At 70.7% G+C, this 57,197-nt stretch carries 51 protein-coding genes and 1 pseudogene (2 of these 52 only partly in view); 15 read left to right on the top strand and 37 right to left on the bottom strand.

Annotated elements, in window-relative coordinates; all coding sequences use genetic code 11:
* The 3 genes from ACIBEF_RS07880 to ACIBEF_RS07870 all read left to right on the top strand — a co-directional run.
* Positions 1–1,277, top strand: partial view of an immune inhibitor A domain-containing protein gene (locus ACIBEF_RS07880; RefSeq protein ID WP_396792171.1) — the final stretch only. 1,519 nt of this gene lie to the left of the window's left edge; 1,277 of the gene's 2,796 nt are visible here — the last part of the coding sequence; its start codon lies off the left edge, out of view; its stop codon occupies positions 1,275–1,277.
* Between the two features lie 333 nt (positions 1,278–1,610).
* A complete protein-coding gene (locus ACIBEF_RS07875; protein ID WP_396792244.1) occupies positions 1,611–4,049 on the top strand; it encodes an immune inhibitor A domain-containing protein in 2,439 nt (812 codons plus the stop codon).
* 210 nt (positions 4,050–4,259) lie between these two features.
* Positions 4,260–5,192, top strand: coding sequence for an alpha/beta fold hydrolase (locus ACIBEF_RS07870; RefSeq protein WP_396792169.1), 933 nt, complete (start codon positions 4,260–4,262; stop codon positions 5,190–5,192).
* Positions 5,193–5,196: 4 nt separating this feature from the next.
* Here the strand turns inward: ACIBEF_RS07870 and ACIBEF_RS07865 are convergent, their stop codons facing one another.
* Both ACIBEF_RS07865 and ACIBEF_RS07860 read right to left on the bottom strand, forming a co-directional pair.
* Positions 5,197–5,562, bottom strand: coding sequence for a hypothetical protein (locus ACIBEF_RS07865; protein ID WP_396792167.1), 366 nt, complete (start codon positions 5,560–5,562; stop codon positions 5,197–5,199).
* The gene (locus tag ACIBEF_RS07860; protein ID WP_396792165.1) at positions 5,559–8,426 is read right to left on the bottom strand and encodes an SseB family protein; all 2,868 of its coding nucleotides are present in this window, start codon (positions 8,424–8,426) and stop codon (positions 5,559–5,561) included. Before ACIBEF_RS07860 ends, ACIBEF_RS07865 begins: the two co-directional genes overlap by 4 nt.
* A 152-nt stretch (positions 8,427–8,578) precedes the next feature.
* On the opposite strand from ACIBEF_RS07860, the gene mycP reads away from it, so the two are divergent.
* Positions 8,579–9,805, top strand: a complete 1,227-nt coding sequence (gene mycP / locus ACIBEF_RS07855; RefSeq protein ID WP_396792163.1) for a type VII secretion-associated serine protease mycosin — start codon at positions 8,579–8,581, stop codon at positions 9,803–9,805.
* Positions 9,806–9,911: 106 nt separating this feature from the next.
* On the opposite strand, the gene ACIBEF_RS07850 is transcribed toward mycP, so the two are convergent.
* Together ACIBEF_RS07850 and ACIBEF_RS07845 are read right to left on the bottom strand one after the other, a co-directional pair.
* Positions 9,912–10,205, bottom strand: a complete 294-nt coding sequence (locus tag ACIBEF_RS07850; protein WP_396792161.1) for a WXG100 family type VII secretion target — start codon at positions 10,203–10,205, stop codon at positions 9,912–9,914.
* A gap of 21 nt (positions 10,206–10,226) precedes the next feature.
* Positions 10,227–10,547 carry a WXG100 family type VII secretion target gene (locus ACIBEF_RS07845; RefSeq protein ID WP_091395516.1) on the bottom strand — a complete coding sequence of 107 codons (321 nt, stop codon included), beginning with the start codon at positions 10,545–10,547 and terminating at the stop codon, positions 10,227–10,229.
* A gap of 294 nt (positions 10,548–10,841) precedes the next feature.
* Between ACIBEF_RS07845 and eccE the strand changes: the two genes are divergently transcribed.
* From eccE to rarD, 4 genes are all read left to right on the top strand, one after another.
* The gene (gene eccE / locus ACIBEF_RS07840) at positions 10,842–12,797 is read left to right on the top strand and encodes a type VII secretion protein EccE (RefSeq protein ID WP_396792159.1); all 1,956 of its coding nucleotides are present in this window, start codon (positions 10,842–10,844) and stop codon (positions 12,795–12,797) included.
* Positions 12,798–12,886: 89 nt separating this feature from the next.
* A complete protein-coding gene (locus ACIBEF_RS07835; protein ID WP_091395522.1) occupies positions 12,887–13,273 on the top strand; it encodes a phage holin family protein in 387 nt (128 codons plus the stop codon).
* Between the two features lie 128 nt (positions 13,274–13,401).
* Positions 13,402–13,899, top strand: coding sequence for a GNAT family N-acetyltransferase (locus tag ACIBEF_RS07830; RefSeq protein WP_396792157.1), 498 nt, complete (start codon positions 13,402–13,404; stop codon positions 13,897–13,899).
* Positions 13,896–14,819 carry an EamA family transporter RarD gene (gene rarD, locus ACIBEF_RS07825; RefSeq protein ID WP_396792155.1) on the top strand — a complete coding sequence of 308 codons (924 nt, stop codon included), beginning with the start codon at positions 13,896–13,898 and terminating at the stop codon, positions 14,817–14,819. Before ACIBEF_RS07830 ends, rarD begins: the two co-directional genes overlap by 4 nt.
* A gap of 94 nt (positions 14,820–14,913) precedes the next feature.
* Here the strand turns inward: rarD and ACIBEF_RS07820 are convergent, their stop codons facing one another.
* Positions 14,914–15,621: an anti-sigma factor family protein gene (locus ACIBEF_RS07820; protein ID WP_396792153.1), complete on the bottom strand. Its 708-nt coding sequence runs from the start codon at positions 15,619–15,621 to the stop codon at positions 14,914–14,916.
* A complete protein-coding gene (locus ACIBEF_RS07815; protein ID WP_051708644.1) occupies positions 15,618–16,133 on the bottom strand; it encodes a sigma-70 family RNA polymerase sigma factor in 516 nt (171 codons plus the stop codon). Before ACIBEF_RS07815 ends, ACIBEF_RS07820 begins: the two co-directional genes overlap by 4 nt.
* Positions 16,134–16,348: 215 nt before the next feature.
* On the opposite strand from ACIBEF_RS07815, the gene ACIBEF_RS07810 reads away from it, so the two are divergent.
* Positions 16,349–18,475, top strand: coding sequence for a PhoX family protein (locus ACIBEF_RS07810; RefSeq protein ID WP_396792151.1), 2,127 nt, complete (start codon positions 16,349–16,351; stop codon positions 18,473–18,475).
* Positions 18,476–18,566: 91 nt separating this feature from the next.
* On the opposite strand, the gene ACIBEF_RS07805 is transcribed toward ACIBEF_RS07810, so the two are convergent.
* On the bottom strand, positions 18,567–19,349 hold the full coding sequence (locus ACIBEF_RS07805; RefSeq protein ID WP_396792149.1) for an IclR family transcriptional regulator: 783 nt from the start codon (positions 19,347–19,349) through the stop codon (positions 18,567–18,569).
* Between the two features lie 154 nt (positions 19,350–19,503).
* Here ACIBEF_RS07805 and ACIBEF_RS07800 point away from each other — a divergent pair, with 154 nt between their 5' ends.
* Complete coding sequence (locus ACIBEF_RS07800) at positions 19,504–20,733, top strand: MFS transporter (protein WP_396792147.1); 1,230 nt, start codon at positions 19,504–19,506, stop codon at positions 20,731–20,733.
* Here the strand turns inward: ACIBEF_RS07800 and ACIBEF_RS07795 are convergent.
* The 25 genes and pseudogenes from ACIBEF_RS07795 to paaA all read right to left on the bottom strand — a co-directional run bounded on the left by ACIBEF_RS07795 (position 20,709) and on the right by paaA (position 48,024).
* Complete coding sequence (locus ACIBEF_RS07795; protein ID WP_396792145.1) at positions 20,709–21,794, bottom strand: polyprenyl synthetase family protein; 1,086 nt, start codon at positions 21,792–21,794, stop codon at positions 20,709–20,711. The two genes, ACIBEF_RS07800 and ACIBEF_RS07795, sit on opposite strands and share 25 nt — an antisense overlap.
* Positions 21,795–21,884: 90 nt before the next feature.
* A complete protein-coding gene (gene nuoN / locus ACIBEF_RS07790) occupies positions 21,885–23,438 on the bottom strand; it encodes an NADH-quinone oxidoreductase subunit NuoN (protein ID WP_396792143.1) in 1,554 nt (517 codons plus the stop codon).
* The gene (locus ACIBEF_RS07785; RefSeq protein ID WP_091395550.1) at positions 23,435–24,970 is read right to left on the bottom strand and encodes an NADH-quinone oxidoreductase subunit M; all 1,536 of its coding nucleotides are present in this window, start codon (positions 24,968–24,970) and stop codon (positions 23,435–23,437) included. Before ACIBEF_RS07785 ends, nuoN begins: the two co-directional genes overlap by 4 nt.
* A 64-nt stretch (positions 24,971–25,034) precedes the next feature.
* The gene (gene nuoL / locus ACIBEF_RS07780) at positions 25,035–26,960 is read right to left on the bottom strand and encodes an NADH-quinone oxidoreductase subunit L (RefSeq protein ID WP_396792140.1); all 1,926 of its coding nucleotides are present in this window, start codon (positions 26,958–26,960) and stop codon (positions 25,035–25,037) included.
* Positions 26,961–26,972: 12 nt separating this feature from the next.
* Positions 26,973–27,290: an NADH-quinone oxidoreductase subunit NuoK gene (gene nuoK, locus ACIBEF_RS07775; RefSeq protein WP_088951135.1), complete on the bottom strand. Its 318-nt coding sequence runs from the start codon at positions 27,288–27,290 to the stop codon at positions 26,973–26,975.
* Positions 27,290–28,060, bottom strand: coding sequence for an NADH-quinone oxidoreductase subunit J (locus ACIBEF_RS07770; RefSeq protein ID WP_396792137.1), 771 nt, complete (start codon positions 28,058–28,060; stop codon positions 27,290–27,292). Before ACIBEF_RS07770 ends, nuoK begins: the two co-directional genes overlap by 1 nt.
* Positions 28,057–28,698: an NADH-quinone oxidoreductase subunit NuoI gene (nuoI, locus tag ACIBEF_RS07765; RefSeq protein WP_396792135.1), complete on the bottom strand. Its 642-nt coding sequence runs from the start codon at positions 28,696–28,698 to the stop codon at positions 28,057–28,059. The genes ACIBEF_RS07770 and nuoI overlap by 4 nt, the downstream gene beginning before the upstream one ends.
* 1 nt (position 28,699) lies before the next feature.
* Positions 28,700–30,052 (bottom strand): NADH-quinone oxidoreductase subunit NuoH, encoded by a 1,353-nt coding sequence (nuoH, locus tag ACIBEF_RS07760; protein ID WP_396792133.1) that lies wholly within the window; start codon positions 30,050–30,052, stop codon positions 28,700–28,702.
* Entirely contained in the window at positions 30,049–32,550 is a 2,502-nt protein-coding gene (locus ACIBEF_RS07755) for an NADH-quinone oxidoreductase subunit G (protein WP_396792131.1), read from the bottom strand. The genes nuoH and ACIBEF_RS07755 overlap by 4 nt, the downstream gene beginning before the upstream one ends.
* Positions 32,550–33,866 (bottom strand): NADH-quinone oxidoreductase subunit NuoF, encoded by a 1,317-nt coding sequence (gene nuoF / locus ACIBEF_RS07750; RefSeq protein WP_112585688.1) that lies wholly within the window; start codon positions 33,864–33,866, stop codon positions 32,550–32,552. The genes ACIBEF_RS07755 and nuoF overlap by 1 nt, the downstream gene beginning before the upstream one ends.
* Positions 33,863–35,041 (bottom strand): NADH-quinone oxidoreductase subunit NuoE, encoded by a 1,179-nt coding sequence (gene nuoE, locus ACIBEF_RS07745; RefSeq protein ID WP_396792128.1) that lies wholly within the window; start codon positions 35,039–35,041, stop codon positions 33,863–33,865. Before nuoE ends, nuoF begins: the two co-directional genes overlap by 4 nt.
* Positions 35,038–36,363: an NADH-quinone oxidoreductase subunit D gene (locus ACIBEF_RS07740; protein WP_357196569.1), complete on the bottom strand. Its 1,326-nt coding sequence runs from the start codon at positions 36,361–36,363 to the stop codon at positions 35,038–35,040. Before ACIBEF_RS07740 ends, nuoE begins: the two co-directional genes overlap by 4 nt.
* Entirely contained in the window at positions 36,360–37,097 is a 738-nt protein-coding gene (locus ACIBEF_RS07735; protein WP_396792126.1) for an NADH-quinone oxidoreductase subunit C, read from the bottom strand. The genes ACIBEF_RS07740 and ACIBEF_RS07735 overlap by 4 nt, the downstream gene beginning before the upstream one ends.
* Positions 37,094–37,771 carry an NADH-quinone oxidoreductase subunit B family protein gene (locus tag ACIBEF_RS07730; protein ID WP_124821345.1) on the bottom strand — a complete coding sequence of 226 codons (678 nt, stop codon included), beginning with the start codon at positions 37,769–37,771 and terminating at the stop codon, positions 37,094–37,096. The genes ACIBEF_RS07735 and ACIBEF_RS07730 overlap by 4 nt, the downstream gene beginning before the upstream one ends.
* A 14-nt stretch (positions 37,772–37,785) precedes the next feature.
* Complete coding sequence (locus ACIBEF_RS07725) at positions 37,786–38,151, bottom strand: NADH-quinone oxidoreductase subunit A (protein ID WP_007454588.1); 366 nt, start codon at positions 38,149–38,151, stop codon at positions 37,786–37,788.
* Positions 38,152–38,286: 135 nt separating this feature from the next.
* On the bottom strand, positions 38,287–39,564 hold the full coding sequence (locus ACIBEF_RS07720) for a geranylgeranyl reductase family protein (protein ID WP_357196575.1): 1,278 nt from the start codon (positions 39,562–39,564) through the stop codon (positions 38,287–38,289).
* A 139-nt stretch (positions 39,565–39,703) separates the two neighbouring features.
* A complete protein-coding gene (locus tag ACIBEF_RS07715; RefSeq protein ID WP_091395588.1) occupies positions 39,704–39,928 on the bottom strand; it encodes a hypothetical protein in 225 nt (74 codons plus the stop codon).
* Positions 39,929–40,015: 87 nt separating this feature from the next.
* Positions 40,016–40,726 carry a demethylmenaquinone methyltransferase gene (locus tag ACIBEF_RS07710; RefSeq protein ID WP_196920656.1) on the bottom strand — a complete coding sequence of 237 codons (711 nt, stop codon included), beginning with the start codon at positions 40,724–40,726 and terminating at the stop codon, positions 40,016–40,018.
* Positions 40,727–41,518: 792 nt separating this feature from the next.
* Positions 41,519–42,562: pseudogene (locus ACIBEF_RS07705) on the bottom strand (cell wall anchor protein); the annotation flags it as partial.
* Between the two features lie 374 nt (positions 42,563–42,936).
* Positions 42,937–44,127, bottom strand: coding sequence for a cyclic dehypoxanthinyl futalosine synthase (gene mqnC, locus ACIBEF_RS07700; protein WP_357231653.1), 1,191 nt, complete (start codon positions 44,125–44,127; stop codon positions 42,937–42,939).
* Between the two features lie 157 nt (positions 44,128–44,284).
* Positions 44,285–45,394: a 1,2-phenylacetyl-CoA epoxidase subunit PaaE gene (paaE, locus tag ACIBEF_RS07695; protein ID WP_396792122.1), complete on the bottom strand. Its 1,110-nt coding sequence runs from the start codon at positions 45,392–45,394 to the stop codon at positions 44,285–44,287.
* Positions 45,391–45,885, bottom strand: coding sequence for a 1,2-phenylacetyl-CoA epoxidase subunit PaaD (gene paaD / locus ACIBEF_RS07690; RefSeq protein ID WP_355005184.1), 495 nt, complete (start codon positions 45,883–45,885; stop codon positions 45,391–45,393). The genes paaE and paaD overlap by 4 nt, the downstream gene beginning before the upstream one ends.
* Positions 45,886–45,908: 23 nt before the next feature.
* Positions 45,909–46,634 (bottom strand): 1,2-phenylacetyl-CoA epoxidase subunit PaaC, encoded by a 726-nt coding sequence (paaC, locus tag ACIBEF_RS07685; protein ID WP_396792120.1) that lies wholly within the window; start codon positions 46,632–46,634, stop codon positions 45,909–45,911.
* On the bottom strand, positions 46,631–46,951 hold the full coding sequence (paaB, locus tag ACIBEF_RS07680) for a 1,2-phenylacetyl-CoA epoxidase subunit PaaB (RefSeq protein WP_396792118.1): 321 nt from the start codon (positions 46,949–46,951) through the stop codon (positions 46,631–46,633). The genes paaC and paaB overlap by 4 nt, the downstream gene beginning before the upstream one ends.
* Positions 46,948–48,024 (bottom strand): 1,2-phenylacetyl-CoA epoxidase subunit PaaA, encoded by a 1,077-nt coding sequence (gene paaA / locus ACIBEF_RS07675; RefSeq protein WP_396792116.1) that lies wholly within the window; start codon positions 48,022–48,024, stop codon positions 46,948–46,950. The genes paaB and paaA overlap by 4 nt, the downstream gene beginning before the upstream one ends.
* Before the next feature lie 371 nt (positions 48,025–48,395).
* Here paaA and ACIBEF_RS07670 point away from each other — a divergent pair, with 371 nt between their 5' ends.
* Positions 48,396–49,385 carry a hypothetical protein gene (locus ACIBEF_RS07670; protein ID WP_396792114.1) on the top strand — a complete coding sequence of 330 codons (990 nt, stop codon included), beginning with the start codon at positions 48,396–48,398 and terminating at the stop codon, positions 49,383–49,385.
* The gene (locus tag ACIBEF_RS07665) at positions 49,385–50,347 is read left to right on the top strand and encodes a hypothetical protein (protein WP_396792112.1); all 963 of its coding nucleotides are present in this window, start codon (positions 49,385–49,387) and stop codon (positions 50,345–50,347) included. Before ACIBEF_RS07670 ends, ACIBEF_RS07665 begins: the two co-directional genes overlap by 1 nt.
* Positions 50,348–50,362: 15 nt before the next feature.
* Here ACIBEF_RS07665 and ACIBEF_RS07660 read toward each other — a convergent pair whose 3' ends face one another.
* Positions 50,363–51,214 (bottom strand): menaquinone biosynthetic enzyme MqnA/MqnD family protein, encoded by an 852-nt coding sequence (locus ACIBEF_RS07660; protein ID WP_396792110.1) that lies wholly within the window; start codon positions 51,212–51,214, stop codon positions 50,363–50,365.
* A 594-nt stretch (positions 51,215–51,808) separates the two neighbouring features.
* Between ACIBEF_RS07660 and ACIBEF_RS07655 the strand changes: the two genes are divergently transcribed.
* Positions 51,809–53,998 carry a HelD family protein gene (locus ACIBEF_RS07655; RefSeq protein WP_396792108.1) on the top strand — a complete coding sequence of 730 codons (2,190 nt, stop codon included), beginning with the start codon at positions 51,809–51,811 and terminating at the stop codon, positions 53,996–53,998.
* On the opposite strand, the gene ACIBEF_RS07650 is transcribed toward ACIBEF_RS07655, so the two are convergent.
* The 4 genes from ACIBEF_RS07650 to ACIBEF_RS07635 are packed head-to-tail and all read right to left on the bottom strand — an operon-like array spanning position 53,987 to position 56,270.
* Entirely contained in the window at positions 53,987–54,598 is a 612-nt protein-coding gene (locus tag ACIBEF_RS07650; RefSeq protein WP_396792106.1) for a hypothetical protein, read from the bottom strand. The two genes, ACIBEF_RS07655 and ACIBEF_RS07650, sit on opposite strands and share 12 nt — an antisense overlap.
* The gene (locus ACIBEF_RS07645; RefSeq protein ID WP_396792104.1) at positions 54,598–54,942 is read right to left on the bottom strand and encodes a YbaB/EbfC family nucleoid-associated protein; all 345 of its coding nucleotides are present in this window, start codon (positions 54,940–54,942) and stop codon (positions 54,598–54,600) included. The genes ACIBEF_RS07650 and ACIBEF_RS07645 overlap by 1 nt, the downstream gene beginning before the upstream one ends.
* Before the next feature lie 9 nt (positions 54,943–54,951).
* Entirely contained in the window at positions 54,952–55,878 is a 927-nt protein-coding gene (locus tag ACIBEF_RS07640) for a WXG100 family type VII secretion target (protein WP_396792102.1), read from the bottom strand.
* Positions 55,875–56,270 carry a type VII secretion target gene (locus ACIBEF_RS07635; protein WP_396792100.1) on the bottom strand — a complete coding sequence of 132 codons (396 nt, stop codon included), beginning with the start codon at positions 56,268–56,270 and terminating at the stop codon, positions 55,875–55,877. Before ACIBEF_RS07635 ends, ACIBEF_RS07640 begins: the two co-directional genes overlap by 4 nt.
* A gap of 135 nt (positions 56,271–56,405) precedes the next feature.
* Here ACIBEF_RS07635 and ACIBEF_RS07630 point away from each other — a divergent pair, with 135 nt between their 5' ends.
* Together ACIBEF_RS07630 and ACIBEF_RS07625 are read left to right on the top strand one after the other, a co-directional pair.
* Positions 56,406–57,050 carry a transporter gene (locus tag ACIBEF_RS07630; protein ID WP_396792098.1) on the top strand — a complete coding sequence of 215 codons (645 nt, stop codon included), beginning with the start codon at positions 56,406–56,408 and terminating at the stop codon, positions 57,048–57,050.
* A protein-coding gene (locus ACIBEF_RS07625; RefSeq protein ID WP_396792096.1) for a transcriptional regulator crosses the window boundary here: on the top strand, positions 57,047–57,197 show its 5' portion. 161 nt of this gene lie beyond the right edge of the window; 151 of the gene's 312 nt are visible here — the first part of the coding sequence; its start codon is at positions 57,047–57,049; its stop codon lies beyond the right edge, outside the window. The genes ACIBEF_RS07630 and ACIBEF_RS07625 overlap by 4 nt, the downstream gene beginning before the upstream one ends.

Below are 57,197 nucleotides of genomic sequence, written 5' to 3'. Positions count from 1 at the left end.
GCAACAACGACCAGGAGTGGGCCGACGTCAAGCTGAGCCGCTCGGTCGACGTGCCGGCAGCCGCCGACTCGAAGTTCTGGATGTGGAACAACTACATCATCGAGGAGGACTGGGACTACGGCTTCGTCGAGCTCTCCACCGACGGCGGTACGACCTGGACCGAGCAGAAGGTGTACGACGAGGGCGGCTCGGTGGTCACCACGCCGGACGGCTACCCGGACCCGAACGGCCGGATGAACGACTTCGGCGGCAAGAAGTACGGCCTCACCGGCAGCACCGACGGCTGGCGGCACGACTACGTCGACCTGTCGGCGTACGCCGGGACGACGGTTCAGGTGCGGCTGCGTCTGGCCACCGACGAGGCGTTCGAGGAGCGCAACTGGTTCGTCGACGACTTCTCGGTCACCGGCGGCGGCGCCACCACCTGGAGTGATGACGTCGAGGGCGGAGCCAACGGCTGGACGGCCACCGGCGGCACCTTCGTCGACACCACCGGTGAGGGCTGGAAGGTCTCCAGCGGCACCGAGGTCCACGCCCAGTACTACCTGGCGGAGTGGCGTAACTTCGACGGCTTCGACAAGGGCCTCCAGTACGCCTACGACACCATCTACTCGCACGAGGCGTGGAAGGTCGACCGGATCTCCTACAACGCTCCGGGCATGCTGGTCTGGTACCGGGACACCGCGCTCGGCGACGTCAACCACGTCACCGGGCAGATGACCGCGCTGCCCAGCTACGGCGCGAAGGGCGGCCTGCTCATCGTCGACTCGCACTTCGACCCGCTGCGCCGTACCGGCGAGGCGGCGGTGAAGGACCCGTCGGTGACCGACAACCTGCCCAGCCGCCCGCAGTCGTCGAACGCCGCGTTCACGCTGAACCGGACGTACCCGTTCACCGAGTGCCTGGAGGCGGCCAACGAGCCGTACAGCGCGTACTGCACGAAGTTCAAGGGGCTGCCGCCGGTGAAGGCGTTCACCGACGCCAAGGGCTGGTACCCGGGCATCGAGATGCGCGACGGTGCTGCCTACGCCCGCGACAACGACGCGTCGGTGGTCCTGCCGTCGCGTAACAACGCGCCGTACACCACCCGGGTCACCAACCCGGACGGCAGCCCCGCGCCGGAGTTCTACGGCGTGACCCTGGGCGGTGGCGCGATCGTGCTGGGCACCGGAAACCCGGGCGACGCGGGCGTGAACTACGGCGTCTCGCTGACGATCAAGAAGGCTGCCGGGGACAACTCGTCGGCTCAGATCTACGTGACCCCGGCAAAGAAGTAACTGTTTCACTGCTCGACAACTGACTGTGGGGCCGGTGGCGGAGACGCTGCCGGCCCCACAGTCATGTGTCCGGTCAGATTGATCGAGGAATGTCGTTGTATACGGTCACGGCCGCACCCGCGCTGCTCAGCGTGGCTGATGAACCGGCGGGGTGTGACGGTGAAAAGCATTCCCAACAAAATCTTGCAACAAATCGACGCGTTCGTCTTCCCACCTGTCCCGCCAGTAACTATGTTCACCAATGGTCCCACTAGTGGGATCGATCTCCCACCGGCCCGTACCCCCGTTGGGCCGGTTCCCTCACACCGGAGGTACCACGTGCGCAAAGTCGCAGTGGGTCTGCTCGGGCTCTCACTGACGGCGACAGGCCTGGCTTTCGGCCCGTCCGCCTCGGCGGCGCCTCAGCCCAAACTGCCGGCAGCAGCACCGGCCGCTGCCGAACCGCAGGCACTGCAGGATGAGCTCCCCGACAAGCTCGAGGAGAAGCGCCGCGCGCTGCGTCAGCAGGGTCTCAGCGACGTGCTGAGCGGTCGCAGCAAGCCGATCGAGCGCAACGGAAGCACGGTTGTCAAGGTCGGTGAGGTCGGCAAGGCGGGCGGAACGGGCGCCAACGCCCGCGCGCGTGCCGGCGCCAGCACGCAGACCAGGGATCAGTACGTCGAGCTCAAGCGTGAGCGGACTGACAGGATCTTCGTGATCCTGGCCGAGTTCGGTGACGAGCGGCACCCGTCCTACCCGGACAAGGACATGAACCCGGATGTCGCCGGCCCGGCGACGTTCGACGGGCCGCTGCACAACAAGATCCCCGAGCCCAACCGGGCCGTGGACAACTCCACCATCTGGCAGCCGGACTTCAGCCCGGAGCACTTCCGCCAGCTCTACTTCGGCACCAACCCGGGCGACGAGTCGCTCAAGCAGTACTACGAGGCGCAGTCCTCGGGTCGCTACACCGTCGAGGGTGAGGTGACCGACTGGGTCAAGGTCCGGTACAACGAGGCCAGCTACGGTCGCTCCGACGACCCGAAGGCCGACGACGACCCGACCGGCGACCCCGCCGTCTGCGCCGACAACGTCTGCCCGAACACCTGGAACCTGATCCGCGACGCCGCCAACCAGTGGGTCGCCGACCAGAAGGCCAAGGGCCGGACGGACGCGCAGATCGCCACCGAGATGAAGTCCTTCGACCAGTGGGACCGCTTCGACTACGACGGTGACGGCGACTTCAACGAGTCGGACGGCTACATCGACCACTTCCAGATCGTCCACTCCGGCGGCGACCAGGCCGACGGTGACCCGCAGCAGGGTGAGGACGCGATCTGGAGCCACCGTTGGTCGGCGTTCAACAGCTCGCCCGTGGGCCCGCCGAACTTCCCGATCGGCGGCACCCAGATCGGCAACACCGGCGTCTGGATCCGCGACTACACGATCCAGCCGGAAAACGGTGGTCGTAGCGTCTTCTACCACGAGTACGGCCACGACCTGGGCCTGCCGGACGACTACGGCCCGGCGGACAACAGCAACGAGCACTGGACCCTGATGGCCCAGAGCAGGCTCGGCGCCAAGAACGACGTCGGCATCGGCGACCGGGGCGGCGACCTCGGCGCATGGAACAAGTTCCAGCTCGGTTGGCTCGACTACGAGGTGGTCGTGGCGGGGCAGAAGCGCACGATGGAGCTTGGCCCGCAGGAATACAACTCGAAGAAGGCACAGGCTGTCGTTGTCGTGCTGCCGAAGCGGGAGTACACCTTCAACTACGGCGCACCGTTCGAGGGCTCGAAGCAGTACTTCTCCGGTAACAAGGACAACCTCGACGGCACCATGACGAGGACGTTCGACCTCACCGGTAAGTCCGCGGCGGCTCTGTCGCTCAAGGGCAAGTACAGCATCGAGGAGACCTACGACTACCTCTACTTCGAGGCGTCGACGGACGGCGGTCAGACCTGGGCCGACCTGGACGGCACGGTCAACGGTCAGCCGATCGGCGTCGACGGAGCCGGCCGCCCGGCTCTCGACGGCAGCAGCAACGGCGCGTGGGCCGACATCAACATCCCGCTGAACTCGCTGGCCGGCAAGGTGGCGCAGGTCCGCCTGCACTACGTGACCGACGGTGGGGTCTCCGAGGGCGGCTTCTTCGGTGACGCGATCACCGTGACCGCCGACGGCCAGACCGTGCTCAGCGACGGTGCCGAGACCGACGCCGGTTGGGCGCTCAACGAGTGGGAGGTCGTCGGTGCCACCTACACCGACGAGTTCGACAACTTCTACATCGCCGGCAACCGGTCGTACGTCTCGTACGACAAGTACCTGAAGACCGGCCCGTACTTCTTCGGCTACGCGAACACCCGCCCGGACTGGGTGGACCACTACGCGTACCAGGAGGGCCTGCTCATCTCGTACTGGAACACCCGCTGGGACGACAACAACACCGCCCCGGCGTCGCCGGCCAACCCGGGTGGTCACCCGGGTGAGGGTCGCAACCTGTACATCGACGCGCACCCGCGCCCGATCTACAACCTGACCGGGGCTCCGTGGCGGGCCCGCGTCCAGATGTACGACGCACCGTTCAGCCTGAACAAGGCCGACTCGTTCACCCTGCACCTCAACAGCCAGCCGCAGTACATCCGTGGCCAGGCTGCCGAGCCGCTGTTCGACGACACCAAGAAGTACTTCTACGAGGAGCTGCCGAACCACGGCGTCAAGCTCCCCGCTACCGGTGTCAAGATCAAGGTTCTGGAGCAGGACGGCACCTCGATGAAGATCCGGATCAGCTGACCACTGATCCCGCACCAACCAGCGACGCCCGGGCAGGTCATCTGCCCGGGCGTCGCCCTTTGTGTGACACCCTCCCGGATGACCCGGACCCTGTTTCCGGGGACGATCGAGCCAACTCCCCCGGGCCCGATCCGGGGCAACCCGGGGCTTTCCCCTGTTCAACGCGACCACCAGGGTCGCCTGCGGCAACCGGGTCCTAGGCTGTCTGCCATGACCGACCAGCGCGGCGGGGCCGTCGACGAGTCCTGTGTCCTCACCGAGGGGCCGTGGACGCACCGTTTCGTCGGCGCCAACGGCAGCCGGTTCCACGTGGTCGAGGGCGGCACCGGGCCGATGGTGCTCTTCCTGCACGGCTTCCCGGAGCACTGGTGGGCCTGGCACCAGATGCTGCCGGCGATCGCCGACGCCGGCTTCCGGGCGGTCGCCGTCGACCTGCGCGGCTACGGGGCGAGCGACAAACCACCCCGGGGGTACGACGGCTACACCCTCGCCGCCGACATCGCCGGACTGATCCGCGCGCTCGGTGAACGGTCCGCGACGATCGTCGGCAGCGGCCTCGGTGGCATGGTGGCCTGGACGGTGGCCTCGTTCCACCCGTCGCTGGTCCGCCGGCTCGTCGTGCTGGGGGCACCGCACCCGCTGCGACTGCGCGCCGCCATCTTCGCCGACCCGCGCGGGCAGTTCACCGCGTCCACACCGGCGTTGAAGTTCCAACTACCCCGCTACGAACACGTCCTGACCCGCGACGGCGCCACGGCCGTCGGCGAGATCATGCGCCGCTGGGGCGGCCCACAGTGGGTGGCCGGGCCGGACTTCGAGGCGTACGCCGAGCGGTGCCGGGAGGCGATGTGCATCCCACAGGCCGCGTTCTGCGCGCTGGAGGGATACCGCTGGGCGTTCCGCTCGCTGCTGCGACTGCACGGCTACCGGTTCGTCCGCCTGATGCAGAAGCCGCTGTCCACCCCGACCCTGCAACTGCACGGCGCCCTGGACACCGCCTCCCTGCCCCGCACCGCGCTGGGTTCCGGCCGGTACGTCGTCGCCCCGTACGAGTGGCGGTTGCTCGACGGGGTGGGGCACTTCCCGCACCTGGAGGCGCCGGAGCTGGTGCTCGGTGAAGTCCTGCGATGGGCGAAGACCTGACCGGTCAGACCCGCTGCTCCCGCAGGTCGGTGACCTCGGCGGCCGGCGCCCAACCCTGGTAGACGCCGAAGTCGAAGACCTCCAGCCGCATCGCCTCGGCCACCGGCCAGCGACCACCCGTGTACTCCACCCGCAGCCAGGCGTCGTGCTCGCCGAGCACGATGAACGGCTGCCCCTGCCAGGTGCAGGTGGTCCGCACGTACGCCAGATCCTCGATCTCGCTCGACGGCAGCACCCGGACGTAGCGGCCCGCGCGGACCTCCTCGAAGCCCTCACCCGGCTCGGGCTGGTAGAGGCGGATGTCGTCGCCGTCCGGGCTGGCCTGGTATTCCCGGCCCTGCCAACGGGCCACGTAGCCGTCGCGCATCACGCCTCCCCGACCCGTCGCCAGGTGACCGTGTCGGTGTCCAGCTCGGCGACCACCCGCTCGCTGCCGTCCGCGCCGATGCGCCAGAGTTGGGCGCCGTGCGGCAGCCGCGCGCTGTCCACCTTGAACTCCGCCACCACGTCGCTGCTCTCACCCGGGGCAAAGCCGTTGCCCCGGAACGGCGGACGTTCGATGACCCAGCCCTCCATGGCCCGCATCGCCGGCTCGTTCTGACCGCCGTACGGGATGCGGTAGAGACTCGGCCGGTGCGCCGGCCAGCGCAGCACGTAGATCTCCTCGGCGTCCTGGGCGAACGGCGAGCCGGGGTAGCTCAGGCCCAGCGCCTCGTGCAGCTGAGCCGGTGTGCTCAGGTGGGACAGCTCACCCGCCCGGTGCACGAACCCGGACACCCGGTCGTACCCACGATCCAGGTAGTACGCGAGCTGGCTGGGGGCGATCGCCTTCTGCATGACCGTCGGTCGGGTCGGGTCGACCGCTGCGGGGGCGTACCGGGGACGGGCGGCGGGTTCGGCCACGGCCGGCGCTTCCACCTGGTCCACTTCCAGGTCGTCCCCGAGCCCCACCTCGGCGGCCCAGTTGGCCAACGCGACGATCTGCTCGCCGGGCAACTTGGCACCCACCGGCGTGCCCGGGTTGACGGCGAACGACCAGTCCTCGTCGGGCCAGCGCCGGATCAGTTGGGCGAACTTCACCCGGACCGTGTCGACGTCCCCCTCGACATGGTCGGCGAGGCGCTCCGACGACGTGTAGACCACCACATACGTCTCGCCGTCGAGCTGCCCGGTACGCCAGACGAAGCCGGGATCCCCGGGGCGGCTTCCCCTCGCCGAGTCCGGTGCCGCCGGCAGCAGCACCCGAGCCAGCAGCAGGGTGGACAGGAACGTGTCGGTGCTGCCCGAGCCGGCGGCGCTGAGCAGGTCTTCCTCGACCGTGTTCGCCGGCTCGAACTCGACCGGTGGCGGCTCGTCGGCAGGCGGGTAGGTGCCGTCGTCCGCGGTCATGCTCTCGCCGCCGGCCGGGCTTCCCGACGAGCCCTCGCTGTCGGAGCGATCGTCGCTGAGCGGGGCGTCGGCCCCCAGGTTGCCCAGGCCGTCGCCGACAGCGCCGGACTCCGCTGGAACCACGGGCTGCGGGACGGGCGGGCTCGGAGCGGCCTGATCGGGGCTGAAGGACGAGGGTGCGAAGGGACCGGGGTTGGCGAACCGCGGCGGGGCGGCCTCAGCGGGGCTGGGGGACGCCGTGAACAGGCCCGGACCGGAGGACGCCGGGCCGAACGGCGGTGGCGCGGCGGCCTCGGTGGGGCTGGGCGACGACGGACCGAACAGGCCCGGACCGGGAGGCGTCGAGCCGAACGGCGGCGAGGCGGCCTCGGCGGGGCTGGGCCGCCGGGGCGCGTCGACCGGCGCGCTGCTCTCGACCGGTTCGGTGAGGTCGCGGGACTCGATGATGGTGCCCTCGATGACGATGGGCGTGAAGCCTCGGCGCGGCGCAGGCGGCCCGGAGACCGGTTCGGCGACGGACACCGGCAGATCCTCCGCCGGCTCGAACCGGCCCGACCGGCCCTGGGGAATCGCCTGCGTCTCCTCCGCCGATGCCCGCCCGGGCGCACCGGTCGGGCGAGGCTCACCGGTCACCCGGAACGCGCGGGTGGGCTCCTCAGCCAGCGGGTTGTGCCGGCGCGGCGGCAGCGGCTGGGTGATCTCCTCGCCGGAGGGTGGCGCGTCCATCGCGCGGGACGCGCCGAGGCCGCCCTCCGGGCGTCTGACCGGCTGCGTGGCGGCCGGGTCCGCCGCCATCGGAAAGGCCCGCGTCGCGGTCTCGTCGACCGGCGCATCGGCTGGGCGGCGGCGAGGGAAGGGCTGGCTGCCTCGACCGAACCGGGTCGGCGGGGCCGCCCGGTCAGCGGGGCGTCCCCCGCTCGCGGCCTGGTCGCGGGCCGGAGTGGGGTCGAAGAAGGATCGCCGAGGCGCGGCCTGGGGGCCACCGTTGCCGTTGGCCGGGGCGGGGCCGTCGACGTCGCCCGGCCGGGTCGCTGCCGGCCAGCCCGCACCCGGCCCAGCCTGGTCGGTGCTGGGGCCGGCGGTCGCCAACGGGGTGAACCGGGACGGCCTGCCGGTGCGGGGCAATGCTCCGACTCCGGGGGAGGGGCGAGGCGGTTCGGTCGGGTGCCGCTGACCGGCTGCGGGCAGGTCCTCCTCGCCGGGTCGGCGTGGCGGCTCAGCGGAGGCGGGTGGCCGGGGCGCCGGACCCGGCACCGGCGGGGCACCCACCCGAGGGGCCGGGCTCCGCGCGGGCCTTCGGGGTGCGAGCGGAGCGCTCTCGGGCGCGGACGGGGCCACCCCCGTCATGGGAGGTGATCCAGCGGCTGTGGCAGTGTCCCGCGGTGGCGCGCCGGGCCGGGTGCGGGCCAGGGTCTCGGCCCGCTCCAGGCGAGCGCGGGCACCCATGGCACGGCCGGGCAGCCGCACGTCACCTCGGGACAACTGCGACACGAACCAGGCCGGCAGGTAACCCTCGACCGGCAGACCCGGATTGACGGCGAGCCACCACTCGTGGTTGGGCCAGCTGGTCGCGAGGTCGGCGAAGGGAATGCGTCGGTTGCTGCCGGCGTGATCGCCGAGGCAGGCTCGCAGTGCGGCGGCGGAGGTGAAGGCCAGGACGTGGGTCCGGCCGCCGGTGGTCCAGGTGCCCCATCCGGCAGGTGGCTGGCCGGGCTGCGTCGGCGCGGAGACCGGCAGCAGCACATCGGTGCGGGACAGGAGCCGGAAGTAGAGCTCCTGGTCGTTCGCGCGCAGAGCGTCGCGCATCGCCACCTCGGCCTCCGTGGCCGGTTCCCATGCGGTCACGGCCACCTCCCCTTCCGAGAACAGGCCACAGGTATCGCGTACAACCTACAAGGTGGTACCAAGATCACAATGGCTGGCCGGGGGCGGCCTGCCAGGGCCCGAGAGAGGCGATAACATCCCGTTTCGGAGCCGACACGATACGGAGGGTGTCGATGTCCCGATCGATCACGCGCCCGGTCCTCGCAGGTCTGGCCGCCAGCCTGTTGACCGTACCGGCCCTTCCGACCGTCGCCGCCACCGCCGGGCTCGGAGCGTCGGCACCGGCCTGCGCGACCCCACTCGCCCCCGTCCGGCCGGTCGCCGCCAGGCCCTGGCCACAGCAACGGTACGACCCGGCGCGGCTCGCGCCGCTGGCCACCGGCGACGGGGTGACGGTCGCGGTGGTCGACTCCGGGGTGGACCGGGTGCACCCGCAACTGGCAGGGAGGGTGCTCGGCGGCACCGACCTGCTCGACCCCGGCGGGGACGGCGGTCGGGACTGCGCCGGGCACGGCACCGGTGTGGCGAGCATCATCGCCGCAGCACCCCGCCCCGACGTCGCCTTCCGCGGCCTGGCGCCGGGTGCCCGAATCCTGCCGGTGCGGGTGAGTGAACAGCAGGTCGTGCAGGGGCGGGAGTCGGGGCGTACGGTCAGCGCCGACGAGTTCGCCCGAGCCATCCGGTGGGCCGTCGACCATGACGCCGACGTGGTGAACCTGTCCGTCGTGCTGTACGCGGACGACCCGGAGGTCCGGTCGGCGGTGCGGTACGCGGTCGAGCGGGACGTGGTGCTGGTGGCCGCCGCCGGCAACCTGCACGACAGTGGGGACCCCCGACCGTTCCCCGCGGGCTACGACGGGGTGCTCGGCGTGGGCGCGATCGGGGCGGACGGCGGGCGGGCGGCGTTCTCGCAGACCGGCTCGTACGTCGACCTCGTCGCTCCGGGAAGCGAAGTGCTGACCGCCGCACCCGGTGTCGGCCACCATCGGGTCGAGGGGACCAGTTACGCGGCGCCCTTCGTGGCCGCCACCGCCGCGTTGCTGCGGGAGTACCGGCCAGAGCTGACCGCCACCCAGGTGGCGGAGCGGATCATCGCCACCGCCGATCCAGCTCCGGGCGCGGGCCGGGGCGGCGGGTACGGCGCCGGCGTGTTGAACCCCTACCGGGCGGTCACCGAGACCAGCGGCGGCCGTGCGGCCGGCGTGCCGCCGGTCGCCGCGCTCGCCGACGACCGGGCCGACCCGGCGCAGCTCGCCCACCAGGCACGTCGAATCGCCGCACGGGACCGAGCCCTGCTGGTCGGGGCGGTGGCCGGCATCACGGCGGTCACCGTGGCGCTGCTCGCCCTGGTGGTGCCCCGGGGCACCCGTCGACGCTGGCGACCGGCCGGCCCGGCCTGAGGCCGCCCGCACAGTGTCTGAGCCCGCCCGCGCACGGCCCTCGCCGCCGACCGGCTGCGGGCGGGGCGCTGGCCCGGACACGGTCAGCGCTCCCGGCCCGCATCGCTCACTGGAACAGCCCGGTGTTCTTCTTCTCGGTGTCCAGGTAGTCGGTGGCGGAGTCGTTCACCGCCAACCTGATGTCACGCAGCATCCCCTGGAGGTCCTGCGAGGCCGAACGCCACCGCGCCTGCCGCTGCTCGTAGGCCTGCTGCGCGTCGCCCGTCCAGTTCGCCACCAGCGGGGCGGCGTCGCGTTCGAGTTGCCCGAGCTGCGCGTCGAGGGTGTTCAACGCCTTCTGAATGTCAGCGCCGGCCTGCTGCAGCGCGGCGAAGTTGACGACCAGCACACCATGGTCCATCGGATTCCCTCCCCAGCGGGATCAGAGCGGCAGTTGGATGCCGCCGCGGTTGGTGCCGGCGACCCGGCTGGCCACCTCGTCGTCGGACGCGTGGTACTGCCGACCGGCGGTGCGGATCGCACCGGCGGTCTCGCGCAGCGCGCGGTGCAGCGCCGCCTGGTCCTGTGACCACTGCTGCTTGACCTGCTCGAACGACCGGCCACCAGCGCCACGCCAGGCCTGCTGCAACACCTCCAGCTCGGCCAGCAGGCCGGTCAGCATGGACTGCAACGACTGGTCCACCTGCTCGAACTTCGCGGCAGTCTGCTGCATCACCGCTGCTTCTGCCTTGGTTTGGGACATCCGGACGTCACCTCGTCTCTCGGATCGCACCTGGCCGTCGACGCGCCCATCCCGGGGGCCGACGCGTCGTCGCTTGGCCCGGTCTGTCGAGCACTGAGACACGGGTCAGCGAAGGACTTCGTGGCTGACGGTAGCGACCTCGTAGCGGTTCTGCTACCCCACCGGCTTCCCCTGTGGACAACCGAAGCGGCCATTGGTCGCTTACGATGTGCCGCAGCCACGTCGCGGCGCGTGACGGGCCGCCGGAGGGCGGCCGGCCGCCCGACCCCGGTCCCCACTGGTCGAGGAGGCACGGTGCCGGCGATCACCACCGGAGGGCCGCACCCGCCGACCCCGGTCGGATCCGAGACAGGCGCCTTTCCACGGGTGGACGGGCCGGGCCGATCCACCGACAGCGGTCCGCTGCCGGTCGAGCAGCGCACCTCCCGTCGCCGGTCGTTGGCGGCCCACTGGGTCGCACTCGGCCGTCGTGCGGCTGCCGGAGCGCGAGCCGGCCAACTGGTCACCGCACAGGTCGCGGCGGCCCTGGTGCTCGTCACCCTCGGCCGACCCGCGCCGGTCGTCGCGGCAGCCGTACTGGTGGCCGTGCTGCTGGTGGCCGCCGCCTGGGTGCCGGTGCGGGGCCGGTGGCTGTTCGAGTGGCTGGGCACCGCCATCGGGCACCTCACCCACCGGCGGGCGTTGACCGGGCCGGCCGATGCGGCCGAACTGCTCGACCTGGTCGCCCCGGGCACCGTGGTCCGCTCGACCGAGTTGACCGGCGGGCCGGCGGCGCTCCTGGAGGACACCAGCGGCATGGTCGCGCTCCTGGAACTCGGCGACCCCGGCGACCTGTTGGGTGACGTGTCCCAGGCGATCCCCGCCCCGGCCGCGTTGCTCCCCCCGACCGGGCCGGACCAGCCCCCGCTGTTGGTGCAACTGCTGCTCGCCGGTGCGCCGGCGCCGGTGCCGAGCGCCGGCGGCACGGTCGGCACGTCGTACCGGCAGCTCACCGACGGGCGGCTCGCCGGGCGCGAGCGCGCGGTGGTGGCGGTCCGGGTGCTGCGGGTGAACGGTTGGTCCGAGGAGGACCTGCGCCGCGTACTCGCCGGCACGGTCCGCCGGATCGTCCGCCGGCTCGGGCCGTTGGCCGCGCGACCGCTCGGGGTGCCGGCGGCGCTGCGCGTACTGGGCGAGCTGGCCCACCACGACGGCGACCCGGTCCGGGAGTCGTGGCCGGCGATCCGGTCCGGCAGTCTCGTCCAGGCCACCTTCCGTCTGCTCCACTGGCCCGACGCGGGCGCTGCGGCTGGACGCCGGCTGGTGCCCCGCCTGCTGGCGCTGCCGGCGACGGCAACGACGGTGTCGATCTGCTCAGGCCCGACGATGTCGACGTCGTCGGGTCCGCCCACGGCCGGCGAAGTGCCGACCGAGCTGACCGTACGCCTGGCTGCCGGGACGACGGCCGAGTTGGCGGCGGCCGACGAGGCGCTGGTCCGCCTGGTGACCGACCTGGGCGGAAAGCTGCGACGACTCGACGGCGCGCACCTGAGCGGGCTGGCCGCCACGCTGCCGTTGGCGCTGACGGCACCCGGAGCGCAGCCCCGCCCACCGGCGCCCGGGGCGCGACCCGGCCCGACCGTGGACGACTGGGAGCTGTCCCTGGGCGACGCGGGAATGATGGTCGGCACCAACCGGCACGGCCGCGCGGTCACCGTGCGACTGTTCCGGCCGGAGAGCACCCGCGTGCTGCTGGTCGGCGGGGTACGGGCAGCCCAGCTGGTGGCCCTGCGCGCCCTGGCACTCGGCGCCTTGGTGGTGGTGCAGACCGCCCGGCCACGGGTCTGGGAGCCGTTTGTCCGTGGGGTTGGCGCGCCGGGCGGGACGATCCCGTTGCTCCCTCCCGGTCGGGCCGTCGCCGACGGGGTGGGCACCGCACTGCGTCCGTTGCTGCTGATCGTCGACGCCGGGCCGGTGGCGGCCGAGGCCGTGCCGGGTCCGCCGTGGCGGGCCACCCTTGTGGTACGAGACGAGCTGACCCCGGCCGATGTGGACGGGTTGAGCCGCGCCGACCTGGCGTTGCTCCAGCCACTGACCTCCGCCGAGGCCACCCTGGCCGGAGCCGCGCTGGGGCTGGGCGGGTCGGCCGAGTGGCTGACCCGGATCCGGGAGGACATGGTGGCGGTGGTCAACCGTCGGGCGCTGCGCTGGGCACTGCTCTCCCCCACTCCGATAGAGGCGCAACTGATCGGCCCGCCGACGCGCGGCTGAACGGTCGGCCCGCCGACGCGCGGCTGATTCCACCGGACGCGCCAGCCGGCGGGTTACGTCGCTGCGGTGTCCGTGGCACGATCCCCGCCATGGGTTTTCTGAAAGGTCTGCTGATTCGGCTGGCCAGCACAGCTCTGGCTTTCTGGCTGGCCACGCTCCTCATCCCGGGCATCTCCCTGGATTCGAACTCGGCCACCGAGACGGTGACCACGCTGCTCCTGGTGGCGGTGATCTTCGGTGTGGTCAACGCTGTTCTCCAGCCGATCATCAAGACCGTCGGTTGTGGCTTCTACCTGCTGACCCTGGGTCTCATCGCCCTGGTGGTGAACGGGCTGCTCTTCCTGCTCACCAGCTGGATCGCCGACCAGGCAGGGTTGCCGTTCTCGGTGGACGGTTTCTGGCCGGCGGCAGTGCTCGGCGCCCTCTTCGTGAGCATCGTGACCTGGATCCTCGGCGCCGTCCTCGACCGGGACTGACCGCCGACCAGCCAGCACCGACCCGGTCCGTCCGGGGCTCCGACCTCGGCCGGGACCCCGGCGGGCCGATGACCAGAGTTCGGGAATGTGGCGGCCTGACCGCCCACCTCGGCGGTTAGCGTCGCTGCATGTTCTCGCTGACCTATTCCGACGGCCACCTACTCAGCACCGATCCGGAGCGGATCGACCTGGACCTGGTGCACCACTGGTTGTCCACCGACGCGTACTGGGCGCTCGGACGGGACCGGGCGACCACCGAGCGGTCGTTTGCCGGCTCGCTGCCGTTCGGCATCTACCGGCCGGGGGACGGCCGCCAGGTCGCCGTGGCCCGGGTCGTCACCGACGGTGCCACCTTCGCCTGGCTCTGCGACGTGTACGTCGATCGCGCCGCCCGGGGTCGCGGGCTGGGCGGACGGCTGGCCGGCGCGGTCCGCGACCACCTGGACGAGCTGGGCGTACGCCGGATCCTGCTGTGCACCAACGACGCCCACCAGGTGTACGAGAGGGTGGGCTTCACCCCGCTGGACGCGCCGCAACGGTGGATGCAGCTGGACCGGCGAGCCCCGGTGACCCCGCTCACCGGAAAGGAACAAAGCAGCACTACGCCCCTTACGGTAGAGACGTGACGCCACTCCGCCTGGGATACCTCTACGGCCTCGGCGCGTACCTGCTCTGGGGTTTCTTTCCGCTCTACCTGAAGCTGCTGCGACCCGCCGGCCCGCTGGAGATCCTGGCCCACCGGATCGTCTGGTCGGTGGTCTTCGTGGCTCTGCTGCTGGGCGCGCTGCGCAACATCGGCTTCCTGCGGGCGTTGCTGCGCCGCCGGTGGGCGGTGGCGGGGATCGTCGCCGCCGCCGCGCTGATCGCTGTCAACTGGGGCACCTACATCTACGGGGTCAACTCGGACCGGGTGGTGGAGACCGCGCTCGGCTACTTCATCAACCCGCTGGTCGTGGTGCTGCTCGGGGTGACGGTGCTGCGGGAGCGGCTACGCCCGGCGCAGTGGGTGGCGCTGGGCATCGGCGCGTCGGCGGTCGCGGTGCTCACCGTGGACTACGGACGGCTGCCCTGGCTGGCGTTGACCCTGGCGTTCAGCTTCGCCGGCTACGGCCTGGTGAAGAAGCGGCTCGGGCTTCCGGCGGCGGAGGGGCTGTTCGTCGAGTCGGCGGTGCTGGCGTTGCCGGCGCTGGGCTACCTGGGCTGGCTGACGGCGAAGGCCGACCTGACCTTCGGGCACGTCTCGGCCGGGCACACCGCGCTGCTGGTGCTGGCCGGCGCGGCCACGGCGATTCCGCTGCTGCTGTTCGCCGGGGCGGCCAACCGACTGCCTCTGAGCAGCCTGGGCATGGTCCAGTACCTGGCGCCGATCCTTCAGCTCGGCTGCGGGGTGCTGATCTTCCACGAGCCGATGCCCCCGGCCCGGCTGGCGGGCTTCGCGCTGGTCTGGCTGGCCCTGATCGTCTTCACCGCCGACGCCGTCCGAACCTCCCGCCGCCCCCGCCGGCCCGTCCCGCTCCCAACGCCCGTCCCAACCCCAACCCCCTGACCACCCGCGATCTTGCAGTTTCTGTCACCGATACGCCCTCCATGCCCCTTATGGAAGGACAGAAAGTGCAAGATCGCGAAAGGGGACGGGTGGGTTACGGGACGGCGTAGGTCAACAGGGGCGTGCCGTCGGCTTTCTGGAGCTCCACGCTGACCAGCTCGGCGTCGGTGAACCTCGTCGCGCCGGTGAAGATCAGGTCGTCGCCGGGGGCCGCCAACCACGAGCCGATCTGCTCGGTTGCACCGTTCGGGCCCCGCGCCACCAGCCGGAACGGATACGCCTTGCCATAGCTCGTGCGCGCGTCGTACCCGCAACGCATTCTCACCTCGGTGCCCCACTTCGTGCCGGTCAGCCCGAGGTCGGCGTGCACGGGCCCGACGGCGGCCACCGGTCGCATGGCCACCATCGACACCTGCGGGGCGGGCTTGCCCTGCGCGCCGGGCGGGTCGACCGGTCGAGGCAGCGCCACTGCGGTGCCCACACCGACCAGCAACGCCAGCCCGGCGGCGGCCAGTGTGGTCAGTGCGTACCGTCGCCGGTCCGCGGCGCGTTCCCGACGACGAAGCTGGCGGGCCTCGTCGAGCAGCGCGGGCACCCGGGGCGGGGCCGGCGGCGGCAGGATCTGCTCCAACCCCGCCGGGTCGAGGCGCCCGAGCAACCCGGGCAGGACGGCGATCTCGGCGACCGCCTCCCGGCACGAGGCGCAACCGGCCAGGTGCCGCTCGTAGGCCGCCCGTTCGGCGGGAGCCAGGGCGCCCAGCACGTACGCGCCGTCGTCGTACGCGAACTCGCACCGGGTCACCCCGTCACCCCCATCTCGGCCAGGACCAACCGTAGAGACCGCAGCGCGTAGTGGGTGCGGGATTTCACGGTCCCTGGCGGTACGCCCAGGCGGGACGCCGCCTCGGCCACCGACCGCCCCTGGTAGAAGCACTCGACCAGCACCTCCCGGTGGGTCGGGCTGAGCCGGTTCAGCGCCTCGGCGACGGTCCACGCCTCCACCGCCCGCTCGGCCTCGTCGATCACCTCGGGCGGTTCGGGCAGATCGTCGGTGAACACCTCGCCGACCCGGGTGGATCGCCGCCGCCAGGCGTCGATGGCCAGGTTACGGGCGGTGGTGAACAGCCAGGACCGCACCGATCCGCGCCTCGGGTCGAGTGACTCCGGATGTCGCCAGGCCCGCAGCAGCGTCTCCTGCACCAGGTCCTCGGCCCGCTGCCGGTCCCCGTTGACCAGCCGCAGGGCATGGGCGTACAGCGCCTCCGCGTGCTCGTCGTGCAGCGCGCGGAGCAGTTGGGCGTCGTGGTCGCTGATGGCGGTCTCCTCGCTTCCGGCGCGCGTCCGGCGGTGCGTCCGCTCGGGAATACGTGCGGTCACGCCGATCGGTTCAGCCCGAGGTCAGACGGGTGCCGCCCGGAGATCTGTTCATGCCCGGTTCACATCGCGGCTGACGGGCGCTCACCACGTCCTCCTAGCGTCCGGCTGGTACGCCGCCTGTCGTGCCACCGACTTCTCTGGAGGCCTCCCCCATGAGCGACCGTCCCCGGCTGCTCCCCCTGTTGAACGGCACCCGCCATGGCACCCGTGATGCCATGACCTGTCTGTACCGGTGCGGAAACGCGTGTGACCACCCGGTCCCGAACACCTCCGACAACGCGTACTTCGGTGACGTGGTGAACGCCGAGGTGTCCCGGCGTGGCGTGGTCCGGGCCGGCGCGGTCGGCGCGCTGGTGCTCGGTTTCGGCGGCACGGCGGCCGGCGCGCTCGCCGGGGCGGCCCCGGCCATGGCGGCCCCGACCGCCCCGGACGTTCCGGAGAACTTCGGGTTCGGTCGTCCGAGCACCGGGATCGGCAGCGGCGCGCTGACCTTCAAGCCGATCCCTCCGAACAAGCTGGACACCCTGGTCGTGCCGAACGGCTACGACCACGCCGTGGTGATCAAGTGGGGTGACCCGGTGCTGCCGGGCGCGCCGGAGTTCGACCTGCACCACCAGACCGCCGCCGCGCAGTCCAAGCAGTTCGGCTACAACAACGACTTCGTGGGCGTGCTGCCGCTGGACAAGCAGGGCAAGCGGGCGCTGCTCGTGGTCAACCACGAGTACACGAACGAGGACCTGATGTTCCCGGGCTTCCCCGGCCTGGACGGGCTCTCCGTCGAGCAGTTGCGCACCGCCATGGCCGCGCACGGCATGTCGGTGGTGGAGCTTGAGCGGGTCGCGGGCACCGGGCAGTGGCAGCCGGTCGGCAAGGGCCCGCGGCCGTACAACCGGCGGGTCACCGCCCTGAGCACCAAGTTCGACCTGACCGGCCCGGCCGCCGGCTCGGCCTGGCTGAAGACCGCCGCCGACCCCAGGGGCCGTACGGTCGTCGGCACGCTGAACAACTGCGCCGGTGGCGTGACCCCGTGGGGCACCGTGCTCTCCGGCGAGGAGAACTTCAACCAGTACTTCGTGGGCGCCGACGCCGTCCCGGCCGAGCTGAAGCCGAAGCTGGACCGTTACGGCATCAGCACCGCCAGCCGCTACCCCAGCGGCAGCCGCAAGTGGGAGCGCGCGGACGAGCGGTTCGACCTGGCGAAGCACCCCAACGAGGCACACCGGTTCGGCTGGGTCGTCGAGATCGACCCGTTCGACCCGGAGAGCCGCCCGCGCAAGCACACCGCGATGGGCCGGTTCAAGCACGAGGGCGCCAACGTGATCGTCGCGAAGGACGGCCACGTGGTCGCGTACATGGGCGACGACGAGCGGTTCGACTACCTCTACAAGTTCGTCTCGGACAAGAAGTTCATGAAGGGCAACTCCTGGGCTGCCCGCAAGCACAACCTGACCCTGCTGGAGTCCGGCACGCTCTACGTGGCGAAGCTCGACCAGACCAGCGCCGCCGAGATCGACGGTACGGGCAAGCTCCCCACCGACGGCGCGTTCAACGGTCGGGGCCGCTGGATCAGGCTGGTCAGCGGCAACCGGTCGTTCGTCGACGGGATGACCGCGGCGGACGTGCTCACCTTCACCCGGCTCGCCGGTGACAAGGTCGGCGCGACCAAGATGGACCGCCCCGAGGACGTCGAGCCGAGCCTGCTCACCGGCAAGGTGTACGTGGCGCTGACCAACAACACCAACCGGGGCGTCGGCAGCAACCCGAAGCCGGACGAGGCCAACCCGCGCATCGCCAACAAGCACGGGCAGATCCTGGAACTGGTCGAGGACCGCAACGACAACACCTCGGAGACCTTCGCCTGGTCGTTGCCGATCGTGTGCGGCGACCCGACCGACCCGTCGACCTTCTTCGCCGGGTACGACAAGACGAAGGTCTCCCCGATCTCCTGCCCGGACAACGTCGCCTTCGACGCCACCGGCAACCTCTGGATCTCCACTGACGGCAACGCGCTGGGCAGCAACGATGGTCTGTTCGCCACCGCCGTGGAGGGTCCGGAGCGGGGTCACCTCAAGCAGTTCCTGACGGTGCCGCTCGGCGCGGAGACCTGCGGCCCGTTCATCACCGGCGACAACCGCTCGGTCTTCGTCGCCGTGCAGCACCCGGGCGAGATCACCGGGGCCTCGGTGGAGAACCCGGCCTCGAACTGGCCGGACGGTGACTACGCCAAGCCCGGCGTGGTGGTCACCTGGCGCCTCGACGGCGGCCCGGTGGGCAGCTGACGGCACGACAGCCGCTGACGTTGCTCCGGCGGTCCCGCGTTGGACCGCCCCGAGAGGCCCTCTCCCAGCCCGGGAGAGGGCCTCTCGGCGGTCAGTTGTCGCTGGCGATGCCGTCGGCCACGCTGCGGGCCACGGTGAGCAGCTTGGCGCGTACCACCCGGGCGGAGGTCATCATCTCGCTGGCCGGCAACGCACAGGCCAGCACGACCCGGCGTTCCATGTCCTTGTCCGGCGCGACGAGCACCGCGGCGCAGGCCACCCCCTGGCGGAACTGCCCCATCTCCAGTTGCATCCCGCGCCGGTCGCCGGCGGCCAGGTCCGCCTCGAAACTCTCGCTGGTGGTGAGCGTGGCGGTGGTGAACGGGCGCATGCCGTACTCGCGCAGATAGCGGTAGCGCTGGTCGGTCGTGAGGGTGGCGAGCAGCGACTTGCCGAGCGCTGTCGCGTGCGCACCCTCGTCGAAGCCGGGGACCAGATCCTCCAGGTAGGGCGAGCGGTGCCCCTCCGCGACGGCGGTGAGGGCGACCTGGCCGCCGACGAACCGACCAAGGTAGTGGCTGTAGCCGGTGTCCAGGGCGGCCCGGCGCAGTGTCTCACCGACCGCCGGCGGCCCCCGGAACGCCGTCACCAGCTCCCGGTACCGGTCGGCCACCTCCAACCCCACGATGTACGTGCCGTCCTCGCGACGGATCACGTAGCCCTCGTAGGCGAGGGTGCGAACCAGGTGGTAGGTGGTGGCCACGGTCAGCTCGCAGCGTCTGGCGATCTGCTTGACGGTCAGGCCCTTCGGGGCACGACCGACCGACTCCAGCACCCGTAGCGCTCGGGACACGCTGCGAATCAGGTCCGAAGGTTCTGCCAAGGGGTCGCGCACAACCACCTCCGCCGCCGTGGACTTACACCATATGAAAAACAGGCCCGGTGCGAAATGCCTGTTCGGGTCGAGGATGCCAGATCACCATCCACAGGTTGTTGCCCGCCGGTCACCAGGAGTGCGGTGAGCGGGGCTCGCGTAGGTTTGCCGAACGATGACCGACACCTCGAACACCCCCGATCCGGCCGTTGCCCAACCCCGTCCGGTCCGGGCCAGCGCCGGCGCAGTCGTCACCACGGTGGCCTGCGTACTCCCCGTCTTCCTGCTCGGCGGTCTCGCCGTGCAGATGGGCACGGACCTCGGCTTCTCACCGGCCGGCCTGGGCCTTGCCGTCGCCGTCTACTTCGGGGTCAGCGCGCTGGCCTCGGTGCCCTCCGGGCGGTTGGTCGAGCGGTACGGACCGGCGGTGGTCGCCCGCTGCGGCATCGTGCTGGCCGCCGGGTCGATGCTGGCCGTGGCCGCCTTCGCCAGGTCGTACCCGGTGCTGGTCGGTCTGCTGGCGCTCAGCGCCGCCGCGAACGCGCTCGGCCAGTTGGCCAGCAACGCGGCGCTGGCCCAGCACGTGCCGGCCCGGCGGCAGGGGCTGTCGTTCGGTGTCAAGCAGGCCGCCATCCCGGTCTCCACCCTGCTGGCCGGCGCGGCGGTGCCCACCATCGCGCTCACCGCCGGCTGGCGCTGGGCGTTCGTGGCCGCCGCCGTGGCGGCGCTGACGACGCTGGCCGCCGTACCCCGACAGGTGACCGGACCGGACCGTCGGCCCGGCGCCACGCGCGCCGGGCGGGCGACGGTGGCGCTGGTGGTGATCGGCGCGGCAGCGACGTTGGCGTCGGGCGCGGCCAACGCGCTCGGCACCTTCCTGGTGGACTCCTCGGCGGCCCGAGGTCTGTCGCCGGGCCTCGCCGGCCTCACCCTGACCCTGGGTAGCGCGGTCTGCGTGGCGGCCCGGGTGGGCGCCGGCTGGTTGGCCGACCGCCGCGAGACCGGTCACGTCGCCCTCATCGCCGCGATGCTGCTCGTCGGCGCGGTCGGGCTGGGCCTGCTCGCGTTGACCGGCTCGGTGCCGTTGGTGGTCGGTGTGGTGCTCGGCTTCGGCCTGGGCTGGGCCTGGCCCGGCCTGATGAACTTCGCGGTGGTCCGGCTCCACCCGCAGTCACCGGCCGCCGCCACCTCGATCACACAGACCGGGGTGTACGCGGGCGGCTGTCTCGGCCCGCTGGGCCTGGGCCCACTCGCCGCTCACTTCGGCTACCCGGCGATGTGGACCGTCGCGGCAGTGGCGATGCTGCTCGCCGCCGCCCTGATGCTCGTCGGCAGCCGACTGCTGACCCGCGCCGCCACCGCGGCGGGCCGTGGCGTGGATCAGCTGGTGCGGTCGGCGATGTAGTCGCAGAGCGACTCGAGCGCGCGGCGGGACGGACTCTCCGGAAGCGGAGCGAGGCGCGCGCGGGCTTCCTCGGCGTAACTGCGCACGGTCTCCCGGGCCCGCTTGAGCGCCGGGCTCTCCCGGAGCAGCCCCAACGCCTCGGCGTGCAGGGCGTCGTCGGTCAGCGGGCCGGTCGCCAGGATCTCCCGCAGCCGCACCGAGGACGCGTCGGAGTCGTCCGAGGCGCGGGCGTAGAGCACCGGCAGCGTCGGGACACCCTCGCGCAGGTCCGTGCCGGGGGTCTTGCCCGACTGCACCGACTCGGAGGCGATGTCCAGCAGGTCGTCGGTGAGCTGGAAGGCGACGCCGATCGTCTCGCCGTACCCGGCGAGGGCCTCGACGTGCTCGGCGGGGGCACCACCGAACATGCCGCCGAACCGGACCGACGTGGCGATCAGCGAGCCGGTCTTCTCGGCGATCACGTGCAGGTAGTGGGCCACGGGGTCGTCACCGGCGCGCGGCCCGACGGTCTCCGCGATCTGGCCGTGCACCAGCCGCGCGAAGGTCCGCGCCTGCAGTCGGACCGCCTCGGGGCCCAGGTCGGCGGCGATGTCCGCCGCGCGGGCGAAGAGGTAGTCGCCGACCAGGATGGCGACCGAGTTGGTCCAGCGCGAGTTCGCGCTGGGCGCGCCCCGACGGACGGCGGCCTCGTCCATCACGTCGTCGTGGTAGAGGGTGGCGAGGTGGGTGAGCTCCATCACCACGGCGGCCGGAACCACCTGCGCGCCAGTCGGGTCGCCGAACTGGGCACCGAGCGCCACCAGCAGCGGCCGGAAGCGCTTCCCGCCGGCCTCGACGAGGTGCCGGGCAGCCTCGGTGACGAACGGGTCGGCGCTGGCCACACTGGCCCGCAGCTCGACCTCGACCACGTCCAGCAGACCCAGCACGGACGCCTCGACGCCTGGATCGGCGAGGTTCAGGCCAAGCGTGCCGAACTGACTCGTACTCGCCCGACCCCGACGACCGCCGGAACCGGAGGCACCTGAACGCTCGCCCGCCGGATTCACCACGCTATCAACCATGCCACACCCGTTCGACCTGCTCCGGGCCGGGGATACGCACTGAGGGCCGGCACGTGAACACGCGCCGACCCCCAGTGATCGATCCTTCGGTCATCGAACGAATTCGGCAGCTCCGGTGGCCAGGTCGAGCAGCGGCGCCGGGGCGACACCCAACACCAGGGTCGCCAGCACACCGATCATCAGCGCGGCGGCGGTGAGCCCACCGGGCACCGTGACGGTCGGGGTGGACTCGCCCGGCTCGGAGAGCCACATCATCACCACGACCCGCAGGTACGGGAACGCCAGAATCATGCTGGTCAGCACACCGGCGATCACCAGCCAGGCCTGGCCACCCTCCAGCGCCGGCCCGAAGATGGCGAACTTGCTGGTGAAGCCGCTGGTCAGCGGAATACCAGCGAAGGCCAGCAGGATGAACGTGAACAGCGCGGCGAAGAACGGCGACCGGCGGCCCAGCCCGGCCCAGCGGGACAGGTGGGTGGCCTCGCCGTCCTCGTCGCGTACCAGCGTCACCACGGCGAACGCGGCCAGCACCGAGAAGCCGTACGCGACCAGGTAGAACATCGTGCCGGCCAGCCCGTCGCGGCTCGGCGCCAACACACCGACCAGCAGGTAGCCGGCGTTGGCGATCGAGGAGTACGCGAGCAGCCGCTTGATGTCGGTCTGGGTGACCGCGAGCACCGCGCCGATGAGCATCGTCAGCACCGCCACCGCGCCGAGGACCGGGGTGAAGTCCCAGTTGGCGTCGGCGAACGCGACCTGGAAGACGCGCAGCAGGGCACCGAACGCGGCGACCTTGGTGCAGGCCGCCATGAACCCGGTGACCGGGGTCGGAGCGCCCTGGTAGACGTCCGGGGTCCAGACGTGGAACGGGGCTGCGGCGGCCTTGAAGAGCAGACCGATGGCGAGCAGCGCCATGCCGGCGAAGAGCAGAACCGGACTGGCCGGAGACTCGCCCACCGCCGCGTGGATGGTGGCGAAGTCGACGCCGGCCGGGCGGCCCGGGATTCCGGCGGTGAAGCCGTAGATCAGGGCCACGCCGAACAGGAAGAACGCCGAGGCGTACGCGCCGAGCAGGAAGTACTTCATCGCCGCCTCCTGGCTCAACAGACGCCGGCGACGGGCCAGCGCGCAGAGCAGGTAGAGCGGCAGGGAGAAGACCTCGAGGGCGATGAACATGGTCAGCAGGTCGTTCGCCGCCACGAAGATCAGCATGCCGCCGATCGCGAACGTGGTCAGCGGGTAGACCTCGGTGAGGCCGTTGCGACCCTCGGCCTGCCGCCGGTCGTCGGCCGACTCCGCGGTCACCGCGGCCTGGGCGACGAACGCCCCGCCGCGCTCGACCGAGCGGTCACCGATCAGCAGCAGCGCCATGGCCGCCAGCACCAGGATCGCGCCCTGGAGGAAGAGCGTCGGCCCGTCGATCGCGAGCGCCTGACCCGCCGTGATGATCCGCTCGTCGGCGCTGAGGACCACCATGGTCAGTGCCGCGAGCACGGCGAGCAGCGCCAGCGTCAACTGCACCACGTGCCGCCAGCGACGAGGCACCAGGGCCTCGACCAGCACGCCGAGCAACGCGGTGCCCAGCATGATCAGGATCGGAGAGATCGCCGCATAGTCGATCGACGGCAGCTTCAACTCGGTCACTTTGCCGCCTCCTGGACGGTGCCGCCCACGGACGGCGCCGGGTCGGTTCTGCCGATGTCGTCCATTGTCGCCTGGACGGCGGGGTTGATCACGTCAGTGACCGGCTTGGGGAAGAAGCCGAGCAGCACGATCAGCGCGATCAGCGGGGCGACCACGACCTTCTCGCGCAGGTTGAGGTCCCGGCGCATGCCGTCGACCTCGGTCAGCGCCGGGTTGAGGGTGCCCTGGGTGGTGCGCTGCACCATCCACAACACGTACGCGGCGGCCAGGATGATGCCGAGCGTGGCGATGACCGCGACCGGCTTGTTCACCGTGAACGTGCCGATCAGCACCAGGAACTCGGAGATGAACGGCGCCGTGCCGGGCAGCGCGAGCGAGGCGAGACCGGCGAAGAAGAGCACCCCGGCGAGCACCGGGACGAGCTTGCCGGCACCACCGAAGTCGCTGATCAGCGACGAACCACGCCGGGAGATCAGCATGCCCACCACCAGGAAGAGCAGGCCGGTGGCCAGCCCGTGGTTGAGCATGTAGAGCACCGCGCCGGTGCCGGCCTGGGTGGTGAAGGCGAAGATGCCCACGCCGATGAAGCCGAAGTGCGCGATCGAGGTGTACGACACCAGCCGCTTGAGGTCGTTCTGGCCGACCGCCAGCAGCGCGGCGTAGACAATGCCGATCACGCCCAGGGCCAGCGCCCACGGCGCGAACCACTTCGACGCCTCCGGGAACAGCGGCAGGCAGTAGCGCAGGATGCCGAAGGTGCCGACCTTGTCCAGCACGCCGACGAGCAGCGCCGCCGCCCCCGCCGGGGCAGCGCCACCGGCGTCGGGCAACCAGGTGTGGAACGGGAAGAACGGCGCCTTGATGGCGAACGCGAGGAAGAAGCCGAGGAACAGCCACCGCTCGGTGCCGGTGCTGATGTCGACCTGTGAGAGCGCCTGCCAGTCGAAGGTCTTCCCGCCGACCACCCACAGGCCGATCACCGCGGCCAGCATGAACAGACCGCCGACGAGCGAGTAGAGGAAGAACTTCACCGCCGCGTACTGCCGCTGGTGGCCGCCGTAGCTGCCGATGAGGAAGTACATCGGCACCAGCATGACCTCGAAGAACACGTAGAACAGGAAGACGTCGGCGGCTGCGAAGACGCCGATCATCGTGCACTCGAGGACCAGCAGCAGCGCGAAGTAGACGGGCACCGACCGCTTCGACGACTCCGCGTCATGCCAGGACGCCAGGATCACCAGCGGCACCAGCACCGCGATCAGCATCAGCATCACCAGCGCGATGCCGTCGGCGGCGAAGGTGAAGCTGACCCCCCAGTTCGGGATCCAGGAGTACGACTCGCGGAACTGGAACCGGTCACCGCCGGCGTTGAAGCTGACCCACATCACCACCGAGAGCACCAGCACGAGCAGCGACCAGGCGAACGCCACCTGCTTGGCCAGCTCCGGGCGGTGGCGCGGCAGGAAGGCCACCACCAGGGCGCCCACCAGCGGCGCCACGGTGAGCACCGAGAGGAACGGGAAGTTGGACATTATGCGGCCTTACCTCCGTCGTCACTGCGTGGTCCGCCGGCGGGGGCGGCCGGAAAGAGGTCGATCACGCCAACCACCCCGCCTGCACCGCCAGGAACGCCGCCATCACCAGCAGCGCGCCGGCCAGGATCGAGGTGGCGTACGAGCGGACAAAGCCGGTCTGCATCCGACGGAGGCGACCCGAGCCCCCGCCGACCGCGGCGGCGAGCCCGTTGACGAGCCCGTCGATGCCCCGGTTGTCGAGGTACACCAGCGCCCGGGTGAGGAAGATGCCCGGCTTCTCGAAGACCGCCTCGTTGACCGTGTCGGTGTAGAGGTTGCGCCGGGCGGCGGTGACCAGCACCCCGGCCGGCTGCGGCGCGGTGGCGGTGCCGGCGCGGAACAGGAACCAGGCGAGCCCGGCACCGAGCACGGTCACCAGCAGCGACAGGATGGTGATCACGGTGTGCGAGAGGACCGCCTCGTGCTCCGCGTGCTCGCCGCCCAGTCCGGCGGTCTCCGTCAGCCAGTCCGGAACGGACGTGGCGAGCAGGAAGCCGGCGCCGACCGACCCGACCGCCAGCAGGATCAGCGGGATGGTCATCAGCTTCGGCGACTCGTGCGGGTGCTCGATGTCCTCGGTCCACCGCTGCGGCCCATGGAAGGTGAGGACGAACAGCCGCGTCATGTAGAACGCGGTGAGTCCGGCGCCGAGCAGTGCCGCACCGCCGAAGAGCCAGGCGGTCCAGTCCTCCCGCTCGAAGGCGGCCACGATGATCGGCTCCTTGGAGAAGAAGCCGGAGAAGGGGAACATGCCGATGATGGCCAGCCAACCCATCATGAAGGTCAACCAGGTGATCTTCATGTACTTGGACAGCCCACCGAAGCGGCGGATGTCGACCTGGTCCTTCATTCCGTGCATGACCGAGCCCGCGCCCAGGAACATGTTGGCCTTGAAGAAGCCGTGCGCCAGCAGGTGCACGATGGCCAGCGCGTACGCCGCACCGCCGAGGCCGACACCGAGGAACATGTAGCCGATCTGGCTCACCGTCGACCAGGCGAGCACCCGCTTGATGTCGTCCTTTGCCGCACCAATGATGCAGCCGATCAGCAGGGTGAGCGCGCCGACGCTGACCACCACGAGTTGCAGCGTCGAGTTGGCCGAGAAGATCGGGTTGGACCGGGCGATCAGGTAGACGCCAGCGGTGACCATGGTGGCGGCGTGGATGAGCGCCGACACGGGGGTCGGGCCCTCCATCGCGTCCGGCAACCACGCCTGGAGCGGGAACTGACCGGACTTGCCGGCCGCCCCGAGCAGCAGCAACAGGCCGAGGACCAGCACCGTGGTGCCGGTCAGCGCGCCGACACCGTTGAACACCTCGTCGTACTGGGTGGTGCCCAGGGTGGCGAACATGATGAAGATGCCGATGGCCAGGCCGGTGTCGCCGACCCGGTTCATCAGGAACGCCTTCTTGCCGGCGGTGGCCGCGCTCGGCCGCTCGGTCCAGAAGGAGATCAGCAGGTACGACGCCAGACCGACGCCCTCCCAGCCGAAGTACAGCATCACGTAGTTGTTGCCGAGCACCAGCAGCAGCATCGCCGCGACGAACAGGTTGAAGTACGCGAAGAACCGACGACGGCCCGCGTCGTGCGACATGTACTCCACCGCGTACAGGTGGATCAGGAAACCCACCCCGGTGATCAGCAGTACGAAGACCGCGGCCAGCGGGTCGAACAGCAGGCCGAAGTCGACGCGCAGATCACCGACGGCGATGAAGTCCCAGAGGCTCAGCTCGACGGACTTGTTCTCCAGGCCACGCAGCTGGAAGAAGAAGCTCAGGCCGAGCACGAACGCGGCGCCGATGGCGGCGACGCCCAACCAGTGCCCCCAGCGGTCGGCCCGGCGGCCGAGCAGCAGCAGGATTGCCGCGCTGAGCAGCGGGATCGCCACCAGCAGCCAGACGCCCCCAAGCAGCCCCGTGGCCTGGGCGTATTCCACAGTCTCTTCCACCGGTGGACCCCTCTAGTACTTGAGCAGGTTGGCGTCGTCGACACTCGCCGAGCGTCGCGTCCGGAAGATGGACATGATGATCGCGAGCCCGACCACGACCTCGGCCGCCGCCACCACCATCACGAAGAACGCCATGATCTGGCCGTTGAGGTCACCGTTGATCCGGCTGAAGGTGACCAGCGTCAGGTTGGCCGCGTTGAGCATCAGTTCCACGCACATGAACAGCACGATCGCGTTGCGCCGGATCAGCACCCCGGCGGCGCCGATGGTGAACAGCACCGCGGCGAGCACGAGGTAGTAGGTCGGCTCGACCGAGAAGAACGTTCCCATTACTTGTCCGTCCCCTTCAGCGAGGTCTCCTCGGCGGTCAGCTCGCGCTGCGGAAGGATCGCCGGGGTGCTGCGGTCGGTCAGGCGGCCGTCGGGCAGCCGGGCCGGGGTGGCCACCGAGGAGGAGGTCGCGAAGACGCCGGGGCCCGGCTTCGGGCCGGGGTAGTTGCCCGGGGCGAAGCGTGCCTTCATGGTGGACACCTGGTCGACCTTGTCCTGCTTACGCCGCTCGACGTGGGCCAGCACCATGGCACCGACCGCCGCGGTGATCAGCAGCGCCGAGGTCAGCTCGAACGCGAAGACGTACTTGGTGAACAGCAGCCGGGCGATGCCCTGCACGTTCCCCTCGGCGTTGACCTGCTCCAGACCGGCGGTGTTGGTCCGGTCCAGCGCCTGGTAGAGGCCGGTGCCGACCAGACCGGCGAAGCCCAGGCCGAGCACGATCGCGGCGACGCGCTGGCCGCGCAGCGTCTCGATGAGCGAGTCCGTGGAGTCCCTGCCGACCAGCATCAGCACGAAGAGGAACAGCATCATGATCGCACCGGTGTAGACGATGATCTGCACCATGCCGATGAACGGGCCGGCCTGGAGCACGTAGAACACGCCCAGGCAGAGCATTGTCAGCACCAGCCACAGCGCCGAGTGCACGGCGTTGCGCGCGGCCACCATCCCGATCCCGCCGATCAGCGCGAGCGGGGCGAGGATCCAGAAGGTGACCGCCTCACCGGTGGAGACCGAACCCGCCGCGGCGAGCACCGTAGACGTGGTCATGCTCCCTCTCCCTTGCCGGCCGCCACGCGCTGGGCGGCCTGCTCGGCGCCCGGGAACGTCACGCCGGGGTGCTCCTCGACCTGATAGCGGCCGGGGCCCATCGGGGACGCCTCCGCACCGGCGGAGGTGCCCGGGTTGTCCAGCGCGCCGACGTAGTAGTCCTTCTCGCTGTCACCCAGCCGCATCGGGTGCGGAGGCTGCTCCATGCCCTCCAGCAACGGCGCGAGCAACTGCTCCTTGGTGAAGATCAGGTCCTGCCGGTTGTCCCGGGCCAACTCGTACTCGTTGCTCATGGTGAGCGACCGGGTCGGGCAGGCCTCGATGCACAGCCCGCAGAAGATGCAGCGGGCGTAGTTGATCTGGTAGATGCTGGCGTACCGCTCACCCGGCGAGAAGCGCTCCTCGTCGGTGTTGTCGCCACCCTCGACGTAGATCGCGTCCGCCGGGCAGGCCCAGGCGCACAGCTCGCAGCCGATGCACTTTTCCAGGCCGTCCGGGTGCCGGTTGAGGATGTGCCGCCCGTGGTAGCGCGGCGCCGACACCGGCGGCTTGAACGGGTAGTCGGTCGTGACGACCTTCCTGAACATGTGCGAGAAGGTGACACCGAATCCCTTGAACGTTCCGGTGATCGCGCCCACGTCACACCTCCCTGGAGTCCGAGCCGGCAACGATGTTGGCCGGCTCCCGCTCGGCGACCACGCGCGTGATGCGCGGGCTCGGTGGTACCTGAAGATCCATCGGTGGCAGCGGGAAGCTCCCGTGCGGCCGGTTGTCGACCTGTTCCTGCGTCGTCGGCTTCGGCGTCGGACGCCGGCTGGGCCAGAAGATCGTGGCGATCAGCAGGATGCCGGCCGGGATGCCGACAGCGATGACCTTGCCGCGGGTGTCCCAGTCCTCGATGGAGCGCAGACCCGACAGGACCAGGATCCAGACCAGGTTGATCGGCAGCAGCACCTTCCAGCCGAGCCGCATGAACTGGTCGTACCGCAGCCGGGGCAGCGTGCCACGCAGCCACACGAAGACGAAGACCAGGGCGATCACCTTGCCGAAGAACCAGAGCATCGGCCACCAACCGGAGTTGGCACCCTCCCAGATGGTGATCGGCCAGGGTGCCCGCCAACCGCCCAGGAACAGCGTGGTGGTGACGGCGGACATGGTCACCATCGCGACGTACTCGCTGAGCATGAAGAGCGCGAACTTCAGCGAGCTGTATTCCGTCATGAAGCCGGCGACCAGCTCGGACTCGGCCTCGGGCAGGTCGAACGGCGCCCGGTTGGTCTCACCCACTGTGGCGATGAAGAAGATGATGAAGCTCGGCAGCAGCAGGATCGCGTACCAGCCCGGCGCCGGGATGGTCTGGCCGAAGACGGTCAGCTCGGTGCCGTCGCCCTGAGCGGCGACGATCCCGCTGGTGCTCATCGTGCCGGCGGTCATGAAGACCGCCACGATGCTGAGCCCCATAGCGACCTCGTACGAGATCATCTGGGCGCTCGACCGGAGACCACCCAGCAGCGGGTACGTCGAGCCCGAGGCCCAGCCGCCCAGCACGATGCCGTAGACGCCCATCGAGGAGCAGGCGAGCAGCAGCAGCACCGCCACCGGCACATCGGTGACCTGCAACGGCGTGTGGTGACCGAAGATGCTCACCATCGGGCCGAACGGCACCACCGACAGGGCGGTGACCGCGCAGATCACCGAGATGGTCGGGGCGAAGAAGTAGACGACCTTGTCGGCCGCCTTCGGCAGGATGTCTTCCTTGAAGGCCATCTTCAGGCCGTCGGCGAGGGTCTGCAGCAGGCCGAACGGGCCGACCTGGTTGGGGCCGGGCCGCACCTGCATGTAACCGACCACGCGCCGTTCGAACCAGACGCCGAGGAGGGTGGCCAGCAGACCGAAGGCGAACGCGAAGACAATCTTGCCGAGGACCAGCCACCACGGATCCCGGCCGAAGTCGGCAAGCGTGGGGTCCTGGGCCAGGATTGACGGAGTCACTGTGCACCCCCGGAGTTGAGGAGCGGGAGACCGGTCTCGTCGGCCGCCACGCGTCCGGCCGGGATGGCCGTACTCGGTGCGGGGACGGAGATCCGGACGACCGCGCCGGACGTCGCCCCGAGGCTGCGCCGCACGGTCGAGCCGGGTGAGTTGGTCGGCAGCCAGACCACGCCGTCCGGCATCTCGGTGAGTTCCGCCGGCAGGGTCAGCGCCCCCCGGTCGGTGCCGACCGTGACCGCGTCACCGTCGACCACACCGAGCGCCTCGGCGGTGCCCTTACCCAGCCGGACCACCGGCGGGCGGGCGGTCCCGGCGAGGTTCTCGTCGCCCTCGGTCAGGGTGCCGAGGTCCACCAGCTGGTGCCAGGTGGCCAACACGGCCTCCCCGGCGTTCGGCTGCGGCACCCGGCCCGGTGCAACCGACGGCGCGGCCGGCCGGGACATCCGCGTCGCCGGCAGCGTGCCCAGCTCACGACGCACGCTCAGCACATCGGCCGTGCCGAGGCGTACGTCGAGCAGCGCGGCCAGCGCGTCGAGCACCCGGCCGTCGGTCATCGCGGAGGTGTTCAGCACCGCCTCGAACGGGCGCAGCCGGCCTTCCCAGTCCAGGAAGCTTCCGGCCTTCTCGGCCACCGGGGCGACCGGCAGCACCACGTTCGCCCGCCGGGTCACCGCGCTGGCCCGCAGCTCGAGGCTGACCAGGAACGGCACCGCGTCCAGGGCGGACTCGGCCAGTCGCGGGTCGGCCAGGTCGGCCGGGTCGACACCGCCGACGACAAGCGCGCCGAGCTGCCCGTTGGCGGCCGCGGCAAGGATGCCATCGGTGTCCCGACCGGCCTGGCTCGGGATCACCCCGGCCGGGATGTCCCACGCCTCACCCAGCTCGGCCCGAGCGGCCGGCTCGGTGACCAGGCGTCCACCAGGGAGCAGGTTGGGCAGGCAGCCCGCGTCGACAGCGCCGCGGTCACCAGCGCGCCGCGGCACCCAGGCCAGCTTCGCGCCGGTACGCCGGGCCACGTCGGCCGCGGCGGACAGTCCACCCGGCACGGTGGCCAGCCGCTCGCCGACGATCAGGATCGCGCCCGGTGCGCTCAGCGCCTCGCTGACCGTGGCGTGCTCGGCGAGCACGCTGGCCTCCTCGCCCGGCACCACCCGGGCCAGCTTGGCACCAAGCTTCTCCAGGCCGCGGGTGGCGAAGGGCGCCAGCGCGTACACGGTCAGGGTCTTCTTCAGGTACGCCTTGCGCAGCCGCAGGAAGAGGATCGGGCACTCCTCCTCGGGCTCCAGGCCCACCAGCACCACCGCCGGCGCGTTCTCCACGTCGGTGTAGGTGACGTCGGTGACCCCGGCGACCGAGCTGGCCAGGAAGTCGGCCTCCTCGCGGGAGACCGGGCGGGCCCGGAAGTCGATGTCGTTGGTGTTCAGCGCGACCCGGGCGAACTTGGCGTAGGCGTACGCGTCCTCGACGGTCAGCCGGCCGCCGGTGAGCACCGCGGTGCCCTGCCCGCTCTCCCGAGCGATGTGCAGGCCTTCGGCGGCGACGGTGAGCGCCTCACTCCAGGACGCCTCCCGCAGCTCACCGGTGCGCTCGTCCCGGACCAGCGGAGTGGTCAGGCGGTCGGCGGCCCGGGTGTACTGGAAGCCCCAGCGACCCTTGTCGCAGTTCCACTCCTCGTTCACCGCCGGCTCGTCACCGGCCAGCCGGCGCAGCACCTTGCCACGCCGCCAGTCGGTGCGCTGCCCGCAGCCGGCCGAGCAGTGCTCGCAGACGCTCGGGCTGGAGACCAGGTCGAACGGGCGGGCGCGGAAACGGTACTGGGCACCGGTCAGCGCACCCACCGGGCAGATCTGCACCGTGTTGCCGGAGAAGTAGGAGTTGAACGGGACGTCCCCGGCGTCGCCCTCTTCGCCGTACGCGTCGTCCCGGTAGATGTTGATCTCCTCGGCGGACGACCGGCCCATCAGGTCGATGAACTTGTCGCCGGCGATCTCCTCGGAGAACCGGGTGCACCGCTGGCAGAGCACGCAACGCTCGCGGTCCAGCAGCACCTGGCTGCTGATCGCCATCGGCTTCTCGTACTCCCGCTTGTGCTCGTGGAAGCGCGAGTCGGTGCGGCCGGTGGACATCGCCTGGTTCTGGAGCGGGCACTCGCCGCCCTTGTCACACATCGGGCAGTCCAGCGGGTGGTTGAGCAGCAGCAGCTCCATCACCCCCTCCTGCGCCTTCTTGGCGACCGGGGAGGTGATCTGGGTACGCACGACCATGCCGTCGGCGACGGTCTGGGTGCAGGAGGCGACCGGCTTGCGCTGGCCCTCCACCTCGACCAGACACTGCCGGCACGCGCCGGCCGGGGCCAGCAGCGGGTGGTCGCAGAACCGGGGGATCTCGGTGCCCATCTGCTCGGCGACCCGGATCAGCAGCGTCCCCTTGGGGGCGGTGACCTCGACGCCGTCGATGGTGAGGGTGACGGTCTCGGTCTGCTTGGCTACGTCGGTCATCAGTGCGCCCCTACCAGGGTCTTCTCCGACAGCTTGGGTGCGGTCCGACCCTCGATGTAGTCGAGGTAGTCCTGCTTGAAGTACTGCAGCGAGGAGGTCACCGAGCTGGTCGCGCCGTCACCCAGACCGCAGAACGAGCGGCCGAGGATGTTGTCGCAGGTGTCCAGCAGGGTGTCCAGGTCTTCGTGGGTGCCCTGACCGGCGAGGATCCGCCGGTAGACCCGGACCATCCAGTAGTTGCCCTCACGGCACGGGGTGCACTTGCCGCACGACTCGTGGTGGTAGAACTCCAGCCACCGGTACGTCGCGTAGACCGGGCAGTCCTGGTCGGAGAAGATCTGGGTGGCCGTGGTGCCGAGGATCGAGCCGGCCGCCGCCACCCCCTCGAAGTCCAGTGGCACGTCCAGGTGCTCGGCGGCGAGCAGCGGGGTGGAGGAGCCGCCCGGGGTCCAGAACCGCAGGTTGTGGCCGGGCTGCATGCCCCCGGCCAACTCCAGCAGCTCGCGCAGCGTGACACCCATCGAGCACTCGTACTGGCCCGGGTTGGCGACCCGGCCGGAGAGCGAGTAGATCATCGGCCCGGAGGACTTCTCGGTGCCCATGCTCTTCCACCAGTCGGCCCCACCGAGCACGATCGGCGGCACACTGGCGATGGTGCCGACGTTGTTCACCACCGTCGGGCTCGCGTACAGGCCGTGGGTGGCCGGGAACGGCGGGCGCAGCCGGGGCTGACCCCGGAACCCCTCCAGCGAGTCCAGCAGCGCCGTCTCCTCGCCGCAGATGTACGCCCCGGCGCCGGAGTGCACCACCAGCTCCAGGTCGTAGCCACTGCGCAGGATGTTCCGGCCCAGGTAACCCTTGTCGTACGCCTCCTGGACCGCGTTGCGCAGCCGGCGCGCGGCGTGCACCGCCTCGCCCCGGATGTAGATGTAGGCGCGGGCGGCCCGGATCGCGTACGAGGCGATGATGACGCCCTCGACCAGCGCGTGCGGGTCGTGGGTCATCAGCGGCAGGTCCTTGCAGGTGCCCGGCTCACCCTCGTCGGCGTTGACCACCAGGTAGTGCGGCTTGCCGTCGCCCTGCGGGATGAAGCCCCACTTGAGGCCGGTCGGGAAGCCCGCGCCGCCCCGGCCCCGCAGCCCGGAGTCCTTGATCAGCTGGATCAGGTCGTCCGGGTGGGCCTTGAGCGCCTTGCGCAGCGCGGCGTAGCCGTCCAACTGCTCGTACGTGCCGATACGCCAGGCGTCCGGCGACAGCCAGCGCTTGGTCAGCACCGGCGTCAGCTTGGCCAGCGTCTCCGGGCGGGGAGTGGTCACTTCTGGGCCCCCGTTTCGTTCGCGTCCGCCGGTCCGGCGCCGTCGGCGTCCGTCCCAGCCTTCGCTTCGGTGAGGTTGCGCTCCTGCGCCCCGGCCTCGTCGCCGGCGGGCTTGCCGTCGCTGGCCGGCGCGTTGGCCGCCACGCCGGCGGCCTCGGCCGACCGCGCGTCGCCAGCCACGGGCGCGGTGCCGGAGCCGTCCGTCGGAACCTTCGTGCCGGGGGCGTCCGGCACTGCCGCGTTCACGTCCGGCACTGTCGCGTCCGGCTGCCGGGTCTCGGCGGTACGCACCTGCGGCGACTTGTCGTCCGGTGCCTTGACGTCCCGGGTGGTGCTGTCACTGGCCTCTGCCGGCCCGGTGACTCCGGCCGCCCCCGTCGGGGCGGACGCCCCGTCGCCGCCCTTGACCGGCGCGGCGCTGGCCTCGACGGGCGCCGGCTTGGCGGCCTCCGCCTTCGCCTTCGCCTCGGCGGCGGCCTTGTCGGCCTCGGCCTTGCTGCGGATCGGGGTGTTCGGGTCGAAGCCCGGCACCGAGACGCCGTGCTGCTGGGCCAGCCGCAGCCCGCGCAGGGTGGGCTCGCCCGGCCCGCCGTCGGCGACCGCACCGTCGCGCTCGTCGGCGAAACCGGCGAGCTGCACCGCCATCTCCTTCAGCGTGCAGAGCCGGGCGCCCCGGGTCGGCATCGGCCGACCGCCGGCCCGCAACTCGTCCACCACACCGACCGCGGTGGAGGCGTCCACGCCGTCGAAGAAGTCGTAGTTGACGGTCATCACCGGGCCGTAGTCACACGCCGCCAGGCACTCGGCGTGCTCCAGCGTGATCGTGCCGTCCGCCGTGGTCTCGTCGTGCCCGACGCCCAGGTGCTCGGCGAGGGTGTCGTAGACCTCCTGGCCACCGAGCACGTTGCACATCGTGTTGGTGCAGACGCTGACCAGGAAGTCGCCGGTCGGCTTGCGCTTGTACATCGTGTAGAAGGTGGCCACCGCGCCGACCTGGGCCTTGTTCAGCCCCAGCACCTCGGCGCAGAACGCGACCCCGGCCGGGGAGACGTACCCCTCTTCGGCCTGCACCAGGTGCAGCAGCGGCAGCAGCGCCGAGCGGGACCGGTCCGCCGGGTAACGGGCGATGATGTCGCGCGCCCGCTCCCGGGTCTCGTCAGTGAAAGTCGTCGTCATCGGTCACACCCACCCATCACCGGGTCCAACGAGGCACCGCCGGCGATCACGTCGGCGATCAGACCGCCCTCGGCCATCGCCGGGAGGGCCTGCAGGTTGACGAAGCTGGGCTCCCGGTAGTGCACCCGGTAGGGCCGGGTGCCGCCGTCGGAGACCGCGTGGACGCCCAGCTCGCCGCGGGGCGCCTCGATGGCGACGTACACCTGGCCGGGCGGGACCCGGAAGCCCTCGGTCACCAGCTTGAAGTGGTGGATCAGCGACTCCATCGACTGACCCATGATCTTCGCGACGTGCTCCAGCGAGTTGCCCATGCCGTCCACGCCGATGGCGAGCTGCGCCGGCCAGGCGATCTTGCGGTCGGCGACCATCACCGGGCCGGGACGAAGCCGGTCCAGCGCCTGCTCGACCAGCTTCATCGACTCCCGGATCTCGGCGAGCCGGACCTGGTAGCGGCCCCACACGTCACCGTCGGGGTGGGTCGGCACGTCGAACTCGTACGTCTCGTAGCCGCAGTACGGCATGGTCTTGCGCAGGTCCCAGGCGAGGCCGGCGGAGCGCAGCACCGGACCGGTGATGCCGAGCGCCACGCAGCCGGTGACGTCCAGCACCGCGACGCCCTTCGTCCGCTCGGTCCAGATCGGCTGGCCGGAGAGGAGGTCCTCGTACTCCTTGAGCTTCTTCGGCATCATCTTGAGGAACTCGCGGATCTTGACGATCGCCTCGTCCGGCACGTCCTGCGCCACACCGCCCGGCCGCACGTACGCGTGGTTCATGCGCAGGCCGGTGATGGTCTCGAAGATGTCGAGGATGTACTCCCGCTCGCGGAAGCCGTACAACATGATCGAGATCGCGCCCAGCTCCATGCCGGTGGTGGCCAGCCAGACCAGGTGCGACGAGATCCGGTTGAGCTCCATCATCAGCACGCGGATCGTGGTGGCCCGCTCGGTGATGTCGTCGGTGATGCCGAGCAGCTTCTCGACCGCGAGGGCGTACGCCGTCTCGTTGAAGATCGGGGCGAGGTAGTCCATCCGGGTCACGAACGTCGAACCCTGGACCCAGTTGCGGTATTCGAGGTTCTTCTCGATGCCGGTGTGCAGGTAGCCGATGACCGAGCGGGCCTCGCGGACCGTCTCGCCCTCCAGCTCCAGGATCAACCGCAGCACCCCGTGCGTGGACGGGTGCTGCGGACCCATGTTGACGACGATCCGCTCGTCGTTGATCGGGTCGGTGCCCGAGACGATGGTGTCCCAGTCCCCACCGGTGACGGTGAAGACCCGACCCTCGTCGGTCTCGCGCTCGCTGGCGTAGTTCGACGTCGTCACTGGTACGACCTCCGCTCGCTCGGCGGCTGGATCTCCGCGCCCTTGTACTCGACGGGGACGCCGCCGAGCGGGTAGTCCTTACGCTGCGGGTGGCCCTCCCAGTCGTCCGGCATGAGGATCCGGGTCAGGTTGGGGTGGCCGTCGAAGACGATGCCGAACATGTCGTACGCCTCGCGCTCCTGCCAGTCCGCCGTCGGGTAGACGGCGGTCACGCTGGGCAGGTGCGGGGCTTCGACGGAGACCGCGGCCTCCAGCCGGACCCGCCGCCGGTACGTCATCGAGGTGAGCAGGTAGACCACGTGCAGCCGACGCTCATCGGCACCGAGGTAGTCCGCACCGGACACCGAGGAGCACAGCTCGAAGCGCAGCGCCAGGTCGTCCCGCATCACCTGACACACCTCGGCGATCCGCTCCGGGCGTACGTGCAGGGTCAGCTCGCCCCGGTCGACCACCACCTTCTCGATGGCGTCGTTGAAGGCCGGGTACGCCTCCTCCAGCGCGTCGCGGACCTCGTCGAAGTAGCCCCCGTACGGCCGGGACGCCTCTTCGATGGGCTGGCGCTGGCGGACCAGACCGCCGTAGCCGGACACGTCGCCGGTGCCCTGGTTGCCGAACATGCCGCGCCCCGCCGGGCTGGCCGGCGGGTACTCCGCCGGGGCGGTGCTACTGGCGCCGACCGGAGTGACCGGTACCGGCACCCCGCCGTCGTTTGGCTTGCCGGTGGGTGACGTCATTTCGGGCCTGCCTGCGGGTGGAGGTGGTTCTGAGCGTTCATCCAGTTCTCGATGCGCAGTTGCTCCTCGCGGCCCTCGCGGACCGCCCGGGTCCACTCGGCGCGCCGGGCCTTGTCGCTGCGGTACGAGGAGGGCATCGAGCCGTAGGGGACGATCGGAACGTCGCCGCGCTCCTGGCGGGCCGCCAGCATCTTGCGGCCGTTCGGGCCCAGCGGCTCATACATGATCTTCTCGCGGAGCTTGAGGATCGCGTCGATGAGCATCTCCGGCCGGGGCGGGCAGCCGGGCAGGTACATGTCGACCGGCACCACGTGGTCGACGCCCTGCACGATGGCGTAGTTGTTGAACATGCCGCCGCTGCTGGCGCAGACGCCCATCGAGAGCACCCAGCGCGGCTCGGCCATCTGGTCGTAGATCTGGCGCAGCACCGGGGCCATCTTCTGACTCACCCGGCCGGCCACGATCATCAGGTCGGCCTGCCGGGGCGACGCCCGGAAGACCTCCATGCCCCAGCGGCCCATGTCGTAGTGCGGACCACCGGCGGCCATCATCTCGATGGCGCAGCAGGCCAGGCCGAAGGTGGCGCCCCACACGGACGACTTCCGAGACCAGTTGACCAGCTTCTCCACCGAGGTGAGCAGGACGCCGGCGGGAAGCTTCTCCTCGATGCCCATCTGACGTTCCTTCCTCAGTCCCAGTCCAGGCCGCCGCGCCGCCACACGTAGGCGTACGCAACGAAGACCGCGACGATGAACAGGACCATCTCCACGAAGCCGAAGATCGGCAGAGCGTCGAACGAGACCGCCCAGGGGTAGAGGAAGATGATCTCGATGTCGAAGACGATGAAGAGCATCGCCGTCAGGTAGAACTTGATCGGGAACCGCCCGCCGCCGACCGGCTGCGGGCTGGGCTCGATGCCGCACTCGTAAGCCTCGAGTTTGGCCTTGTTGTAGCGACGGGGACCGGCGAAGCGGGCGGCGCCGACGGAAAACAGCGAGAACGCCGCGGCGAGGGCGAACAGCCCGATGATCGGTGCGTAAGGCGAGAGCGACATCGTTTTCTCCTGCTCGTCCTTCCCTGCCCTCGGTGCTTGACGAAAATCACACTATTCACGTCCCTCGCAGCGGCAGTCGGCGGGGGTCGATCTTTGTCGGCATCGGGGCCTTGACCAGCACCGATGCCGTCCTACTTATACGGCTGGGGCGGCCTTCGTCATCGCGTTGATGACCCGATCCATCGCGTCCCCGCCACGCGGGTCGGTCAGGTTGGCCAACAGCTTGAGCACGAAACGCATCAGCGTCGGGTGTGGCATGCCGTGTTTGGTGGCGATCCGCATGATCTCGGGGCGGCCGATCAGTTTCACGAAGATGCCGCCCAGCCGGTAGTAGCCGCCGAGCCGGGCCTTCAACTCGTTCGGATACGCCAGCAGAGCGCGTTCGCGTTCCGGGCCGGCCGGCCGGGCGAGGGCCTGGACCACGACCTCCGCGGCCAGTTCGCCGGACTCCATCGCGTACGCGATGCCCTCGCCGTTGAACGGGTTGACCATGCCGCCCGAGTCGCCGACCAGCAGCACTCCCCGGGTGTAGTGGGGCACCCGGTTGAAGCCCATCGGCAGCGCGGCACCGAGGATCGGGCCGTCGGCATTGGTCTCGTCGGTCATCCCCCAGTCCTCAGGGGTGTTGGCGAGCCAGTCGGTCAGCAGCCGGCGGTAGTTGGTCTTGCCGAACGCCGAGGACGAGTTGAGCACGCCGAGCCCGACGTTGACCCGCCCGTCACCGAGGCCGAAGATCCAGCCGTACCCGGGCAGCAGGTTGTCGCCGCTGTCCTTGCTGCGCAGCTCCAGCCAGGACTCCAGGTAGTTGTCCTCGTGCTTGGCCGGCGAGCGGTAGTAGCGGCGGACGGCGACACCGATCGGCCGGTCCTCCCGCTTGGCCAGCCCGAGCGCCAGCGGGAACCGGCCGGAGACGCCGTCCGCCGCGACGACCAGCGGGGCGTGGAAGGTGGTGGGCTCCTTGCCCGGCCCGACCTCCGCCTCGACGCCGGTGACGCGACCATCGCCGTCGAGCACCGGGCCCAGCACGTTGACGCTGGTCCGAAGTTTCGCGCCGGCAGCCACCGCCCGCTGGGCGAGCAGGTCGTCGAAGTCCAGGCGCGTGCGCACCAGACCGTAGTTGGGGAAGCTGGCCAGCTCCGGCCAGTCCAGTTCGAGGCGCACCCCACCGCCGATGACCCGCAGGCCGCGGTTGTGCAGCCAGCCCGCCTCGGGCGAGGTGTCCACACCCATGCGGATGAGCTGGCGGACCGCGCGCGGGGTCAACCCGTCGCCGCAGACCTTCTCCCGGGGGAACTCGGTCTTCTCCAACAACAGCACCCGTACGCCGTGCCGGGCCAGGTGGTACGCAGTAGCTGATCCACCGGGACCGGCGCCCACGACAATGACGTCGGCGTCATGTTCCACCGCGGTCATCCGCGCCTCCTCCCGCACGCTCGTGAAATGCTTCACAAGCCAGACGGGACGAGTGTATGACCGGCGTCATACCAGCGCAGGATCAGGGGTACCTAACTCGCCGATGTGACAGCTCACCACCGTCCACAGCGGTCAGGTGTCAGGCCGGGCTGGAAGCGTCCAGGCCCGCATCGACCCGAATTGTCTCCGGCAGATGCTCGCGGAGCGCCCCACCCGCCGCCCGGTCCAGAGCCGCCAACACCTCGGCGACCACCTGCCGGACCTCCACCGGGTCGGCCCCGGCCAACTCGCGCAACTGGGAGATGAGCTCGGCCGCGTCGTCATCGGTCGCGGCCACCGGGTCCGCCGGGTCTGCTCCGGTCATGCCATCGAGCGTACCGGGCATAGTGGACCAAGTCCGATATTTACGGAACCTGAATAATTGTCAGTGCCAGTTGGTGCGGTCCGACCGCTACTCGCGGATCCCCCGGTGAAGGGCCACCACGCCACCGGTCAGGTTGCGCCACGCCACGCGCCCCCACCCGGCCGCGGCCACCCGGCCGGCCAGCGCGGACTGCGCCGGCCAGGCGCGGACCGACTCGGCGAGATAGACGTACGCCTCGGGGTTGCTCGACACCGTGCGGGCCACCGCCGGCAACGACCGCATCAGGTACGACAGGTAGACCGTCCGGAAGACCGGGTTGACCGGGGTGCTGAACTCGCAGACCACCAGCCGGCCGCCCGGCCGGGTCACCCGGGCCAGCTCACGCAGCGCAGCGTCGGTGTCGTTGACGTTGCGCAGCGCGAAGGAGATGGTCACCGCGTCGAAGCTCGCGTCGGCGAACGGCAGCCGCAACGCGTCTCCCGCCAGCAGCGGCACCTCGGGCCGGGCCCGCTTGCCGGTGTGCAACATGCCCAGTGACAGGTCGACCCCGACCGCGTACGCCCCGGACTGGGCCAGCTCGCGCGTCGAGACGCCGGTGCCCGCGCCCACGTCCAACACCCGCTCGCCCGGCCGCAGCCCGAGCGCCGCCCGGGTGGCCCGCCGCCAGGAGCGATCCTGGCCCAGCGAGATCACCGTGTTGGTCAGGTCGTAACGCTCGGCCACGCCGTCGAACATCGCGGCGACCTCGTGCGGCTGCTTGTCCAGACTGGCGCGCTGGCCCTGCGGGGTACGGCTCACCCCCTCACTCTGCCAGCCGCCCGCCAACCGACGTTCGCTGGGTGGGCGGCCAGCACCCCGTACGCGAAAGGGCGGGGTGGTCGCCCACCCCGCCCTCGCGTCGTGCCCGCGTCCGTGACACCTCGGTCAGAACGCCTGTCGCCATCGCACCCGTCGCGGTCGCGCCGCTCGTGCGCACCGCTGGTCAGGACACCGGTGTCAGTCGGTCGACTTCTCATCCGTTGGCGAGACCAGAACCACCTTGCGGCGACGCGTGAGCACCAGCAGCGCCCCACCCACCAGCAGGATTATCACGCCGATGCCGCCGATCAGGCCGACCTGCACACCGGTCACCGGCAGGCCGCCACCGCCCGAGCCACCACCGGTGGAACCATCACCGGCACCCGGCGAGACGGTCGTGCCCGGCGTCGTCGTACCGCTGGGGACCGGCGTCGGAGTGGCAGTCGCGGTCGGGGTCGGGGTCGGGGTCGGGGTGACCGTCGCGGTCGGAGTGGCCGTCGGCGTCTCCGTTGCGGTCGGCGTCGGCGTCGGCGTAACGGTGGGCGTCTTCGTCGGCGTCGGCGTCGGCGTCGGCGTGGGGGTGGGGGTGACCGTCGGCGTCGGCGTCGGCGTCTCCGTCGGGCTGACCGTCGGGGTCGGGGTCGGGGTCGGCGTCTCCGTCGGGGTCGGCGTCTCCGTCGGGGTGACCGTCGGGGTCGGGGTCGGCGTCTCCGTCGGCATCGGCGTCGGCGTCGGCGTCGGCGTCGGCGTCCCCGTCGGCGTGACTGTCGGGGTCGGGGTCGGCGTCTCCGTCGGAGTGGCCGTCGGCGTGGGCGTCGGCGTCCCCGTCGGCGTGGCCGTCGGCGTCGGAGTCGGAGTCGGGTCGACGAAGACGTCGAAGATCGCCTGGTTGTCGCCCTCGTCGATCTCGGTGAAGGCCTTCCGCTGGGCGGTGCTCGCCCGTCGCGGCTGCTTCTCGGGCTTGCCCGCTGCCGCGTCCAGGCCGTGCGCCACCAGCTCGCCGACCCGCAGCACGGGCTCGGTGACGTCCTTGCCGACTGTCACCTTGATGTCCGCGGTGTAGTAGTCACCGGGGCGAATCACCGCGCCGTCGTCCTGGCAGAGCGCCTGAGCGACGCCGAACGTCTGCGTGGTGCACGTGTCGGGCAGGGTGTCGAAGGTGACGCCCGCCGGCAGGGTCATCACGTAGGCGAGACCGGTGGCCTTGCGGCTGCCGTCGTTGTAGACCGCCCAGTCGACCGGCACCGTCTCGCCCGGCCGCACCGGCCGAAGGTCGGGGTCGTCGCCGTTGACACCGTTCAGCACCACGTTGGCGTTGACGTCCTGCACCCAACTGGTCAGGTCGTACCCGGGTTCGGTGACGGTGATGTCGTGCTCGACCTTGTTGTCTTCCTTGTTGGGGTCCTCCGTGGCCGAGCGGATGGTGACCACCAGGGTGCCGGCGGCGCCCTTGCCACCGGTGGAGAAGATCGGGATACCGAAGTCCTCGCTGGTGCCGGCGGCCAGGTCGCCGAGGCGGCAGGTGAACTTCTTGCCGTTCACCCGGCAGCCGTCGGGCACCACGACCCGGACCTTGTTCGTCTTCAGCTTGCTGGTGTCCACCGTGTAACTGACACCCTTGGCGTCTTCCTCGCTCCGGGTGTTGTCGACGGAGAACTTGAACGGCTTGCTCCTGGCCTCCGTGACACCCTTGGCCAGGTTGTAGCTGAGCGGCACCAGGGCCAGATCGGCCTGCTCGGCCGCCAGCACTGGGGCGGCGACGGCGGCGATGCCGCCGGCCGCGAGCAGCGCCACGACACTGGCGCGCACCAGCGTCGAGCGGTGGAACGCTGTCATCAGTCCCCCGGGGGTAGGGAAGAAAGAATGGTTGCGGAACGAGCGGACGCTATCGGAGGCCGATCTTCCACGCCAGCAGGCGGAGCCGTTTTCATCCGTCCGGCCCGAGCTGCGCAGACAGTACGGGCGGGATGGTCACCCATCCCGCCCGTACTGCCGTGCGTTATATGAACGACCCGCAGCGGGCCGATGGAGGACAGCCTCTTCCGTCGACGGTGGCGACGAATATGAGCCGGGACGCTAGCCGCCGACGATCACCTCCACCAGCCCCAGACCGGAGAGGCTGACGCTGCGGCGGCGGGGACCACCCGTACCGCCGGGTTGACCCGGCGGGAGCATGAGCGTCGATCAGCCGAACGGCCGGGTGTCGACCGTCAGCTGACGTCCACCAGCGGCAGGGATCGGCCCGCGCCTCCGCCGGGCAGCGCGATCGAGGAGAAGTGCGAGACCACCCGCTCGTCGGTCGGGTCGTCGGCCGGCGTGTGGTGCACGGCGAGCCGGTTGTAGAGGGTGTCGCGCTGCGCGGGGATCCGGTCCGCCGAGCGGATCATGCCGATCAGCTCGTGCAGGTTGGAGCGGTGCCGGGCACCGGCGGAGGAGATGACGTTCTCCTCCAGCATGATCGACCCGAGGTCGTCCACGCCCATGTGCAGCGAAAGCTGCCCGACGTCCTTACCGGTGGTCAACCAGGACGCCTGCAGGTGCGGCACGGTCTCGAAGAAGAGCCGGGCCACCGCGACCAGCCGCAGGTATTCCAGGGTGGTCGCCTGGGTGCGGCCCTTCAGGTGGTTGTTCTCCGGCTGGTACGTCCACGGAATGAACGACCGGAAACCGCCGGTGCGGTCCTGCACGTCACGGATCATGCGCAGGTGCTCGATCCGCTCGGCGTGCGTCTCGCCGGTGCCCATCATCATGGTGGCGGTCGACTCGATGCCCTGCCGGTGGGCCAGCTCCATGACCTCCAGCCAGCGCTCGCCCGACTCCTTGAGGGGGGCGATCGCCTTGCGGGGCCGCTCGGGCAGCATCTCCGCGCCGGCGCCGGCGATCGAGTCCAGGCCGGCGGTCTTGATCCGGGCGATGGCCTCGTCCAGGCTCACCCCGGAGACCTTGGCCATGTGCAGGATCTCGCTGGGGCCGATCGAGTGGATGACCAGCTGCGGGTACGCCTGCTTGACCGAGGAGAACAGCTCCTCGTAGTACTCCACGCCGTAGTCGGGGTGGTGCCCGCCCTGGAGCATCACCTGGGTGGCGCCCAACTCGACCGCCTCGCCGCAGCGGCGCAGGATCTCCTCGGTCGGGTGGGTCCAGCCCTCGGAGTGCTTCGGCGCCCGGTAGAACGCGCAGAACTTGCACGCCGTCACGCAGACGTTCGTGTAGTTGATGTTGCGATCGATCAGGTAGGTGACGACGTTGTCCGGGTAGCGCCGCCGGCGCACCGCGTCCGCCGCCTCGCCCAACGCGTGGAAGGGCGCCTCGGTGTAGAGCAGCAGCGCCTCCTCGGGCGTGATCCGCCCGCCGTCCGCGCCGCGCTGCAGGATGTCGTCGATCTCCCGGCTCACCGTCACACCCCGAGCCTACGTCGCCGGTTCGGTGGCCGACGCGCCCCTCCGCCGCCGGTGACGAGCACCCCAGTACGACGACCGCCCCGTCCGGCCGAGATCTTGGACAGTTTCCGTTCGGGCGTGACGGAAAGTGTCCAAGATCTGCGGTACGGGTGCGCGATCAGGCGTCGTAGTCGACAGTGAGCTTGTCGGTGGTCGGGCTGGACTGACAGGTCAGCACGTAGCCGGCAGCCAGTTCGTCGGGCTCCAGCGCGTAGTTGCGGGCCATCGTGACCGCGCCGTCCACGACCTTCGCCTTGCAGGTCGAGCAGACGCCACCCTTGCAGGCGTACGGCAGCTCACCCCGCACCTTCAGCGCGGCGTCCAGCACCCGTTCCTCGCGCCCCATGGTGAAGCTCGACGACCGGCCGTCCAGCACGATGGTCACCTCGGCCCCGGTGCCCGCCTGGTCGACGGGTCGGCGCACCGGCTCCGGTGGCGTGTCGACGTGAAACAGCTCGGTGTGCACCGCCGACTCGGGCAGCCCACGTGCGGTCAGCACGTCCCGGACGTCAACCACCATGGCGTACGGGCCGCAGAGGAACCACTCCTCGATCAGGTCGCCCGGCACGATGGTGCCCAGCAACCGGCCCAGCCGCTCGGCGTCGATCCGACCGGAGAGCAGCGGCGACTCGCCCTGTTCCCGGGAGAGGACGTGCACCAGGTGCAGCCGGGTGGGGTAACGGTCCTTCAGGTCGGCCAACTCCTCGGCGAACATCACGGTGTTCGCCGTGCGGTTGCCGTACACCAGGGTGAAGGTGCTGGCCGGCTCGACGGCCAGGGCGGTCGCGACCAGCCCGAGCACCGGGGTGATGCCGGAGCCGGCGACGACCGCGCCGTAGTGCCGCGCCCGGTCCGGTGCGAACGCCGTGGTGAAAGTGCCCAGCGGCGGCAGCACCTCCACGGTGTCGCCACCGCGCAGCGCCCCGCACGCGAACGCCGAGAAGGCGCCGCCGGGGATCTCCCGCACCCCGATCCGCAACCGGCCGTGCCGGGCGAGGTCGTCGGGGGTGGAGCAGATCGAGTACGACCGGCGCACGTCCGTGCCGTCCTCCGCGGCTCGCCGCACGGTGAGGTGCTGGCCGGCGCGGAACGCGAAGGTTTCCCGCAGTTCCTCGGGTACGGCGAAGGTCACCGCCACGGCGTCGTCGGTGAGCCGGTCGACGGCGGCGACGGACAACGGGTGGAAGACCGGCCTGCGGCGAACCGGGCGGGTGATGGTGACAGTCACAGCGCCTTCAGGTGGTCGAAGGGTTCGGAGCAGGAACGGCACCGCCACAACGCCTTGCACGCTGTGGAACCGAACCGGCTGACCTGCTCGGTCTCCGGTGAACCGCACTGCGGGCAGCGGACCGCGAGCGTCAGGGACACGACGCCGGCGGCGGGCACCGGGGCCGGCGGGGCGATCCCGGCGGCGGCGAGCTTGGCCCGCCCACCCTCGGAGATCCAGTCGGTGCTCCACGGTGGGCTGTAGACCGTCTGGACCTGCGCGTCCGGGTGGCCGGCGGCGGCGAGCGCGCGGCGGATGTCGGCCCGGATCACGTCCATCGCCGGGCAGCCGGTGTAGGTCGGGGTGATGGTGACGGTCACCCGGCCACTGGCCGGATCTTCCTCGACCGCCCGGAGGATGCCCAGTTCGTCGATGGTGATGACCCGGATCTCCGGGTCCACGACGCTGGCGGCGGCCTCCCGTGCGCTCGCCCTGCCCGCGCGGTCGGCGATTGCCGGGCTCGCGCTCGGCGCGCTCACCACTTCGCTCCGGGGTGGGCACGGTGCAGCACCTGCATCTCGGCGAGCAGGTAGGCCAGGTGCTCGGTGTGCACACCGGCCCGTCCACCGGCCGGGGCCCAGGAACTGTCCGGCTGGGTGAGCGTCGCCTCGGCCAGCACCGGGCCGACGACCTCGTCGAACGAGGACCGCAGGGTGGCCGGATCGACCGGAGCCGCCGGGGCCGCGGTGAACAGCTCGTGGGTGTACGGCCACACCTGGTCGACGGCAGCCTGCATCCGACGATGCGACTCCTCGGTGCCGTCACCGAGCCGTTTCACCCACAGCGCGCCGTGGTCCAGGTGGTACGCCGACTCCTTGCGCGCCTTCGCGCCGATCGCGGCCAACCGCTCGTCCGCGCAGCCGGCCAGCGCCGTGTACAACGGCAGTTGGTACGCCGCCAGGAAGAACAGCTTCGCCATCGTCACCGCGAAGTCGTCGTTGGGCAGCTCGACCAGGAGCGCGTTGCGGAACTCGCGGTCGTCGCGCAGGTACGCCAGCGCGTCCTCGTCGCGGCCGGCGCCCTCCAGCTCGCCGGCGTACGACAGCAGCAGCCGCGCCGCCCCGAGCTGGTCGAGGGCGATGTTCGCGAGCGCGATGTCCTCTTCCATCTCCGGCGCGCGGGTGGTCCACTCGGCCAGCCGCTGGGCCGCGATCAACGCGTCGTCGGCGAGCGAGAGGGTGAAGTCGAAGGGCCCGTTCACAGGTGGGCCACCCCGTCCGGCACCTCGTAGAAGGTGGGATGGCGGTAGACCTTGTCGGCGGCCGGGTCGAAGAAGGCGTCCTTCTCGTCGGGGCTGGACGCGGTGATCGCACCGGCCGGCACCACCCAGATCGACACGCCTTCCTGGCGGCGGGTGTAGAGGTCGCGGGCGTTGCGCAGGGCAAGCTCGGCGTCGGGCGCGTGCAGGCTGCCGACGTGCGTGTGCGACAGCCCTCGCCGGGCCCGCACGAAGACCTCCCACAGAGGCGAATGACTCGTCATGCCGGGTTGTCCGGCTTGCTCGCTACGCTCGCTCACGCGGCCACCGTCTCCTTCTGTCCCGCCCGCTTCGCGGCGTACGCCGCGGCGGCCTCGCGTACCCAGGCGCCGTCGGCGTGCGCGGCCCGGCGGTGGGCCATCCGCTCCCGGTTGCACGGCCCGTCGCCCGAGATCACCTGCATCAGCTCGTCGTAGTCCGGCTGGGTGTAGTCGTACGCCTGCCGCTCGTCGTTCCAGCGCAGGTCCGCATCGGGGATGCGCAGCCCGAGGATCTCGGCCTGCTGGACGCACATGTCGACGAAGCGTTGGCGCAGATCATCGTTCGAGAAGCGCTTGATCTTCCAGGCCATCGACTGAGCCGAGTGCGTGGAGTCGCCATCCGGCGGGCCGAACATGGCCAGCGACGGGTACCACCAACGATCCACCGCGTCCTGGGCCATCGCCTGCTGCCCGGGGGTGCCGTGCGCCAGGGTGTGCAGGATCTCGTAGCCCTGCCGCTGGTGGAACGACTCCTCCTTGCAGACCCGGATCATCGCGCGGGCGTACGGGCCGTAGGAGCAGCGGCAGAGCGGGACCTGGTTGACGATCGCCGCGCCGTCCACCAACCACCCGATGGCGCCGACGTCGGCCCAGCTCAGAGTGGGGTAGTTGAAGATCGAGCTGTACTTCTGGCGGCCGTCGAGCAGCAGTTGGACCAGCTCGTCGCGGCTGATGCCGAGGGTCTCGGCGGCGGCGTAGAGGTAGAGGCCGTGACCCGCCTCGTCCTGCACCTTGGCCAGCAGGATCGCCTTGCGCTTGAGCGACGGCGCCCGACTGATCCAGTTGCCCTCCGGCTGCATCCCGATGATCTCGGAGTGGGCGTGCTGGGCGATCTGCCGGATCAGCGTCCGCCGGTACGCGTCGGGCATCCAGTCGCGGGGCTCGACCTTCTGCTCGGCGTCGACGACCTCCGCGAAGTACGCCGCCAGGTCCTCGTCCGGCGCGGGTCCGCCACGCCGCCCGCGCGCCGCCGCCGCGCGCAGCTCGGCCTCGGCGGCCTCGACCTCGCCCAGCAGGCCGCCGGGCGCCTCGTCGGTGGTGCCGTCCGGGGCGGAGAAGTCGTTGCCATACATGAGGCTAAGTGTTACAGCTTGCGCCTCGTTGCGCCAGGGGGTGTAACAGGAATCCGGGCATCCCATCTGTGAGCGGCTGAGCGCTTTGCGCTACCTGGGGGACGTTACGTCGCCGTGACCTAGGCCACGAAACAAAAGTGAATCACTGCAAAAACCTCATACCGGCCCCATATCCCGCCTTTATCCCAGGTTGCCTAGTGTCGAACCCTGGCGGTCCGCTGGTCCGGACGTAGACTTCTGCCGGACAACCGATCGGCTGCCGACATCGACATCTCCACAGAGGCCACCTCCCCCGGCCTCGGCGATCGCACCCGATTCGTCCCGACGACAAGCCGGTCCCCCCGGCCCTGACACCTGGAGTTCACCCACTCATGCGATCTCGCGTGACCCTGGTGCTCGCCATCACGGCGGTCGTGCTCGGCGGCGTCCTGCTGGTCCCCACCGCGTACGCCCGGCTCGCCAGCGACGACAGCGGCGGAGGCGGTGGAGGCGGCACGTCGAGCGTCGCCGCGCCCGCGCCCACCCCACCACCGCCGCCCACCCTGGCCGCCGGCCCGGTGTCGGTGAGCTTCAAGGGTGAGTTCTTCTCGTGGGCCCTGCTGGACCGGAAGACGGGCAAGATCTCCGGGTCGCCGAACATGGCCGCGACCAGCTCCACCGAGTCGATGATCAAGGCGTGGATCGTCTCCGACTACCTGCGACAGCTCGGCGACAGGGAGCCGTCCGCAGCGTTGAAGGAGGCGGCTCGACTCGCCATCGTCGACAGCAACGACGGAGCGGCCAACAAGGTGTACGCCGCTGCGGGTGGCTCGTACAAGCCCTCGTCCAGCAGCATCCCCGACCCCGTCATCGTCCGGGCGATCAAGATCTGCGGGCTGACCGACACCAAGCGCGGCAACGTCAAGCCGTACACCGGCTACTGGAGCTTCACCCGGATGTCCCCCCGGGACGCGGCTCGCGTCGGCGACTGCATCGCCGACGGCAAGGCTGCCGGCCCGAAGTGGACCAAGTGGGTGTTGGACCAGATGAGCAAGGTGAAGGGCACCACCGCGGCCAAGGACCAGAAACCCTCGTCCGGTGGTGGCCGCTGGGGGATCATCGACGGTCTACCCAAGTCGATCACCTCTCAGGGCCCGGTCAGCATGAAGAACGGCTGGACCCCCATCTACGGCGACGGCGACTGGCACGTCAACTGCCTCGCCGTCACCAGCAAGTGGAGCCTCGCGGTGATGCTGCGCTACCCGATCAGGACGGGCCTGGACTACGGCGCGAAGGTCTGCGCCAGTGTGGCCACCCAACTGGTCACCCCGCAGCCGGGCGCCGCGCTCAAGGTGCCGCAGCAGCCGGTCGGAAAGCTCTGATGGCCGGCAACCGTCGAGTCGACCGCCGCGACGGCGGCGAGGCCTCCCCGGTTCGGCTGATCGCCGTCGCGGTCATCCTGATCGGGCTGGTCCTGGTGTCGCTGCGACTGCTGCCCGGGTCGCCGTTCGAGGCGTCAGCCGCGGCCAAGTGGGGTGACGCGGGCTCCGGCACCAGCGACCGTCCCACCGGCTCCGGCACCGACCGCAGCGCCCGCCAGCCGTCCTCCGCGTCGCCGAAGCCCAGCCCGTCGCTGGAGCCGCTGCCGTTCGTTGCCAAGGACCTCGACCTGAACATCGAGGGCTGGTATTCCTGGAGCGTCCTCGACCGCCGAACCGGAAAGATCATCGGTTCGAAGAACATGGGCGAGACCAGCACGACCGCCTCGATGATCAAGGCATGGATCGTCGCAGACTTCCTGCGTCGCGCAGCCGACGCCGGCCAGACCCCGAGCGACGCGAAGCTCGCCGACGCGACGCGGATCATCCGGGACAGCGACAACGCCCGGGCCGAACAGTTCTACAACCAGGTCGACCGGGAAGCGTCGATCAAGCGGCTCATCTCCATGTGCAAGCTGACCGACAGCAGCGTGGCCCCCGACGGCGGCTGGAGCCGGACGGCGCTCTCCCCCCGGGACACCGCCCGAATGGGCAACTGCATCGTCACCGGCACGGCCGCCGGGCCGAAGTGGACCAAGTGGCTGCTCAACGAGATGAAACTGGTTCGCGGAGCCGGCGACTTCGGTATCCGCAAGGCCTTCCCGGCCGCCGAGCAGAAGAAGATCGCCATCAAGAACGGGTGGATCGACCGGACCAAGGAGCAGGAGATGCACATCAACTGCCTGGCCATCGGTGACACCTGGACGATGGGCGTGATGGTCAAGTACCCGATCAACATGGGCTACGACTACGGCATGAAGAACTGCGAGAAGATCACCGAGGCACTGCTCCGCCCCGGCACCTGAGCCGCTTGGCAGCGGTCAGCCGGCGAAGAACTCCGGGCCGCCGTCCGGCAGCGCCGGGGCCTCGCCGATGGCGGCGGCCCGACGGGCCCACTCGCGCAGCCCGGTGACCTGGCGCTCGCCGAGGGAAAAGTCGAGGGTCCGGAAGTACGTGGCCAGCGTCTCCGCGTCGAAGGCCTCCCAGCGGGCAGCCGCCTCGGCGACCTGGTCCAACTCGGCCAGGCAAAGATCCCGCGAGCGCAGGAAGGCCTCGTGCACCTCCTTCACCAGGCCCGGGTGGGCGGCGGCGAAGTCACGGCGGACCGCCCAGACGGCGAAGACCATCGGCAGCCCGGTCCACTCCCGCCACGCCTGCCCGAGGTCGGTGACAATGAGGCCCTTCTGCGGCGCCTCGTAGTACGCCCGCAGCGCCACGTCCCCGATCAGCACTGCCGCGTCGGCCTCCAGCAGCATCTGGGTCAGGTCCGGCGGGCAGCGGAAGTACTCGGGCCGCACGTTGTACTGCTCGGCGAGCAGCAACTGGGCCGTCATCACCCCGGTCCGCGAGGTCGAGCCGAGCGCCACCCGGGCGCCGTCCAGCTCGGCGAGCGGCCGGGTGGAGACCATGTTGACCGAGAGCACCGGCCCGTCACTGCCCACCGCCAGGTCCGGCAGGAGCAGCAACTCGTCGGCGTGCTTCAGATACTCCAACAGCGTGATCGGGCCGATGTCGAGGTCGCCGGCGACCAGCGCCGCGCTCAACCGGTCCGGCGAGTCCTTCTGCAGGTCGACGTCGAGCAGGGCACCGGAGCGCATCAGACCCCAGTAGATCGGCAGGCAGTTCAGGAACTGGATGTGCCCGACCCGCGGGCGTGCGATGCGCTCAGCCATGGCCCGACCGTATCCCCGGCTGCCGGCTCCGGCTCGGCGGGCCGGCCCGGAGTGGCCAAGCCCGCACTTGACGACCGTCGTGCCGCCCCGGTCCCGACCGGCACGAAGACCAGCACCACCAGCGGCAGCGCGCCTTCGGACCGGCACCGCCACCTCGACCGGCACAGCCACCGCGACCGGCACCGCCCGCGACCGCGACCGCGACCGCGACGACCCTGCTGTCTCTGACGCAGCAAGCCGCGTGTCCTTGTGATCGACTCGGCTTCCTGAAAACCGGGGCGTCGCACCAGCCCAGAGACCGCGACTTCCTGAAAGCCGAGTCGATCACCGGCGGCCCCTCGGTCGCGGCAGGAGGAAGCACGGCCCCCGGGGCGGGGCGTGATCGTCCAGCGACAGCCGACCGCGCGACACGCCGTCTCGGACGAGTGGTCGCGTCGGTAATTCGATGGCTGCGGCGGGTTGAGAAGCGTAGGGTTGCAGGCCGCTTGACGGCCGAGGTGAGCTGCACCGGAACGGACGTCTTCGCGCCGGGCGGGCGGCCATCCGCCCCCGGACACGCGAGCGCGCAGCAGATGTGAACGATGGGACGTCAGCATGCCCGCACTTGACCTCGACACTGAGCCCGACACCGACACCGACACCGGCCTCGACGCGGACCTGGCCGCCGAACGCGCGCACCTCAGCACCTCGCGGGCGGCACTGCGTCGGATGCGGGAGCGGGCCGAGTCTCTTTTCGCCACCGGTGACCAGGTGGCCGGCGACGCGTACGCGGCCGAGACGCTCGGCCGCACCCTGGCCCGCCGGGTCGCCGAGCTGGCCGACGACCCGACCACCCCGCTCTTCTTCGGCCGCCTCGACTTCGCCGGCGCCCCCGTCAACAGCACCACCGACAACAGCACCAACAGCAGCGCCACGGACCGCGGGACCACCGACAACCGGACCACAGCCGGCAGGCCCGCCAGCGAGCCGACCGCGCCTGACGCCAGCGACGATCATCACGGCCGGCGGTATCACGTGGGGCGACGGCATGTCACCGATGAGCGTGGTGAGCCGTTGGTGCTGGACTGGCGGGCACCGGTCTCCCGGTCGTTCTACCGGGCCAGTGTGCGGGATCCGCAGGGGGTGGCGGTTCGGCGACGGTTCGGGTTCAGCAATGGTGTGCTGACCAGCTTCGAGGACGAGCGGCTGGATCGGGGCGAAGAGCTCGGTACGACCAGTCGGATCCTGACCGCCGAGATCGAGCGTCCACGCGTCGGGCCGATGCGGGACATCGTCGCGACGATCCAGCCGGAGCAGGACGAGCTGGTCCGGGCTGATCTCGCCGACTCGATCTGTGTGCAGGGCGCGCCGGGTACGGGGAAGACGGCTGTCGGTCTGCACCGGGCCGCGTACCTGCTCTACCTGCATCGGGAGCGGTTGCGGCGGGCGGGTGTGTTGATCGTCGGGCCGAACCGGGCGTTCCTGTCGTACATCGCGGCGGTGCTGCCGGCGCTCGGTGAGGTCGAGGTCGAGCAGGCCACTGTGGAGGAATTGATCTCCCGCGTGGCGGTTCGGGCGGTCGAGGCGCCGGCGGTGGCCGCGCTCAAACACGACGCACGGATGGCGAGCGTGCTGCGACGCGCCGTGCAGGCGCAGATCGGCACTCCGACCGAATCGATCACCGTGTCGGACGGCTCGTTCCGCTGGCGCATCGGCGTGGAGCCGTTGCACCGGATCGTCGAGGAGACCCGCCGGGAAGGGCTGCCGTACGGCACGGGTCGGGAACGTGTCCAGGCGCGGGTGGTGAGTCTGCTGCAACGGCAGGCCGAGGCGCGGCGTGCGGAGTCGCCCAGCGATGCCTGGCTGCGCCGGATGAGCCGTTGCCGGCCGGTGCTCGACTTCCTGGACGCGGTCTGGCCGTCGCTCACCCCGGAAGGGCTGGTGCACGGCCTGTTCTCCGATCCGGACCGGCTCGCCGCCGCAGCGGACGGGCTGCTCAGCGACGCCGAGCAGGAGCAGTTGACGTGGGTGAAGCCGGCCCGCACGCCGAAGGCGACCCGTTGGACCGCTGCCGATGCGGTGCTGATCGACGAGGCGACCGGACTGCTGGAACGGCTCTCCGGGTTCGGGCACGTGGTGGTGGACGAGGCGCAGGACCTCTCCCCGATGCAGTGTCGGGCCATCGCTCGGCGCAGTGAGCACGGCTCGGTCACGCTCCTCGGTGACCTCGCCCAGGGCACCGCGCCGTGGGCGGCGACGGACTGGAGGGAGTCTCTCGCCCATCTGGGTAAGCCGGACGCGGTGGTGGTCCCGTTGACCATCGGGTTCCGGGTGCCCGCCGCAGTCGTCGCATTCGCGAACCTGCTGCTCCCGGCGCTCGCGGTGGACGTACCGCCGGCTGAGTCGCTGCGCCACGACGGCGGCCTGGACGTGCGTACGGTGACCGACCTGACCTCGGCGACGGTGGCCGAGGTGCGCGCGGCGCTCGCGCACGACGGATCGGTCGGGGTGATCGCCGCGGACGACGCGGTCGACGGCCTGCGCGCGGCGCTGGCCGAGGCCGGTGTCGAGACCGCGACCGCCGACGACGTGGCGGCCGCAGAGCGGGTCACGGTGGTGCCCGCGACGCTGGTCAAGGGCCTGGAGTACGACCATGTGGTGGTGGTCGAGCCGGCCGCGATCGTCGCGGCCGAGCCGCGCGGGCTGCACCGGCTGTACGTGGTGCTCACCCGGGCGGTGTCCCGGCTGGCGGTGCTGCACGTTGCGCCGCTGCCCGCCCCGCTCGTCGGTGGTTCAGCCGGCTGACAGGGCTGCCGCGACCTCCCGCAGCGGGCGGCTGGAGTCGGCCAGCGGCACGTGGAACGACAGCCACGACCCGTCGGCGAAGTCGATCCGCAGCCGTTTCCAGTTCAGCCGGTACCTGCCGACCCGGGCGGCGACGGTCGTGCGCGGGACGGACCCGAGCAGTTCGATGTCGGCCTGCGCCTGTTCGTCCGCCGTCGAGCTGGAGAGCAGGCCGACGGGTGCTGTCGCGCCGAGCAGCAGCCGCTGGTCGGTGACCCCCAGCACGAGGGTCCGGAGGCCGGGGCCCTTCGCCGCGGCGGTCAGGGGTTGGTGCAGCACGGATGCCTGGGAATCCGGGGCGCCTCGACCTCCGACACCGAAGAAGAGCCAGTCGACGGCGTTGTCCGCCCGGCCGAAGGTGATGTTCGGGGAGAGCACGTTGAGCAGGACACCCAGGAAGCCCGGCCCGCCGGTTGCGGGTGGGGTCGACGGCTGCGAGGGAGGTGCCGGCGTCAGCCCGCCGCCCGCCCGCACCTGGGCCACCGCGCGCACCTGCTCCCCGGCCGCCAGCAGTCGGGTGATCCCCTCGACGTACCGTGCCTGGCTCCCGTCGGTCGTCATCAGCGTCCCTCGTGGTCGGCGGACCGGCGCGGACCGCCGCCTGCGTCGCCGATGACCTCCCCGACCAACTCCCGGACGCGGGCCGCGGCGGCTTCCTGCGCCCGGTTGGCGGCTGCGGTGAACTCCTCGGCCAGGCTGTAGGAGTCCAGTCGCATCGCCCGCGCGTTCAGCTCCGAAGAGAGGATCTTGCCGTCGGCCGCGGCGGTGACCCGCACCAGACCGGAGTCGCTCACACCCTCGGCGCTGGTCTCCTCCAGCTCCGCCATCCGATCGGCGAGTTGCCGCTGCCATCCGTCGAGGTTGCGAGCCAGCGCCTCGATTCGGTCCAGGGCGGGGAAGGTCATGGCTGCCTCTCAGTTCACGATGGAGTCGAAGACATTCTGCACACCCGCTGTGTACGGGCCCAGGTCCTCGCTGTACGTGCCGTCCACCAGGTAGTTGCGGTCCTTCTGCCCGTCGGAGATGTCGTGCAGGCCCACGCCGGTGTCCAGCAGAGCGCCGCCGAACCCGGGGATGTTGACCGGCGAGACCTGGTTGATGACGAACTTGCCCGGGAAGAGGGTCTTGAACTTCTCGACCTGAAAGGCCCGCCCCTCGGCCGTCCAGCCGCCCTTGCTGAGCAGCTTGTACTGCTTCTTCCGCTTCTTGATCTCCATGACGGTGTCCGCGTACTTGCGGAGCTGCCCGGCGACCTTGCCCAGCCGGGCGGCGAGGCGGGTGAGCACCTCGGCGAACCGGGCGACGATCTTGACCATCCGACCCACCGTGGTGGCCAGCCGGGCCAGCACCCGGACCACCGTGGCGGCCAACGAGACGCCGGCACTCAGCGCAGCGGCCACCGCCGCGATGATCACCTCGGTGAGGAACCAGAGCAGGAACTCAAGGATCAGCTCGACCAGCAGATTGAACGCGTCCACCGCCGCGTTCGCCGCCTCGACCAGCACGTCCTTGGTGCCGTCGAGCCCCTGGGTCAGCTCCTCGATCGCCGCCTCGACCGACTCCATGGAGGCGTGGAAGCCCTCGGCCGCGTCGCCCGACCAGGCGCCACGCAGGCGGGCCCGGTCGGCGATCTGGTCACCGGCGATCTCGCGTACCGCCGCGCCGGTGTCCAGGCAGAGCTGCGCGGCCCGCATCAGGTCGTCCGGTTCGCCGGCGACCAGCTCCAACAGCTGCTCGAACGGCCAGAGCACCGCGTTGGAGAGCGGCTTGAAGGGCTCGGGCGTGCCCGAGACGATCTGCTCGAAGTAGGTCTTGTTGCGCTGCAACGCCTCGGTGCTCACGCCGGCACCGAACCGGTCGGAGTGCCGTTGCCACCGGACCAGGGGCCGGGTGCGATGAGGTCGGGAGCGGGCGGGCGGCCGGGCACGAAGAGGTCGGTGTTGGCAACGTCGGTGCCGGTGTAGGCGGCGGCGGTGTCGGTGAGCCCCTCGGCGATGTCCGCCATCATCTCGGCGCCGTCGGCCAGCCCTTGAAGGCACGCCTCGAACTGCTCGGCGTACGTCGACGCGAGGTTGAAGGACGCCGGCATCACCCCGAAGGCGTGCCGTGGCACGTGCCCGTCGCCGAAGGCGCGGTGCAGTTCGCGGAAACGGGCCGCCCGATCCTTGGACCCGGCGGCGAACGCCGTCAGAGCCTCCGGCTGGACCTCCAGCTCATTGCTCGGGCTTGACACGAACCCTCCCCTGTGGCCTGTGCGACGGATCAGTCGTCACGACTGAACCACCATAGGCAATGCTCGCCGGGATCGGGGGTCCCGTCGGTGATGGCGGGGTCACCCCGCTCGACTTTGTGTCTTAAAGTAGTTTGCGTGGACCTCGACGATGATTCACCGCCCACTGACGCCGCGGCGGCGCTCCGGCTGATCCAGGACCAGCGGTCAGCGACGGCACGCCAGCTCGACCCCGACGCCCGCCTGCTCTACTGGCCGTGGGGTGTCGCCTGGCTGGTCGGTTTCGGGCTGTTCTTCCTGCGATTCCCCCCGGGTGAGCGGGCGCTGGTCGCACTGCCGAGCTGGCTGCCGCTGACCGTCCTTTTCGTACTGCTCGCGGCCGCCGGAGCGACCCAGGCGGTGGTCAGCATGCGGGCCTACGGCCAGGTGACCGGCGACTCCGCCCGGCGTGGCAAGTGGTACGGGTACGCCTGGGCGCTCGGAACGGTGAGCGTCTACGCGGGGCTGGGCCGGATCTCCGAACACCTGCCGCACGACCTGGCCGCGCTGCTCTGGTCGGCGACCGCCGTCGGGCTGACCGGTGCGCTGCACATGGCCGGCGGGGCGGTCTGGCTGGACCAGGACCTCTTCCGGCTGGGCGTCTGGATCAGCCTGATCAACCTGGTCGGGGCGTTCGCCGGGCCGGGCTGGCATCCGCTCGTCGTGGCCTTGGCCGGCGGCGGCGGAATGCTGGTGGCCGGCGCGCTCGCCCGGCGGCGGCAGCGACAGCGACAGCAGCCGTGACCGAGCTGGATCCGGTCATCCACGCGCAGGCCCGGCTGCGGGTCGTCGCCAGCCTCTCCGCTCTCAACGTCGGCGACAAGATCGCGTTCCCCCGCCTGCAGGAGCTGCTCGCGATGACCGCCGGCAACCTCTCGGCGCACCTGCGCA

Source organism: Micromonospora sp. NPDC050795 (genome assembly GCF_044456785.1).
GTDB lineage: Bacteria > Actinomycetota > Actinomycetes > Mycobacteriales > Micromonosporaceae > Micromonospora.
Note: the sequence above shows the minus strand (reverse complement) of the source record. Positions and strands in the feature narration are given on the sequence as shown.

Coding starts and splice junctions, on each gene's coding strand:
- ACIBEF_RS07870 (WP_396792169.1), top strand. CDS start 4,260: ATGACCGACCAGCGCGGCGGGGCCGTCGACGAGTCCTGTGTCCTCACC.
- mycP (WP_396792163.1), top strand. CDS start 8,579: ATGTCCCGATCGATCACGCGCCCGGTCCTCGCAGGTCTGGCCGCCAGC.
- ACIBEF_RS07850 (WP_396792161.1), bottom strand. CDS start 10,205: ATGGACCATGGTGTGCTGGTCGTCAACTTCGCCGCGCTGCAGCAGGCC.
- ACIBEF_RS07845 (WP_091395516.1), bottom strand. CDS start 10,547: ATGTCCCAAACCAAGGCAGAAGCAGCGGTGATGCAGCAGACTGCCGCG.
- ACIBEF_RS07835 (WP_091395522.1), top strand. CDS start 12,887: ATGGGTTTTCTGAAAGGTCTGCTGATTCGGCTGGCCAGCACAGCTCTG.
- ACIBEF_RS07830 (WP_396792157.1), top strand. CDS start 13,402: ATGTTCTCGCTGACCTATTCCGACGGCCACCTACTCAGCACCGATCCG.
- ACIBEF_RS07810 (WP_396792151.1), top strand. CDS start 16,349: ATGAGCGACCGTCCCCGGCTGCTCCCCCTGTTGAACGGCACCCGCCAT.
- ACIBEF_RS07800 (WP_396792147.1), top strand. CDS start 19,504: ATGACCGACACCTCGAACACCCCCGATCCGGCCGTTGCCCAACCCCGT.
- ACIBEF_RS07795 (WP_396792145.1), bottom strand. CDS start 21,794: ATGGTTGATAGCGTGGTGAATCCGGCGGGCGAGCGTTCAGGTGCCTCC.
- ACIBEF_RS07785 (WP_091395550.1), bottom strand. CDS start 24,970: ATGTCCAACTTCCCGTTCCTCTCGGTGCTCACCGTGGCGCCGCTGGTG.
- nuoK (WP_088951135.1), bottom strand. CDS start 27,290: ATGGGAACGTTCTTCTCGGTCGAGCCGACCTACTACCTCGTGCTCGCC.
- ACIBEF_RS07770 (WP_396792137.1), bottom strand. CDS start 28,060: ATGACCACGTCTACGGTGCTCGCCGCGGCGGGTTCGGTCTCCACCGGT.
- ACIBEF_RS07755 (WP_396792131.1), bottom strand. CDS start 32,550: ATGACCGACGTAGCCAAGCAGACCGAGACCGTCACCCTCACCATCGAC.
- nuoE (WP_396792128.1), bottom strand. CDS start 35,041: ATGACGACGACTTTCACTGACGAGACCCGGGAGCGGGCGCGCGACATC.
- ACIBEF_RS07735 (WP_396792126.1), bottom strand. CDS start 37,097: ATGACGTCACCCACCGGCAAGCCAAACGACGGCGGGGTGCCGGTACCG.
- ACIBEF_RS07730 (WP_124821345.1), bottom strand. CDS start 37,771: ATGGGCATCGAGGAGAAGCTTCCCGCCGGCGTCCTGCTCACCTCGGTG.
- ACIBEF_RS07725 (WP_007454588.1), bottom strand. CDS start 38,151: ATGTCGCTCTCGCCTTACGCACCGATCATCGGGCTGTTCGCCCTCGCC.
- ACIBEF_RS07720 (WP_357196575.1), bottom strand. CDS start 39,564: ATGACCGCGGTGGAACATGACGCCGACGTCATTGTCGTGGGCGCCGGT.
- ACIBEF_RS07715 (WP_091395588.1), bottom strand. CDS start 39,928: ATGACCGGAGCAGACCCGGCGGACCCGGTGGCCGCGACCGATGACGAC.
- paaA (WP_396792116.1), bottom strand. CDS start 48,024: ATGTATGGCAACGACTTCTCCGCCCCGGACGGCACCACCGACGAGGCG.
- ACIBEF_RS07670 (WP_396792114.1), top strand. CDS start 48,396: ATGCGATCTCGCGTGACCCTGGTGCTCGCCATCACGGCGGTCGTGCTC.
- ACIBEF_RS07665 (WP_396792112.1), top strand. CDS start 49,385: ATGGCCGGCAACCGTCGAGTCGACCGCCGCGACGGCGGCGAGGCCTCC.
- ACIBEF_RS07660 (WP_396792110.1), bottom strand. CDS start 51,214: ATGGCTGAGCGCATCGCACGCCCGCGGGTCGGGCACATCCAGTTCCTG.
- ACIBEF_RS07655 (WP_396792108.1), top strand. CDS start 51,809: ATGCCCGCACTTGACCTCGACACTGAGCCCGACACCGACACCGACACC.
- ACIBEF_RS07650 (WP_396792106.1), bottom strand. CDS start 54,598: ATGACGACCGACGGGAGCCAGGCACGGTACGTCGAGGGGATCACCCGA.
- ACIBEF_RS07645 (WP_396792104.1), bottom strand. CDS start 54,942: ATGACCTTCCCCGCCCTGGACCGAATCGAGGCGCTGGCTCGCAACCTC.